The organism is Clostridia bacterium, from assembly GCA_035561135.1.
Lineage (GTDB): Bacteria > Acidobacteriota > Terriglobia > Terriglobales > Acidobacteriaceae > DATMYA01.
On sequence record DATMYA010000045.1, the window covers coordinates 1 to 57,671 of the forward strand.

The window sequence follows — 57,671 nt, forward strand, 5'->3', positions numbered from 1 at the left end:
GCGACCGTCCCAGGCACTATTCCACTGATAGGTGTGATCGGGGCTGATGCGCACCGCGCTTTTGGTTACAGTGCCCGTCGCGGTAACCGTCGTGCGCGTGTTGGCCGCGTAGTTGTCGTACGAATAAACGACACCGGGAACGGCCAGACCGAAGGTGTGCATGAAGGCAGAGCCCGCACTATTGTCATTTCTCGGCTTCGAATCCTTGCGTGGCTCTGGTCCAATTTCAAGCCGCGCCTGCGGACGCGTGTCGTCGGCCCGGTACGGCTGGATGTCCTGCGCTCGACGCGACTGCACGTCTTGCGCCTTATTGGGCCGCACGTCCTCTGCCTGGTACGGCCTTACATCCTGCGCCTGATCTCGCTGGATTTCCGTTGCGCGGTACTGCTGCACATTCTGCGCCTGCGTTAGCTGCACGTCTTGTGCTTGAGTGCGACGTACATCCTGGGAACGAAGGCCGCGCACGCTATCCGCCTGATAGGTCTGCACTCCGTTGGCCTTGGTACCTTGAACGGATTGCGCACGATCTCGACCAATAGCGTCGGGCGTTTTGGTGGCAACACTGTCTGCCTGCTTTCGGTCGATGCCCTGCGAGTTCCTGCGTTGCACGTCCCCAGCCTGGCGCTTTTCAATTTCTCCTGATTCAAATCGACCGACCGGCGCGCCGCCGTCGCTTCCGGCATCGCCCGATTGGAACCGCTGCGGGGTCTGAATCGGCGATGTTGCCCGTACCTGCTCGGCGTGGATCTCGTTCATGCGCTGGTAGACGGCCTCAAGCACATCCTGGTTGGACTTGCCCTGTTTGCGCAGTTCGGCCGCATAGTCCTGCATCTGCTTCTTAAGCTCAGGGGTCTCCGCAATCATCTTGTTGATTTCGCCGGAGCTGAGCGGTGGAGTTTGTGAGCCGTTGCTGGCGTTCTGCCGGCCTTGGACACGCGTGTCAACGGTCACCCGGTTGACTGCGGCGAATTGGCGGATGGCCAGTTCGATCTGATTCTCGCTTTTTCCCGAAGCCTGCATAGAGCGCACGATTTCCTGCGCCTTAGGCACGAGTTCTGGGTGCGAACGGATGAAAGCCACGGCTTCCTGAGCCGAAATCGGCGGCTCGTCGTTGGACGATTCCAGCGTCGGGGGTGGAGGCGTGGGCTCGGAAGCCTTGTTTAATTCGTAGTAGTTCTTCTCGCCCGCCTGCACTCGCTCCACATAATCGCGTACGCGTGCTTGCAGCGATGCGAGTTGCTGCTGTGTTGGATTGGCGGCTCGTGACAGGTTGAGCGCTTCGTCGCGCAGGCGCTTGCCCGCCGCGGCGAGATCCTTACCAACTTGACTCAACTGTAGATACGACTGCACCTTCTGCGAAGAGGCGCTGCTCGCCCTTTCGTGTGCGGCGATCATGAGTCCGTTCGCGCGATCGCCTGAATTTCCGGCGTCCGCGTAAAGGCTCGCGGCCAACTGCGTCAGAGGCTTGGCCGCACAGCCGTCCTGGAAACCGCGAGCAAAGTCCGGGCCAGATATCTCGGTGCGCACCTCGTAATCAGGTTTCTTTCCATCGGCACACGAGAGTTCGGACTCTTGGCGACCACGTTCGTAGTTTGCCTGACTCGTCTTGCCCTCCGCCGGCAGGTGCATCACCGGTAGCGGTTTCGTCGCGTTCTTCTTCGCCCATTCGGCCAGGGCGCGAACGCAACCGTCGTAGTAACCGTTAACGTACGGAACGTGGTTGAAGAACTCCTCAGGAACAGTGATTGTTCGGTTCAGGTTCGCGGAAGACATGCAGCCGATATAGCCGTCCATGTCGCCCGAAGTGTACAGGTCCTTCCCTGTCGGGTTCACAGGAGTCGTATTGACGGGCGGTTGCGGATTACCAGTTCCAGGCCCTTGCTGATTCCCCTGCTGGCAGGCCGCTGCTGGGCCGCCCGCGAGATTGCATCCAGTGATCCAGCCTGAGACGAACCCTGCGCTTGCCTGGTTGCCTACGGGAACAGTGGGGCGGCAAACAGTCCGGCAGGCGTTGTACCCGACCTGCTGTCCGCGCGCCCGATCGGCGTCGATCTGCCCGGGGCCTTCCGCGACGGCCGCGGCAGCCACCATTGATATCAGTATGGCGAAGATGAACCGTAAACATGATCTTGGCAAAAAAACTCCTCGGGCACATGTCGCCATGAGTGCGACACCCGTGCGCACAAAACCTATTGGATTGTTGTTGAACAAGAATCTCGCCGAGCACACCCACTCGGCGTCGTGGTAGGGAGATACTAACTAGGCGCCGTCGCTCAAACAAGACACCAAAGTCACCTAGTGACGACGGGGTATTCAATTTGGGAATATCGGATTGCTCTTGTCGGCTTGTCGCAGGTGGCAGGGATCGTACCGGCAAGGCTCGGCACGGCTACTGCCATCCACGCGTAATTGCAGGAGTATTTCCTTAGGCATGGTATTCGACACTCTCTGCCAAGTATGGATCGCGGATGGGGACAGCAGGTGCGCTACCGAACGCTCGGAAGAAGCTAATGCCGAATAGGCCGACCGCAGTCGCTACGCATCCGAACTCCCAAAGCCCTATGCGAGGCTGAGCGCCCGCGGGTGTAGGACCGATCATCAGGTAAAGATCGAGCCATCGGCCCGCGAGCAGCACCAAAGAAACTTTTGTAAGTACGCCTGCATTTTGCTTGTTCAACTTCGGCAGAAGCGCGAAGAATGGAATTACCCAGTTGAGCGCGAGATTCAGCAGGAAGAGTGGCTGCCAAAACCCATGCAGCCGCTGCACGTAATACCCGGTTTCTTCCGGGAGATTCGCATACCAGATCAGCATGTACTGACTGAACCAGAGGTACATCCAAAAGGTACTGAAGGCGAACATCAGTTTGCCGCAGTCGTGCAGATGATGGCGGTTGATAACTGCGTTCAAAGGCTTGCGCTTTTGCAGCCACACCACCGTCAGTGTCATCGCCGCGAGACCACTGACAAACAGGCCAGCGAAGTTGTACATACCGAAAATCGTACTGGCAAAATCGGGTTCGAGCGACATGATCCAGTCAACGCTCGCCAGCCAGAAGGTGATCGCAAACGCGACGAGAAACGCAGCGGAGATTCGAACGTTGGTTCTCGTATGTGCGAACAAGCCATCCCTGTCTTGCTTTCGTGAACCACGCAAGAGGGCAAGTGCAAAGCCGATCCAGATGAGCAGGTACAGCACAGCCCTTGCGCGGACGAACGTGATGCCGAGCCACCAGTGCCGGAACGCCGGCAGCTCGTGTTGAACTTCCGGGCGGCTCCATGGGTAGAGCGACGGATGAAGTAGCAACACCGACAGGATGCCTATTCCTCCGATGGGCACAAGAAGTGTCATCGCCTCCGGAATTCGCCTCAGCGCCACCCCCCAGCTTGCACCGGTAACGTACTGCAACGCGATGAATACCGCGCCCGCAAGTCCCAAGGCGAGCAGGTAGTAGCTGACGAGGAGAATGCTCGCCCAGGTGCGATCCGCAGACACGAACAATCCGGCGAGAGTCAGGATCACGCCAATGAGGGCTACCAGCCGGAAGCCCCTTGTAACAGCATGAGGCGCATCGTAGTGAAACTCTGACGAACTCATCACTTGCCTCCTGCTGGAGCAGTAGCGTTCTGCGAGATACCGCTTTGTGCCGTGCTCGCCGTCTTTGCTCCTGCGGCCTGTACGGAACGAACATAGGTGATCACGTTCCAACGGTCCTCCGTGCTGAGCTGGCCTGCATACGAAGGCATGTTGTTTTGTCCATAAGTGAGAACGTGAAACATTTGCCCGTCCTTCATCTGTAGGGCATGAGGGAGTAAGAGGGATGGCGGAGGCGGGAAGCCACGCTGCGCTACTGGCCCCATGCCTGTCGCGTCGGCGCCATGGCAAACAGCACAGAAGTTCCCATAGACATTTGACCCGCGCTGAATGGAATTCTCGTTTCCGCTGCCTAAGGGGTTAACGAGTTCGTTGCCGGCTCGCAATGCATCTGGCTGTGCTGCCGTGTAATGAAGGGGAAGGTGCTCTCGCGCGATGGTGCCTTGCGGGGGCTGCTGAAGCGTCTTCCCGTCTGAGAAGTTCGGGTTCTGTGAGTAAGCGCTGTAGCGAGCCGAGTGGGCCATATCGGGCAGGAATTCATAGTTGGTATTCGCCGTGTTACTACGCAAGAGCCAACTCGAGGTCACAATCGCGGCTAGAGCAGAAAGCAACGCGGCATTCATCAGCACTCGAAAGGTCGAGTTCATGCCATCACCTCGTCGACCAGCTGTTCCCTCACTTGAACCGCCCCGAGTTGATACAACATGGCAGTAACAGTTCTGACGTCGAACGTGGAGTCCGTTTGTTCGAGCACGACTGCGAAGCGGTCATCCGTGAGCCCTGCGATTGGCAGAACCGCCCTCTTTCCAGGAAAGAGTCGGCATACCGCAAAGAAGGCCAGCACGGCAGAAACGGCCGCGAACAAGACCATTACTTCAAAAGTGACCGGGACGAATGCCGGAAGCGAGTTAAACGGTTTGCCGCCAACATTGAGCGGCCAATCCTGTGCAGTCGTCCAGAACTCGAACCATACCTTCAGCCCCGCCCCTAGGAGGCCGAGCGCGAACACGATCCAGGGAATTCGCGAAGGCGGTAGTGCCATCGCGTGTTCGATCTCATGACTGGAATGAGGACCGAACACATCGACCACCTTGAGTCCTTTTTGCCGTGAAGCCTCTATGGCCTCGACGGTCTGCGTCTCGCGCTCGAACACTCCGATCAATCTTCGGCTAGACATGAGCAGCCTCCTTCGGCAGCTCTTGCTGACGATCAACGTGAGAATGAGGCCACGTTCGCTGCAGCACTCCCTTGACCTCCGCAACTGCGATCACCGGCAGGAATCGGCAAAAGAGAAGAAAGCAAGTAAAGAACAGCCCGAAGCTCCCGAGCAGCGTTGCGACTTCGATTTGGGTGGGCGCGTAGGTGGACCAGTTTGCGGGCAGGAAATCGCGGTGGAGCGACGTTACGATAATGACGAAACGTTCGAACCACATTCCTACATTCACCAACAGCGAAATCAGGAAGATGGCAGCAACGGTGCGTCGGACACGACTGAACCACAGCACCTGCGGAACAACAACGTTGCATGTGACCATCGTCCAGTATGCCCACGCGTAGGGGCCGAGCGCACGATTGACAAAGACAAACTGCTCGTAAGGGTTGCCGGAGTACAGGGCGGTGAAGAACTCCGTGGCGTAGGCAAGTCCGACGATGCCGCTGGTGGCGATCACGAGCTTGCACATGGCATCGAGATGTCGAATAGTGATGTAGCTTTCGAGCCGCATCAACTTGCGAGCTATGATCATCAGCGTCAGCACCATGGCCATTCCGCTGAAGATCGCGCCGGAAACGAAGTACGGTGGAAAAATCGTCGCGTGCCATCCGGGCAGCACTGCGGTCGCGAAGTCCCAACTGACAATGGTGTGGACGGAGATCACCAGCGGAGTGCCGAGCCCGGCAAGCATCAGGTAAACGACTTCGTACCTCTGCCAGGTGCGATACGAGCCGTTCCAGCCTAGCGAAAGAAAGCCTGCAAGTCGCCGGCGCCAGGGCGATTCCGATTTATCCCGAATCGTCGCGAGATCCGGCAGCAGCCCGATATACCAGAATGTTGCGGAAACGGTGAAGTACGTCGAGATCGCGAAGAAGTCCCACACCAGTGGCGATCGAAAATTGACCCAAAGCGGGCCGCGGAAGTTTGGGTACGGCATCATCCAATAAGCGAACCAGGGCCGGCCCGTGTGAATGATGGGGAAGATGCCTGCGCACATCACGGCAAAGATCGTCATTGCCTCGGCGGCGCGGTTCACCGACGTGCGCCAGCGCTGCCGAAACAAGAACAAGATGGCCGAGATGAGCGTGCCGGCGTGGCCGATGCCGATCCAGAATACAAAGTTTGTGATGTCAAACGCCCAACCGACAGTCCGATTGAGGCCCCAGGTGCCAACACCAGTAGCAATCTGGTAGGTAATCGCCGTTGCTCCCAAGGCAAGGAGCGCCAACGATGCTGCCAGCGCGGCGTACCAGAGACCTGTCGGCCGCGCCTCCATCGGCGCGAGCACATCGCGCGTCACCGAACTCAGCGACTTGAGTCCCTCGATCAGAGGGTGGGCAATCGAATCGGATGCAGGTTCCGGACTGCGAGCAATCGCAACATCAGCCATTGTGCCCACCTCCCGGCTTTTCATCGCGGTTGCGCACTACGGTTAGATAACCGACAGCAGGACGGACATTGAGTTCGGACAAGACCCGATAACGCCGCGGATCACGCATCTTGCGGCTCACCTCGCTCTTGGGATCATTGAGATCGCCGAAGTAAATGGCACGCGCCGGACACGATTGCTGGCACGCGGTCTGGACTTCCCCGTCTGCGATCGACGTCCCCCGCCGCTTCGAATCGATCTTCGCGCCCTGAATGCGCTGAACGCAGAAGCTGCACTTCTCCATTACGCCGCGTGAACGGACGGTCACATCCGGATTCAGCACCAGGTTCTGGAGCCGATCATCGTGCGCGTAGTTGAACCAGTTGAAGCGGCGCCCCTTGTAGGGGCAATTGTTGGCGCAATAGCGCGTGCCGACGCAGCGGTTGTAAACCTGCTGCGAGAGCCCATCTTCGCTATGAACCGTAGCCAGGACCGGACACACCGTTTCGCACGGAGCGTTCTCGCACTGCTGGCACATCATCGGCTGGTGTGCGACGTCAATGCGCCCATCGGGCCGCTCTGCGTAATAACGGTCGATGCGCACCCAGTGCATTTCGCGATTGCGCCGTACTTCGTCTTTGCCTACAACCGGGATGTTGTTTTCCGCCTGGCAGGCGATCACGCACGCCGAACAGCCTGTACATGCTTGCAAGTCCACCACCATCGCCCAACGCGGACCTTTGTAGGGATGGTCGGCTGGCCAAAGGTCCTCGCTGGCCTCATGCTCATGCACTCCAGACTTGCCGTCTTCGAGAAACGCCGCGAGCGTTGTCTCCTGAATGATTGGTCGCGACTCCGGACTGAGCTTTGCCAGCCCTTCCGGCGCCCGCAGCGTGTGATGGGTCTGCGTGGATGCAAGCGGTTGCCGGCCGCCAGTCCTGCTCACGGCGACTACGGACTCCATCTGCGCAGCTCCTCCGGCAAAGTGAAGGAATCCCGCGGCGTTCTTGCCAACGAAACCGTCTGCTCCGACGCTCGGAAGCGCGTCGATCCAGCGAGGTCCGATTTCAGCAAAGCGCCTACTCAGCACGCTGCCGTATCCGAGCGCGACCGCAACCACGGCGTCGTGCTGACCTGGCTGGACGTAGGCCGGCAACTCGAGCAACGCGCCCTCACGGCTGATGCGCACTACATCGCCTTCGCTTATGCCCAATTTCGAAGCCGTCGCCGGCGACAGACACGCGTAGTTGTCCCAGGTGATCTTCGTGATGGGATCGGGCAGTTCATGGAGCCACGGATTGTAGGCTTCACTGCCGGCCAGCATCGCAACCTTGGGGTAGAGCACGAGGGCGTATGCACCGGCCGGTGGCGCGGGTGCTGGCGCGGCCGGCTTGACTGTCGCAAGATTGAAGCTCCTGGCAGGAGAGCTAAGAGGTTGCACATTCGCGCCTCCGTCATGGACGGTGCGCTCCCAGAATGCGTCGAACTCTGCGAACTGCGATTGTCGGGGGAAGATATTGGTGCGCCAGTATTCGCGGACTATTTGGTAATCGGTGGCCGGTGCGTCGCTCCAGGCGGACAAGGTTTCGATGAGAGTTCGCGTCTGTCCCAGACGTTGAACGGTCGGCTGCATCACCGCGACGTTGCCGGCCACCGGTTCCGCATCCCGCCAGGATTCCAGTGAGTGCGGCTCCGGGAGAATGTAGTGCGCCAGCGATGCAGTCTCGTCCACCCTCTGGGCAAAGCTGACGACCAGCGGAACGCGCTTGATAGCCGCCGCTGCTGGCAAGTCGAATACAGGATTCACACCGGCGATGAGCAGCACCTTCACCTTCCCCTGCTCAATCTCCTCCAGCAACGCGATTAGCTCACGGTCATTCCCGGAAGCCTGGTACGAAGGCTTGTCGATCTCGACCGTGCTTCCGGAATTACCGAGCAGGTGATTGATGAAATTCACCAGCACCTGCTCTCGAATGTCCTGCGACCCGCTGACAACGAGGCTTCTGCCGCGCGCCTTCCAGAGTCGCTGCGCGACGGTCTCGACAAAGGCTGCCGGCACCGATGTTTGGGCAACCTGCGGAGCAGCCACGGCTTTGCCGGCAGCCGCGGCTATGCGGTCGGCGAGCTGCTGAAGTATTGCCGTGCGTTCGTGCGGCGAAACCGCGTACCGCTCATCCGCCTTGCTGCCGGTCACCGTCATGCGTGACTCGAACTGCACGTGCCAGGACACGCGAGGCTTTGGCCCCTCAAGACTTCGTCCAGCGCGATACGCAGCGGTGAACTCTACCGGCGATATCCACGTACCGAGGAAATCGGCATCGACAGCAACGATGACCTCGGCGCGATCGAATCTGTAATGTGGGAGCACGCGCGAACCATGCGTCTGCTCGTGGGCATCGAGGATTGCCGAATGCGACAACGGGTCGTACACGACGTGTTTGGCGTCCGGAAAACTCTGAAGAAACTTTCCTATGCTGGCGCGTTCGGTGGGACTTGTAATAGAACCTGTGACAAACCGGACCCGGCCCTGATTCGTACGAACGTCGTTCAATGCCTTCGTGATTTCCCGGTCTATCGCTTCCCAGGTACTGCTCTTCCCTGAACTTAGCGGTGCCGTGAGGCGTTGCGAATCATAGAGGCCGAGCAGAGAAGCCTGACCTATCGCGCACAACCCGCCGCGAGATAACGCATGGCCGGGATTGCCCTCAAGCTTGATTGGGCGGCCGTCACGCACCTTCGCGAGTACGCCGCATCCCGCCGAACACCCGCCGCAAGTCGTCGCGTACTGTAACGACGTGCCGGGCACAATCTCTTCCGGCGGCATGAGCATGGGAATAGCCTTCTGTACGGGAGCCCGGCTGCAACCGGTTGCGACGGCAGCTGCAGTGAAGCCGGCAACTCGGAGGAAATCGCGCCGCTTAAGCATCATCGCGCCGCGGGGCAGTTCTTCGGGGAACTCGCTTTCTACGCCTGCCACATCGGCATCGCGCTCCTGCGGGCTTCTCCAGTAACGGTTCTTTTCAGGTTCAGTCACGCTGCTCCTCAGTAGTGGCAGGTCGCGCAATCGGTCGAGGCATACACCTGCCTCGTCGCTTGCTTGACGCTCGCAGCCGCAGGCGCGGGTGCGCTGGTGAAGTTTCCCTTGCCGTCGAGCCCATTGCGGTTAACGCCCCGATGACAGTTGACGCACCATCCCATGCTCAAGTCACCGGTCTGTCGTACGCGCTCCATCGTTTCGACCGGGCCATGACAGCTCTGGCAAGCCACGCCGGTATTCACATGGGGGCGGTGGTCGAAGTACACAAAATCCGGCAGGTTATAGACCTTTGTCCATGCGAGCGATTGCTGCGCTTTGCCCGGCTCTCGCTGCAGTTTGTCGTCTAGCGCAAGCGCATCGTAGATCTTCTGGATCTCAGGCGAGACAATGCGGCGCGGAGAACGCTTCTCCTGCTGCGCAAGTTCGTCCTCGGCCCTTATTGCCCCGCGTGTGGTGGTTACGAACCGGTGACAGTTCATGCATGTGTTTGCCGTTGGGATCCCGGCGTGACGGCTGCGCTCTGCGCCGGAGTGGCAATACAGGCACTGGACGTTCAGTTCGCCTGCATGAAGACGGTGAGAGAACGCGATCGGCTGTGCCGGCTCATATCCGGCTTGGTTGCCGGGCAAATGTACCGTAGCTAGATTGGGTGCCGCAGTGAGCAATGCGAAGCCCAGTGCCACGAGCAGCAGGATCGTTGTAACGGAACTGCCCGCAACGTGCTTCAGTCGTTTCATCACCATGGCTTACCTCTTCGCTCCGGAGGCTCTTGCAGTTCTTATCGCAGCGGTCGTTGTTGTAGCGCTGCGCTGAATCCATATCGGGTCCATGCGTCGTATTCCGTACCAGCGAGCTATCTCTGGCTTGCGCCACAGATACGGAAACGGAACTACGAGGGCATGGACGAGACGCGTGAACGGGAAGAACCCGATCACAAGCCATGCGTTCACAATGTGCAGTTTCACGACCCAGGGCAACGTGGCAAGGTAAGACACGTTTGGGTTGAACTTGAAGATCGAGAGGACGTAGGGCGTTGCCGATGTTGCGAACCAAGAGGAACCCCAGGGGTGAAAGACAGCGATGTAGATCCCTGCAGCCGCCTCGACGACCAGCAACGTGAGCACAACCCAGTCTGCTGCGCTTGTTACCCGACGCGCCCTGCTCGTGAAAATCCTGCGATGCACCGCGCTGCATAGTCCAATGAGCGTCATCAGGCCAAAAACCAGCGCGCTCAGTTCGAGCACGTAAAGCCGTGCCGGACGGCTGTTCCACCAGAGCACTTGCTGGGGAAGCAATAGTCCGATAAGGTGCCCGACGAATAGCGAGAGGATGCCGTAGTGGAAACTCACCAGCCCCCAGAAGTGCTCTCCATTCTCAAGAAACTGCGAAGAGAGGCTGGAGTACGTAAACGGGCTTTTCCGGTAACGCTGAATGCTGACCAGCAGAAATGTGAAGAGGGCGACATACGGCAGAACAGCGAAAGCCAGCAAGTCGAAAAGCGGAGCATTCGTCACAGCGTCACCTCCTGCGGCAATATGGGCAATTCGACCTTGGTCTCGGGCGGCGGGATATCAGGGAAATCCAAGTTCAGAAGTGCGGCAAGCGATTGCAGCAGCTTTTCATACGGATTATTCTTTCCGCGCATCGCCTCCCACATCTTCATCAACGCGGGGAGAACAATGGCGCACACGAAATCCGCGCCGCGCTCGCGCTCGATACGGGGAAGCAGACGGAGCGCATACGTCAGGTGGTCCGGAAGCTCGCCGCGCTCCGGAACGCCAGCCGCACGCAGTTCTTCACGCATGCGAACGAGCAGCAGCCCGCGCTCATAGTTTTCGCCAAAGAGATGCCAACCGAGTTCCAGCGAGCACATTGGGTTCAGGTCGAATGTTTGAGTGAACAGCTCTTGTTGCACCTGAAGGGAAAGGGCCTCGATGCAACTGGCAAACTCAACGGCCTGCACCGAACATTCGACTGGCATCTCCTCCCGGAAAGCCCGAACCGCAGCGGTATACTCCTGGTCGGGGTATGTCAGCACCTTCGCCATAGCCTCGTAGCCCGTTCGATACATGTCTACATCCCCCTCTGCGGCGCGCCGACGAACCCAAAGCCGGTACTTGCCTTGTGTTCGTTGGGATCTTTCATCATCTCCAGCGCCTCTTCGCGGTGCATCGGCGGAATCACAAACCGATCATCAAAGGTGCAGAGCGAAGTGAGCTGATAGATCGCTTCTGCCTCCTGCTGCGAACAATCCGCCTCTGCGAGCATCTTCTGAGCTGTTTCCATGCTGATGTCGCCGACGGTTACAGCCCGCCGGTACCAGCGCACCGCCTTTTGCTTTCGCAACGCGTAGCGCACCTTGCTCTCCTGGTTGCAGCCAAGCAACCTCGCAAGGTATGCGATGGGCACCCGTGAACTCTCAATGTCATGGAAGAAGTCGGTCGTATTGTGGTCGATGATGTCGTTTTCCTTGTTGGCCATGACCGGCGACATCGGCGGCACGTAGAAAAGCATTGGCAGCGTGCGGTACTCGAGATGAGGAGGCAGGGCCATTTTCCAAATCTTTACGAACTTGTAGACCGGCGACTTCTGCGCCGACTCGATTACCGAATCGTGAACTCCGTTGGCGCGAGCTGCCGCAATCACTGCTGGATCGAACGGATCCAGAATGAGGGAGCGTTGTCCCTCCACGAGTTGATCATCCGGAAGCTTTGCGACCTCCTCGATTCGGTCGGCGTCATAGAGCAGCACGCCAAGGTAGCGAATGCGACCGACGCACGAATGGAAGCAGGCCGGTGCCTGTCCGGTCTCCAGGCGCGGAAAACACAGGATGCACTTCTCCGACTTTCCGGTAGACCAATTGAAGTACGTCTTCTTGTACGGGCATGCGGCTACGCACGCGCGCCATCCACGGCACCGTTGCTGGTCAATCAGCACGATGCCATCTTCGCCGCGCTTGTAGAGCGCACCTGATGGGCACGCGGCCACGCACGCGGGATTCAGGCAGTGATTGCAAATGCGAGGGAAGTAAAAAAACACCAGCCGTTCGGTGGCAAACAATTGCTCCCGTTGCTCCGGTGTCAGCGCGTCGAGATTGGGATCGTTTGCGGCATACACAGGTGAGCCGCCGAGATCGTCGTCCCAGTTCGGACCGGCTTCGATGTTGATGTACTCGCCTGTGACCATCGAGATCGGCTTGGCCGTCGGCTGGTCCGAACCCTCTGGAGCGTTGAAAAGGTTTTGATAGTCGTAGGTCCACGGCTCGTAGTAGTCGTCCATGGTCGGCTGGTTTGGGTTGTGAAATATCTTGAAGAGCGCGTCACCTTTGTTCTGCGACTTCAGCTGAATCTCGTCGCCCTTCTTCTCCCAGCCGCCGTTGTACTTCGACTGGTCTTCCCAAGTCGTGGGATAGCCCGTCCCGGGCTTGGTTTCCACGTTGTTCCACCACATGTATTCCGTACCGCGACGATCGGTCCAGATGTTCTTGCAAGCGATGGAGCACGTGTGGCACCCGATACACTTGTCCAGGTGGAAAACCATTGAAACTTGCGAGCGCACGTTCATCGTCATTTCCCCTTACGCGTTACCACTTCAGGTCCGGCAGTTTGCGCACAAGAACGTGCGTGTCGCGATTGCAACCGATCGGTCCCCAATAATTGAAATGAAAAGTGAATTGACCGTAACCTCCGCACATCAGGTTCGGCTTGAGTCGCGTGCGCGTGAGGCTGTTGTGTCCGCCGGCGCGTTTATTACCACGCAGAGGCGATGTCGGCACAGAGTAGGTGCGTTCCGGTGAGTGATACTGGATGCAGATGCCGCGCGGAATGCGTGCGCTCACCGCCGCTCTCGTGACTACGACGCCGTTGTCGTTATGCACCTCGACCCAGTCGTTGTCCTCAATGAAGATTTCGGCCGCATCTTTGTCGTTTATCCAGAACGGTTCCACACCGCGCGAAAGAGTCGTCATTCGCTGGTTGTCGCCATACGTCGAGTGAATGTGCCATTTGCCGTGCGGCGTCAAATAATTCAGCATCTTGGTCGCGTTGTCGGGCAGGCTGTAGCAGATGTCGTTGTACTGCACCGGAAGCGGCTTGGGCTTGTATGTCGGAAGGTGTTCGCCGAAGTCGATATACAACGGATGGTCGAGATAGAGATGCTGTCGGCCCGTCAGCGTTCGCCACGGTACCATGCATTCCACGTTATAGGTGAATGGCGAATACGCTCTGCCGTTCTCTGTGAGCCCAGACCACATTGGACTGTTAATGAAGCGCCGGGGCTGTGCCTGCAGGTCCTTGAAGGTCACTCGCGTTCCACGATTGCGCTCCGCAAGGTGTACCAGCGGAACTCCGGCTTTCTCCTCGATGTTCTTGTAGGAGCGATAGGCCAGTTCGCCATTTGTTACTGTGGCGAAGCGCAAGATCAGGTTGCAAACATGCTCATCTTCGAGCACCGATGGATATTTATTTCCGTTCCATTCCACCGTTGGGCATTCGCGTATTGCCGTCTTGTATTCGTCTTTAACTTCATAATGCGTGCCGTGCGCGCCCAATCCGTTGGCAGCCACCTGCGGTCCGAACGAAATGTACTGGTTGTAGAGATTCTTGTAATCACGTTCCACAACCTTAAGACCCGGCATGGTCTTGCCGGGAATCGCCTCGCACTCACCCTTCGTCCAGTCCTTGATCTCAACTTGGGCGATCTCCGCCGCCGTGTCGTGCGCCAACGGTGTGGCCACGATGTCGCGAACCGGTTCCGGAAAATGTTTCGGCGCCAACTCGGAAAACTTCTTCGCAACCGCACGGAAAATTTGCCAGTCGCTCTTCGATTCCCACGAGGGCGGCACAGCCGGGGACAGCGGATGAATGAAGCTGTGCATGTCGGTCGAGTTCAAGTCGGCTTTCTCATAGAACGTCGCGGCCGGAAGCACGATGTCCGAGTACAGCGCCGACGTGTCCATTCGGAAGTTAAGATCGACGACGAGATCCATCTTCCCTTCCGGCGCCTCCTTGTGCCACACCACGTCCTCAACGCTGCCTTCCGCCATGTCTTTCGAGATCAGGTTTGAGTGGGTGCCGAGATAGTGCTTCAAGAAGTACTCGTGCCCCTTCGCGCTGGCCAGGAGCGCGTTGCCGCGCCAAATGAACCACACACGCGGCCAGTTCTCTGGCGCGTCGGGATCTTCGACCGCAAACTTCAGGTTCTTGTTCTTGAGTTGCCGGACCGTAAAGTCGACGATCTCTTCGTTGCTGTGCGCCCCAGCGGCTTCGGCTTCGCGCACGAGTTCAAGAGAACTCTTGTTGAACTGCGGATAGAAAGGTAGCCAGCCTGATCTGACAGCCCGGACTTGCAAGTCCATCGTGTGGCCTTTAGCAAGCGAACTGTTTCCGTTTATCTGAGGCACCGTGTGATAGTCGGTGAACGAGCGCTCGTACCGCCACTGATCGGTATTGACGTAGTGCCAGCTCGGCGCATTCTGCAACCGGGAAGCGGGCACCCAATCTTTGCCGAATGCCAGCGCACCCCAGGATTCGCCGGGCGCCAGTTTTTCCTGCCCAACGTAATGCGCAAGGCCGCCACCGTTTACGCCGATACATCCGCAGAATATGAGCGAATGGATTGCCGCCCGGTACATCAGATTGCCGTGATACCAGTGGTTGATTCCGGCACCGATGATGACCGTGCACTTGCCATTCGTCGCCTCGGCCGTGTTTGCCCACTCGCGTGCAAAGCGGATCAGCATCTGCCGTCCCATGCCGGTGTACTTCTCCGCCCACGCGGGCGTATACGCCTGGGACTCGTCGTCGTAGTCAGCCGGATAGTCGCCCGCCAGCCCACGCGATACTCCGTACTGCGCAAACAACAGGTCGTAAACCGTCGCAACGGTCACCGTACCGCCATCCGCAGTTTCCAGTCGCCGCACAGGGACACACCGCTTCACCCGGCGTCCTTCGCCAAAATCGTCGAATGAAACCGCCGCCACGTGGTCGCGATCATCCAGGAATGTCAATGCCGGATCGATCTCCGTACCGTCCACTCCATCTTTCAGCAGCAGGTTCCACTTACCTTTTTCCTTTCCCCAGCGAAATCCGGAACTGCCCATTGGCATCTTCGGGCGGCCGTCCTTCGTGTCCCACATGAGGAACTTCCACTCGCCATTCTCGGTGCCCTCGTACCCGCGCAATCGATTGGCATGCAGCAGTCTCCCTGCACGAAACTCGCCGTCCACCTCGTTGATCTCTACCAGGTATGGCGAGTCCGTGTACTTCTTTGCGTAATCGAGGAAGTATGGCGTCTGCTTCTGGTGATGAAATTCATGAAGAATGACGTGGTTTACCGCCATCCACCACGCGCCATCCTGACCGGCGTTGATCGCCACCCATTCGTCCGCGTACTTCGAAACCTGCGCAAAGTCTGGCGTGAAGACCCACATCTTCGAGCCGTTGTGCCGCGCCTCGGCAGCGAAGTGGCAATCAGGCGTACGGGTCATGTTGAGGTTCGAGCCCATCACGGCGAGCAGCTTTGAGTTGTACCAATCCGCCGACTCTTGCACATCTGTCTGCTCTCCCCATGTCTCGGGCGAAGCTGGCGGCAAATCGCAGTACCAGTCGTAGAACGAAAGCGAAACAGCGCCCATGAGCTGCAACATCCTGGCGCCACCGGCGTAGCTGATCATGGACATCGCTGGAATGGGAGAGAAGCCTGCGATCCGATCCGGACCCCATTTCTTGATCGTGTAGATCTGCGCGGCAGCCATCAGCTCGAGTACTGTGTCCCAGTCGGCGCGCCGGAATCCTCCCTTGCCTCGCGCACGCTGCCAACGTCGTCGAGCTTCGGGATTTTCGACCAGCGACTTCCATGCATCGACCGGATCTTCATGCTGTGCGCGCGCCTCAAGCCACAAATCCAGCAACGCCCCCCGGGTATAGGGATATTTCACGCGCAAAGGACTGTAGAGATACCAGGAATACGAAATGCCTCTCTGGCATCCTCGGGGCTCATAGGGCGGCAGGCCCGATTCCAGCATGGGATAATCGAGGCCCTGCATCTCCCACGTCACAATGCCGTCTTTCACATGGATCTGCCACGAACACCCACCCGTACAGTTCACGCCGTGTGTCGAGCGCACGATTTTGTCGTGCTGCCACCGATTCCGGTAAAACTCTTCCCAACTTCTCAGCCGAGGGTCAACTTCATCCTTGATCCAGGAAATCGCGTCGCGCGTCTTCACTCTTCACCTCGCTTCTTATGTACTAACTGGCGGCGCACGCCGCGGAATCGCTTTTTCCAAATCCCATCCAGCACGACAAGCCCGATGAGCGTTCCACCGAGTCCTATTAGCAGGAAATTCAACCGAGCGGCCGTGTTGTCAGAACCGCCTTTTTTCGCGCCATCCTCGAAGTACGCAAGCAGCGGAAGAATGTCGTCGCCGTGCAGCGGAGTCTTACCGAAAACCGGCGTCATTGTGGGACTTGCCGGATTCACTAACCACGCGCCCAGTCCTTTGCGGCCTTGCAGGCGTTCGTACACAAGCGTCAGGTCCGGACCGAGGCGTCCGCCGCTTAGTCCTCCCAGCCCTCGCATCGTGTGGCACGACACGCAGGCAGGTCCGCCGTTCTTGAGCTGTTGTGTGCCAGTGAAGATTGCGCGCCCCATCTCTATGTCGCGAGCAGTGAATGGCCGATCACTGATCTGGGTTCCTGCGAATTGTGACTTTGGGAGCTTGGATTCCGCGTCGATGAGGTCTAGCAGAGCTTGCGTGCGCGCCGTGTCTAGACCCAGTGTCGGCATGACGACACCTTGCGCGTCGCGTTGCAGTTGCACTGCGTAGGCGTCGCCGCTGTCGATGACAGACTTCGGGGCCTGAATGAACTGGGCCAGCCACGCCCGGTCCTTCCGTTGAGTCACGTTCTTCAGATCTGGACCGACGAGGCGTCCGCCTCCGACTGTGTGACAACTCGCGCAACTCTGACGGAAGTAGTCAGCTGGCGGAACAGCCTGAGATTCCGCTTTCACCACGCATAGCAGAATCAGCGCCAGCAGCAAGTTTATATATCGCACGTTCGTTCTATAAGAGCGGAAGCACCCCACTGTGCCCTCCCTTGCGACAATCAAAAACTTACGGTGCAGCTTGAAATGCCTTGGAAGTACCCCTCGAGCCCCGGACCGAAATGTCAGCAAGCGTAGTTTCATCAAGGAACTGTTTGTAGACGTTCCTCACTTGCTGCCATGCCTCGTGCGCTGAACAGGCATCTCTGCCCGTGCATTCTCTCGAACGGCTTAGCAGGCATCCGCACCCCACGCGCGAACCCTCGAACAGTTCCACAATTTCGCTCAACCGGACGCCGTCGGCTGGCTTCTGTAACATGTAGCCGCCACCGGTGCCCCGTGCCGTCGCCACCAGCCCCGCATTCCGGAGCGTCACAAGTATCTTCGCCAGGTAATTGGCCGGAATGTCAGAGCATTCCGCCAGTTCCCTGCCGAGAATCGCGCGTCCGCTTGGTTGTGTTGCCAGCCAGACCATCGCGCGCAACGCGTACTCGGATGTCATCGAGATCATGACCGACCTCTGGATGCGCAAGTCATTAACTACCCATAAATTCCGCTTGCCTGTGACAAAAGTCACGGGTTCGCAATTTTTCGTCTCAGAATCAGAAGTTGATGTATCGAAACACCGGGTGCATGTCGAAGTCGGGCGCAGGCGAGGGACCGGGAAACACAAACAAGTCTTCGGAACGGTACTCTCGCGAAAATCCACACGCCTTACAGTCGACCCGAAACGGCTTCACACGTGGGATATGCCAACTGATCACGTGCGGCGCAGAGATCACCTCAACTAAAGGAAGTTGCCGTTTGCAGTGCGGACACTCCACCCCGAAATACACGGACGTGTCTTCCATTCGGCCCCCGCTTTCCCGCCGTTGCAGATAAGTACGCGGCGGAACAGTTAGTGAATGAAGACGTATGTTGCGGGTAGCTCGAATTTCATCTCTTCGGGCGTGCACTGTTGCTCAAGTCCGCAGTGGGAGCTATGACTTTTGTCACACACGCTCCTGATAAATGCGAGCGGAAGGCGGGCAGCAAGAAAGAACTGGACCACGTTGCATTGCCTGGAGCAACTACACTGGGTTTTCTGGCAGGGATCTCCGCATTCGCTTACAAGTATTCCCACTGCTGGAATTAACGAGCGGTCTTTCCCAGACCTAACCGGAACTCAACTCCAAGCACTATTTGTCTACCGGGCATCCGAACGCCTTGAATCTCCTCGTATCCGGTACTGGTAGCGTTGGTGAGTTGTATGTAGGGACGAAGCGCACCGAACTGGCGCGTTGCTGAGACCTCCATGAGCGGATACGTCGCACGGTCAATACGTTCCGTGACTCCGAGCCGGCTTCGCAGTTCGAGCCGTGCGGGCAGCAAACCTCGCCACTCCAAGGTTCCCTGCTTGACGGGGTGAGTGCTGACGTAGCGTGATTGAAGCCCAGTGAGTGCAGCAGCCTGCGAGCCATGCAGCCACATGCAGGCAAGCTGCAACTCCTGCGATTGGCCTAAGCGTAGCCTGGAGGTTGCTTCAATGCCGGTGAAGTTTAGCCGATCGATGTTTGCCGCCTGCCAGGGAGCCGAACCTGTCGAGCGCACATAATCGATGCCATCCCGAACGCGACGCGTAAAGAGTGTTAACTCACCTGACAATCGTGGGTTGCCATGCCATACCAGGCCGCCCTCATAGCTCCAGGCACTTTCGGCTCGCAAGGCCGGATTACCTTGATTTGCCGGGTCGCGATAGTAGAGGTCTGTGTAGGTTGGCAGCCGAAAGCCGTGCCCGGCCGACGCCCGGAGCTTCACTTTCTCCGACAGTCGATATCCGGCCGAGAGCGTAGGGCTGAACTCGTTGTTTGTCCCTCCGTACAGTTCCTCACGTCCGGCAATCGAGAATGTCCATCGATTCAGGCGAAGATCAAGATTGCCGTAGAAAGCGCCGCGGTTGCGACCGTGATACCCGAGATTGCTGCTGGCAATGTTGTCGCGGTAGCCTTCGACACCATAAAAAAGAGTCAGATTCTCTTTTAGCTCACGGCGCCGTCGCAGTGATGCCTGGAAACTTTCAGTGACGTGGTTGTTCTCGTAGTAGGCGGGATTTTTGCGAGACAAAATGAAAACATCGGTGTGCCGGCGATAGCCGAAATCAACTCTCGTATCTGCGCCCAACTCCTGCTTGGCTCCCACGAACCATCCCTTAGTCCGCTCCCATGAATCGAAATTGCCATAGAACTGGTTTGCTCCAAAAGGCCGGTCACTGAGCCCAAGCAGGACTGTGCTGTCGCCAAGCCTCGTCTTCACGTGGGATTCTGAGGCAATGCCGAGACTACGATAGTCGCGATCGGCCATGAATCCTGTCGAACGCTCTCGCGTGGCGCTAAACCGCTGGGAAAAGTTTTTGCCAGCCAGGGATAGCTGCGCCCGCTGCTGATCCGTCCCGTAGTTCCCTCCTCCGACGGCGAATCGCAATTCGTTCATGCTGGCGGGCGCCGTAATGAAATTCACCACACCGCCGACTGCGTCTGCTCCATACATGGTTGATCCGCTGCCATGCAGAATCTCGACCCGATCCAATGCCTCGAACGGAAGTGGGAGATCCATGTTGTGATGGCTGGATTGGGCGTCGTTGACTCTGAGGCCATCGACCAGTATCAGCGTTTGCTCGAAAGAAGCTCCACGGACCGACAAGTCTGTCTGAATTCCGGGCGCACGCTGTCGCAAATCCAAGGCCGGATCTGCCCGCAGTACATCCACGAAGTTGCGATAGAGCGGAACCCTGAGGCCAACCTCGATGGCATTGACACTGCGATCAGAGTCATTAACCTCAACCGGTTGATAGCTGCCGGTCACGACCACAGTTTCCCGGTGAATCGGCAGATCCTGGGTCTTAGTTACGACCTTGGAGTCCTGCGCAAACACTGTCCCACTGAGCAGAATTAGAGCGACTAAAAGGATGCGATTCATCCCTCTCCCATGCACCGCAGTCAGAGCAGAACCTCGGCGGACGCCAGGCAGGCACTGATCGAGCGATTCTAGAAATCCACCGCGAAAACACACCTCGGCGGGCCAGGGTCCATTGCTGGCGCTAATGTCGGCGGCCAACTGCAAGAGGAATTGATCGGGCGAAGTTACAGTTTACCCTAATCAGCCCGCACTGGCGGGCGGCAGACTAGCTGGCGAGAGCACGTTCAGCGAAGTCCGGCGCAAGAGAAGTTCGTCGCTCCGTTCCGCATCCAGAAAACAGGGTTCGGAATCTAATTCGGGGTGCGATGAAGGGACTTTCCCATGCCGAGCAATGCAACCCATTCTTTTCTTGCCCCGAGCCCCGCAATTTTTCAGCAGCGCCGAGTGGACGTTTTGGTTTCTGTGCAGAAGGCTGCACAAGAAATCAGCTCCATCCTTGAGCTCGACGAGCTCCTCGACACCATCGTCCACCGCATCGCTGTGGAGTTTGGCTGCATCGAGTCCAGCATTCTGCTGGTGGACGGCGACCAATTCCATCTCGCAGCCGTGCATGGCTGCACTCAGTCCCAGAAGGGTGAGCGCTGGCCGGTAACGGAAGGTCTGTCTGGCCAGGTCCTGGCCACCGGCAGGCCCCACTATGCGCCGGATGTCTCGCAGGAACTGCATTACCGCGCATGCGAACCTGAGACGCGTTCCGAGGTCATTATTCCCCTGAAGGTAGGCGAACGCGTGATCGGCGTCTTCGGTGCATCACACCACGAACTGGACGCTTTCCCAAAGGCGCAAGTCGAACTTTTGAAGGCGCTGGCCGGCCACATCGCAGTCGCAGTAGACAACGCGCAGCGAATCAGGCAGGAGCGTCGCCAAACTCAGCATATACGCGACGAACAGGATGAGGCCCGTCGGCTTCAACAGAGCCTCCTCCCGCGCAATACGCTGGCGCTCCCGGGCTTTCAACTCGAGACGGAGTGGATACCGGCTGGCGCCGTCGGTGGCGATTGGTATGACTTCATTCCGCTCAGCGATGGGCGCGTCGCCATCGTCCTCGCCGATGTCTCCGGCAAAGGCATGCCTGCGGCATTGCTGATGGCAGCCGTCCGCGGCATACTTCGTTCGCTCGCGCCTCTCGCCAGCGGTCCGGGCGAGGTGCTGGCTCGAGTCAACCAGTTATTGCTCGACGACGTGCCGACTGGCCGCTACGTAACCATGATCTATGCGCTGCTCGATCCGGAGCGTCGCACGCTCACTTTCGCCAGCGCCGGCCATCCCTGGCCCTTGCTGTGCCATGAGGATGGAGTGCGTCCGCTGCACACCGACGCAGGCCTGCCGCTCGGGTTGCTTCCCAGTCAGTTCACCGAGCACACCCTGACCCTCTGCCATGATTTCCGTCTGCTGTTCTATACCGACGGAATCTCCGAAGCGCTGAATTGCCAGGACCAGGAATTCGGTAGTGCCCGCCTGCACGAATTCATCGCGGCCCACGATTGCAGCGTGTCTCAATTGATGGAAGCCATTCGTCAGTTTGGCGGCGAATGCGGGCTGCACGACGATGCCACGGTGATCCTTCTGCGCAACGCTGCGTAAGACGCAGCGTCAGCACGGCGCGACACAGCGTGGAATGTGTCGCGCCGCTTGCTTTTAGACGCCCGAGGAGCGTGCCTCATCCTCGTCCAATCAGCAACGTACAAGGCTACAATTCCAGGTACTGGAGGTTGTCACTTGTGAAGACCATTGGCCTGGTTGGCGGGATGAGTTGGGAAAGCACGGCGCATTACTACGCGCTGATAAACAAAATGGTAAACGAACGCCTCGGTGGGCACCATTCCGCCAAGCTCCTGCTGTACTCCATCGACTTCGAAGAACTCACGCAACGGACGTTCGCTGACAAGTGGGATGAAGCAGCCGCGATCATGGTAGACGCGGCAAAACGACTCGAACGTGGGGGCGCGGATTTCGTTCTTATCTGCGCCAATACCATGCACATCGCCGCTGAAGAAGTCGAACAGGCAATCGGTATTCCCTTATTGCACATTGCCGATGCGACAGCAGAACGAATCATTGCCCGTGACATCCGGCGCGTGGGACTGCTCGGCACCGCGTTCACCATGGAGCGGGAGTTTTACACGAGCCGTCTGCGCGACAAGTTTGGACTGGCCGTAATGCTGCCTTGTCCGGCCCATCGCAAACTTCTGCATCGTGTCATCGTTGACGAACTCGTTTACGGTGTTGTGAATCCCGAATCGAAAGCAAAGCTGCGCGAGGTCATCGCAGAACTAATCGCGTCTGGTGCGGAAGGCATTATTCTCGGCTGCACTGAGTTGATGATGATTCTGGAGCAAGCGGATAGCGCCGTCCCCATGTTCGACACCACGACCATTCACAGCGAAGCAGCGGTAGAACACGCGCTGGCCTGCACCGCAGCCGTGTAAGAGGACGTTGGACAAACATTCGCGGCGAGCCCGGGTGCACGCAATCCCGGTGACTGCCGTCACATCTTGTCCACAAGCGCATTGCTACGATCAACTCATCGGCAAGGGAGAGCACCATGCAAAGCAAAATCGCTGGGGCGATCGGACTCAAGACAAATCCAGTGGTTCTCACCTGGGCTGATTCGGCGCCCGAGTCGGCGCTTCGCTTCAAGCCCGGCGCTTGGGGATGCGTCGTAAGTCTCATCGCCGGCGTTGCCGCAAAGGGCAAGGTCGCGGCCTTCGACCGCCACACCTATGGCTGCTGGGGAGGCGGTGTCGGTCTTGGCTTCGGCAATCAATACGAAGCCTTCCCGGGCGGCATTGAGTGCCTCTGCCGCTTCCTCTCCGACGGAAACCAATCCGACCCCATCGGCAAACAAATCGGGGAACAAATGGCCCAAGGGGCCGGAGCACGTCTTGCCGATAACTTCTTGCTTGGCGAGCGCTACATCAAAGACCAGCAGCGCACACATAGCTTTCTGGATTCCATGCCGATGCGTGACATCGGAGATAAGTTCGTAGTATTCAAGCCGCTCGAGCAACTCGATCCGGCCCATGATGACGTCAAGAGCGTCACCTTCTTCGTTGAGCCTGACGCGCTCTCAGCGCTCGTCGTTCTCGCCAACTACGCCCGCCCGCAGACAGAGAATGTCGGCATTCCATGGGCCGCTGGATGTCAGGTGATCGGCATTTACTCTTGCCAGGAACTCGAACGCGATCATCCGCGCGCTCTCATTGGCATGACCGATCTTTCCGCGCGCAAGAACGTCCGCGCATCACTCGGCAAATACATCGCCTCCTTTACCGTCCCCTGGCCACTGTTCCTCAAAATGGAGAACAACGTGGAAGGCAGCTTCCTGCAACGAGAAACCTGGCACAGCCTGGCAGACTGAGGGGACGAACTGGCATTAGAACTAGCGGAAATGGCGGTAACCGCTCGCGCCGAGAGTAACACTTCAACATAGACTCAGTCAGCTTGGCCTCGAACTTTTGCCAACCTCCGCCGTCGCGAAGCATCTTTCAAGTCCGCACGGCACCGACGTACAGTAACAACGGCCCAGATGCAATTTGAAGGACAAGCCCCGCATCTCAACGCAAAGCGATATAGGGGTCGAGGTTAGCCTATTTTCGGAATCTGGGCCACCAGCCACATTCTCCACAGTCCTTTGTTGGAAGCGCATCTTCAAAGAGCGTGCAAAAGGCTCGCTTCACTTTCAGCCAAAATGCTACTGCGCTGCAACCCGGCTGACATTGTCTCCCAAATGTACTTCTCCTCGAAATTGACTACTTCCGGCACAGTCGCGGGAGCATGGCGGGAGAATACCCCGGCAGTTCCGTGCACAAAAATTATTATGGCGGGGCGGGAGAGATGCCGCTGAAGTGGTCTCAACCCGTGCCGCTTTGCTATACTCCGGGATATGCGAGTAACTACTCGTAAAAGTGTTTTCGCGGCATGAAAAGTAAATCAGCTCCAACACAACCATTCCGCCGCGAGCGTGGCAGGAAAAGGGTTGAATCGCTTCTCCGGTCAGCGGAGCGCGTCTTCGCCGAGGTCGGATATGAGCGGGCCACGACGAATCTCATTGCCGAACGCGCCTCGGCTTCGCCCGGTACGCTCTATCAGTTCTTCAGCAACAAGCAGGAGATGGCGGAGGAGATCGCACACCGCTATGCCAAACGCCTGCGCGCCATTCAGAGCGAGACCATGGTGGCCCTTGAACCTCGCCATCCACACAAAGAGATTGACCGGGTGGTCGACGCGTACCTTGAGTTCCTGCGCGCCGCACCAGCTTTCGGCATGCTGCTGGAAACAATTGAGATTTCGCGAGAAGTGAGCGCGGTTCGGAAGATTCTCCTTGATTCTGCAATTCAGTGGATTACTCAGATCATCGCGGCACTTGTGCCCGATCGATCAAAGGCGGATCAACGACTCCATGCGGAAGTATGCGTCATGATCTTCCGCGGGATGACCCCGATGCTGGTGGATCGAAACACTCGGAAAACAGCCAGGGCAGTTGCAGAAGTCAAGAAGGTAATCCATCGTTATCTCGCTCCGGTCCTGGCTGAACACTCATCGAGATAGAACAATGAAACCAACTCATCTCCCGACATTCCTGATCTGCCTGGTTCTCCTGAACGTGGCTGGTGTGCGAGCGCAGAACCCGCAGTCCTCGAGCGCAACGGGCGCGACGGCCACTCCGGTGATCACAGTTGACGAGGCCGTTAGTCTGGCTCTTGCGAACAATCGCCTGATCAAAAACGCGATGCTCGAAGCAGACAAATATGATTTCCGCATCAGCAGCATCAAGAGCCGGCGACTGCCGGAGTTCCAGATATCTGCTCTGCAATCCGAGTTGCTGCATCCGATCGACTTCACCTTCCAGCGCGGCGTTTTCGGGGTATTCCCCGGGATTGGGCCGGTGCCAGCCACGAACACGAATATTCGTACGCCTGCGCGCCTGAATACGCTCGCGATGGCAGCAATGAACCAGCCATTGACACAGCAGTACAAGATTGGCCTTGGGATACGCGCGCAGGAACTTGCGCGTGATGTTGCGCGAGAGGAGTTGCGCGCGCAGCGGCAGCGAGTGGCCAATCAGGTCCGTGCCGCGTATTACGACCTGGTCGCGACGAGTGCGGGACTGGAAGCTGCACGCCACTCTGTGAAGACATTGCAGGAAGTAAAACGTGTCACGACGCAGTACGAGGCCGAGCAGGCCGTGTTGAAGGCAGACGTGCTCCAGGTGCAGGCTCGGCTTGCGAAACAGGAATACCAGTTAGTGGTAGCCGAGAACGGAATGAAAACACAGTCCGAGCACATGAACCAATTGCTTGGTCGTGACCTCGCCACGGAGTTTCGCTTCGCCGGCATTCCAGAGGAAAGTGACCGCGAACTATCGCTGGAGTCTGCCCGCCAGCAAGCTGCCGACAACCGTCCGGAACTGCGGCAGGCGAACCTGAAAAAGCGATTAGCGGAATACGACCGGAGGATTGCAAAGGCTGACTACATCCCGAACGTCAGCCTGACCGTTCGCTACCTTGGAATCCGAAGCATAGAGGTGTTGCCGGGCAATGCCGGTGCTGCCGGCCTGTATTTCTCCTGGGAACCATTTGATTGGGGTCGGCGGCGAAACGCGATTGCCGAGAAGAGCAAAACAGTCGAGCAGGCGGCGAACGGTATCCGGGAAATTGAGTCGCAAATCGCGGTAGAGGTCGGAATGCGATTTCGAAAATGGAGCGAGGCCGTGGCGAAGGTAAAGGCAAACCGTGCCGCGAAAGATGCCGCTGGCGAACAGTTACGGGTTGTCACCAACAAATTCAAAGAACAAGCAGCGCTCGTAAAGGATGTTCTACAGGCTGAAGCCCAGAGCGCCGACGCCGGGTTCCAGTACCAGCAAGCGCTGTCGGAATACTGGAGCGCGCTGGCTGATCTGCGTAAAGCCATGGGAGAAGAGTAAATGAGAGCGACTGCCGCCTGTTTAACGGCCGCGTTATTTCTCTGTGCATGCCATTCCAACAAACCGGTGCCGCAACCTCCGCAGGCCGTGCAAGTACAAGAAGTACAAACGACTTCCGGCCGCGGCACGGACGCCAGATTTTCTGCGCTTGTGTTGCCGGATTCCCAAGTGGCGCTGGCGTTTCGCGTTCCTGGATACATCACATCGCTCGGTACGGTGCGAGGGCAGGATGGAAGTTTCCGCGAGATCGCCGAAGGGGATCGAGTTGCGAAGGGAATAACACTCGCCAGACTCCGCCCTTCCGAATACCGGAAGAAGCTCCAGCAAGCGACTTCGCAGACAGAGGCGGCTGGAGCTGTGGCCCAGAAGGCAAAGCTTGACTTCGAGCGCGCGACGAGGCTGTACGCCAGCCAGAGCATCACCAGGCCCGAGTACGATGCCGCCCGCGCTCAGTACGATGCCACCCAGGCCCAGGCGCGTGGAGCACACGCACAAAAAGGAGAGGCTGAAATCGCGTTGCGCGATGCCACGCTGAACTCTCCGATCTCCGGGGACATCGTTAAGAAAAACGTGGAGGTCGGTTCGCTGGTGGGTTCCGGAACGCTGGCGTTCGTGGTCGCGAACACCGACAGGGTGAAGGTTGTTGTCGGCGTTCCAGACTTGACAGTGCAATCGCTGAAGGTTGGATTGCCGGTGACGATCGCGGCCGAAGCGTTACCGAATCGCACCTTCGACGCAAAGATCAGCCGAATCGCGTCGGCAGCGGACCCCAAGACAAGGAACTTCGACGTAGAAGTCGCGATCCCGAACTTGCGGCACGCTCTGAAGGCAGGCATGATCGCTTCGCTTCAACTCGCGACAAGCGCCCCGAGTTCCGCGACAACCGTTGTTCCGATCTCGGCCATTGTTCAGTCATCCAAGGGCACGTACGGCGTATTCATTGTTGCGAAAGAGAATGGAGCGAACGTAGCACGCTTGCGTACGGTCGATGTGGGCGAGGTACTCGGAAGCGATATCGAGGTGAGTCGCGGCCTGGAGAAGGGTGACACCATCGTCACGACCGGAGCAACCGTCCTTAAAGACGGCCAGCAAGTGGAGGTCCTGAGGTAGCCATGGACCAGCAGAAGCAGGGGCGCAATCCGGCCAGATTTTTCGTCCAGAACCGGCAGATCGCGTGGGTAGCGCTGTTTGCGACGATCGCATGGGGCATCTACGGCTACCTGGAAATGCCCAAGCGGAAAGATCCTGAAACGCCCGTGCGTGTCGCGGTTGCCCTGTGTCCGTGGCCCGGGATCACCGCCGATAAAGTCGAACAGTTGGTTACGCGCAAGATCGAACAGACAGTTGCGGCCAACTCCAAAGTCGATCGCGTCGAATCGACAACTCAGGACAATGTGTCGGTTGTGTTCGTCCGTCTGCAGGATAGCGTTGAGAACACCGCCGAGCAGTTCCAGGACATCGGCCAGCGGCTAAACCAAATTCGAGACTTGCCGCAGGGCGCCGGTCCCATTCAGTGGGTAAGCGACTTCGGAGATACAGCGGCGCTCATGCTGACCGTTGCCAGCCCAGACGTGCCTGACATAGAAATCGAGCTGCGCGCTCGTGGCGTGCGCCAGGCGATCGAGAGAAGACGCGGCGCAGCAAAAGACCGCACTTCCCTGCTGTACTGCTATCCCACCACCATCACGCCAACGCTGGTTGAACGCCCATTCGCCATATTCGCGCGACAAGCCGAGCAGGACGGCATTGCGCGGGATATACGCAGTGTGTCTGCCGGCAGTTGCTCTGGAGTGGACGTCCTCAGCAACGCCAGTGACGATCAACTGCGGGCGTACGGCGAACGGTTCATCAGGGACCATCTCCGTTCCTACGAAATGCACCCAGACGCGTGGGGCCCGATCATCATTCGCGATCCACAGGAGACAAAGACCAGGATCGCCGCTGTCGCTGGCGACCGCTACAGCTACCGCCAGCTTGATGACTTCACGGAAGTGATTCAGAGACATCTTCAGCGCGTCCCGATGGTTGCAAAGGTCACCCGCAGCGGTGTGCTTCCGGAGCAGATTTATCTCGCGTATTCGCAAGAACGTCTCGCCGGTTATGACTTGCAGCCGTCGAAACTCGGTGCCATTCTCGGAGCTCGAAACGTTACAGCACCGGGCGGTATCCTGGAGACCCCATCCCGAAACGTGATGGTCGATCCGACTGCCGACTTCAAGACCGAAAAAGATATCGGCAACGTTGTCGTGGCTGCTTCCGCTTCTGGGACGCCTATTTACCTGCGTGATCTGGTCGACATCGAACGCGCGTATCAGACGCCGGCCCGGTATCTCAACTACATGACGACGCGCGGCCCAGATGGTAGATGGCACCGCAACCGCGCCGTCACTCTCGCTGTCCAAATGCGCGCGGGTGAGCAGATCGCCGCGTTCGGTGAAGCGGTGAACGAAGCGCTAGTTAACGTCAAGCGGCAGTTGCCGCCAGATCTTAAAATTGCTCATACGTCAGATCAGCCTAGGCAGGTTCAAGAGAATGTAAGCCTGCTCATGGATAGCTTGTACGAAGCCATCATCCTGGTGGTAATCGTCGCGCTCGTTGGTTTCTGGGATTGGCGAGCGGCCATGCTGATGGCAGCTTCCATCCCGCTTACGCTGGCCATGGCATTCGGTTTCATACATGCAATCGGAATTGACATCCAGCAGGTATCTATCGCGACACTGATTATTTCGCTGGGGCTACTCGTTGACATGCCCGTCGTCGCCGGTGACGCAATCAAGCGAGAATTAGCTGCGGGCACTCATCGCGATATCGCCGCCTGGATTGGTCCCACAAAACTAGCCAGGGCAATCATCTTCGCAACCATTACGAACATTGTCGCGTATTTACCATTTCTAGCCCTCAGTGGAGATGTGGGTAGATTCCTCCACAGCTTGCCGGTCGTAATGACAAGCACTCTCGTGGCAGCGCTGATTGTGTCGTTCACGTTCGTTCCACTGATTGCGTATTACATCGTCAAGCCGCCCAAAAATCCCGAACTGCCTCTGGCCGAAAGGCGAACACATGGCTTTGCAGGAGCGTACTACCGCATCGGCGACTTCGCATTGGCGCACCGTTGGGCAGTATTTCTCGGATCCCTGCTGCTGCTGGTCATTGGCGGCGCCTTGACAACCACGCTCAAGCCGCAGTTCTTCCCCACGGACCTCTCGTATCTTTCGTACGTTGACGTGTGGCTCCCGGCAGACGCGCCCGCGGGCGCAACCAATGCTGTCGCGCAGCAGGCGGAAAAAGTTATCGCTGAAGAAGCTGAGCAGTTCGGCAAGGAGCATGGCCGGAATGATGTATTACAGAGCCTCACAACCTTTGTTGGAGGTGGAGGTCCCCGCTTCTGGTTCTCCGTTCAACCGGAACAGCAACAACTCAACTATGCGCAGATCATCGTCGAAGTTACAGACAAGCATTTCACTGGACAGCTTGTAGCCCAGATCCAGACCGCGCTCAGCCGGAAGATTCCAGGCGCTCGCATTGACGTGCGGCAACTCGAGACGGGAAAGCCAGTGGGCGTGCCTGTTTCCATTCGCATTTCTGGTACAGATGCTACGGTGCTTCGGCAGTTATCCACCGACTTGCAGGCAATCTTAAGATCTGTCCCGACGGCTACACGCGTGCGCGATGACTGGGGCGAGCCTGCACTGTTAGTGCGACTGAAAGTGGACCCCGATCGCGCGAACCTCTCCGGCATCACGAATCTGGATGTCGCGCTCTCGTCCGCCGCAGGCATGAGCGGATTGCAGGTTTCAACCTTGCGGGAGGGAGACAAGCAAATTCCTATCGCTGCACGGCTGAGGATGGAAGAGCGTGCCGGGGTTGACGATCTTCAGAACCTTTATGTGTACTCGCTCACCAGCACCCAACGCGTGCCGCTGCGTCAGCTCTCGCGCGTTTCGACCGAGATGGCAATGCCGAGGATTGTTCGCCGAAATCAGTTCCGAACGGTAACCGTTTCCGCGTTTCCTGAGCCCGGGATACTGCCATCCCAGGTCCTCTCAGCGACTATGAATCGACTCAATGAATTTCGGCAGAAGCTGCCTCCCGGATATCAACTGGAAATTGGAGGCGAGTACGAGGAGCAACAGAAAGGATTCAAGGAACTCGCGGTAGTGATGGCGATCTCGGTGCTCCTAATCTACTTCGCGCTTGTGATCCAGTTTAAGAGTGCGATCAAGCCGGTTCTGGTTTTTGCTGCCATTCCTTATGGCATGGTAGGCGCCATCGCAGCCTTGGCCGTCATGCGGACGTCGTTCGGATTCATGGCCTTTCTTGGGATAGCGAGTTTGGTGGGCGTCATCGTCAGCCACATCATCGTCCTATTCGACTTTATCGAAGAGGCGCGTGAACGAGGGGAGCCGTTGCGTGAGGGACTACTCGACGCTGGCATCGTTCGTTTAAGGCCTGTGATGATTACCGTTGGCGCAACCGTGTTGGGGCTCGTGCCACTCGCACTCCACGGCGGCCCGCTATGGGAGCCTCTCTGTTACGCCCAGATAGGCGGACTTACGATCGCTACTTTCGTGACGCTGATTCTTGTTCCCGTGCTGTATTCAATCTTTGTTCTGGACCTGAAGTTAATTAAGTGGAGTAATCGGTCTACCTCCAATACTGAGTAGGCGATTCTCGTACCGGGCGTGCTGGGCTGACCAACTCTTGCGATCACGGGGAGACTGTCTGCTGCCACGACACGGCAATCCTGCATCTCACCGAATAGCTGTACGGGGGAGGGCGGATACGATGAGGAAGAAGCTGGCGATCTCGTTGGTCTGTGTGTTTTACGTTCTGCTGGCCAGTCCCCTATTTCCATCTGCCGGTGTCAGGAGTGATCAAGCCGATGGTCATTCCGAAACTCAAGCTCAGTCATGTGGGCTGACCTCAACATCAGCAGAACCGTTTGTGAATGGGGGGACGGGGAGCCTGCGCTCGGATGGCCGATCGGCGACAGACGTGCTCGCCAAGGTTCAAAACACGATACAACACGAGTGCGCATTGTTCTCGGCGCCGCATGCGCTACGGCAGGTGAGGCTAAGTGTGGGAGAGAACCACATTGTAATCTCGGGCACCGTACCAAGCGGAACAGACGAAGAACGGCTGCTCTCGATTGTGCAGGCTTACGCGGACGGGCGCACCGTATTCAACAGGCTGTCGTCGCTCGAACAATCGACGAAGAGTTTGCAACTGCCGGCTCGGTAATTGTTGATGGGCATAAAAATCGGGTGCAGATTTCGCTGCACCCGGGAGGCCATCAATAACGGTTATCAATGGTTAGAAATGACTATTCAAGATCAGGCCAGCAACTCAAAGGATAGCCGAACTCCTCTTGCTGATCAGCAGTGAAATTAGCCCGTGGTGAACGTGCAGGAGCAGCCGCGGGCTGCCGCTTCGGATCCAGTGCCTCCGCAATCTGATCCTGAATATCGTTCAGATGCATGCGGGTCGCAGGATCGGTCGTGCGCGGGAGCGCTGCCTTCAGTTCTCCACGAAGTGCTACCAGGTCGCCTCGGAAGTAAGGCCGAACGCCGGCAGACTTGCTGGATTGCATCTGCTTGGCGAGGTAGTCCACGTAGGATCGCTGGAGGTGGCGGCGGAAGTTATCCACCTTAACCGCGCCGGTTCCGCGCAGTTCTTTCCAGATACCGGTATGGACATCCGAGATCAAGTCAATCGCACTATATCCGGTGTTTCCATTGACGCTTTCCAGATTCTGGAGTCTCTCAATGCGTGCAGGCTCCAGCAACGCCGCGAGCATGTTGGCCTGTATCTCGCTGATCTTTGCTGGTCCTCCCACGGGATTGATCCGGTTGAGGACTTCTGGGTTTAGAAGCAGACGAGGTGCGATGAACGCATTCTCACTGAGGAACTTCACTGCCTCACGCTGCCGCTGCGCAGGAATCGGCGCGTAAATCGTTCCTTCCTGGCCAACATGTTTATTGTTCGAGGAAACACCGCCGACGATCCGAAGCACATGGCCCATCTCTGTGCTCCACTGCCGGAGGACTCGGGTATATAAACCCTGGAGTTCCTCGTAGGGCTCTCCAACATCGTTGCTCGAAGCCGAAATCAACATTTCGGAAACGCGTTCAAGGTTTTTCAGGCCGAGTGCGGTCGACTTCACGGCATCGGAATCGCCCGTAGCTTCTGTCTGCTCGCCAGGATCGAAACCTCTCGTCACGGCAGAGTCGTCGGCATGGCGAAGATAAGGATTCTTCTCCTGCTCCCGTGCCCACGCATTCAAGGTCGGCTTTTCGTCATCCATCGACTTGGCGCCGGGGATCGGTTTGTAGCCCCACGAGATCGCCCATTTGTCATAGGGACCAATGCCCGGGATCAGGTCGTTCACATCAATGCCATCCTCCGGTTGGGCAACATAGTTGAACCGCGAGTAGTCCATCAACGACGGGGTGTGGCCCATCTTGTGAACCCATTCGCGATCACGCAATTTTTCCGCAGGGTACTGTGAGCTGGCCTTCATGTTGTGCCTCAGGCCGAGCGTATGCCCAATCTCATGCGTCACAACATAACCGAGCAGTTTTCCCATCAGATCATCCGGAAGCGGCATCTTCTGCGCGCGCGCATCCAGAGGAGCAACCTGTGAGAAATACATCTGACGCATCAGGTTCAGGATGTTGTGATAGACGAGGATATTGCCGTTCAGTATCTCGCCGGATCGCGGGTCGGCGATGTGCGGTCCTCTCGCATTTTCCGTGGTGGAAGGAATCCATCGAATAATGGTGTTCCGGACGTCTTCCGCGCTCCAGTCGGGATCCTGTTCAGGAGTAGGCGCATCCTTGGCAATAATTGCATTCTTGAATCCCGCCGCCTCGAAGGCAACTTGCCAACTTTCGATAGAAGCCTTGATGTATGGCACCCACTTTTTCGGCGTTGCTGGATCGACGTAATAGACGATTGGCTTCACCGGCTCTGATACCGTGGCATTCGGGTCCTTCTTCTCAAGACGCCAGCGGGCAATGTACTGCTGTTTCACGACCTTCTGCTCGTCGCGGCTAAAATCGATCTTTCTCACATTGAAGTATCCAACGCGATCGTCACTCACCCGGGGCATCATCGGCTTCTCGGGCAGCCTGACCATGCTGGTATGCATGAGGTATGTGGAGCTAATCGTCGACTTGCCCGGCGGCAACCCAGGCGCAGCCGGTATGGTATTCACGACATCGCTTGCAGTGAGGGCGGTCTCGACTTCGATGTTTGCTGGAAAAGTTGCGATTCGACTGATGAAACTCCGCGAAGCGTCAACCTTCCCAAGATCCGTGGGGCCCAGTTCCTTCATGTCCGCGGTGAACATGCTGGTCACATCGATAACAGCAGCCTCATCCGCTCCCCAAGCTTCCACATTGAAAGCCGCATGGATGGTATTGGAATTCGATGCTGCAACGGCTGGAGCAATGGCCGAGCTGGGATCGGCGACCATGTCGAATTTCCGTTCCCGCAAGTAGATCTTGTTATTGTTCCGTTCCCAACGAACCACGCGAGGCCGAGGCCGTTCGCCGCGGTCCATAGGCTGCGGCACACTTGTGAATTGCACAACCCAAAGGAAGTCCTTGTTCAACTCGCTTTTGGGAATTTCGTAGTACCACCGCTGTTTCACCTGGTGGACGGTGAACAACCCGCGCTTTGTCTTCGCTTCCTTGGTAATGACCTTGTCGTAAGGCTTTGGCTCTCCCGCCGAAACCTTTTCTCCAGGACCAGATCGCGGCGTGTCTTCTTTCTGCTCAGACGGGTCCTGCGTGATCGCAGGGCCCTGTGCCACGCAAACGCCCGTTAACAGGGCCATCAAGAGAAAGCGCGCTGCCGCTCTCCAGCATCTTCCTTTTACTCTCAAAATGAATCCTCCTCAGCACAACATGAACCTGTTCAAAATTGCCGCTCACGAAAGACAGCTTGCTCCGGAGCGAAGTTGAAGAAACCCCAGAGACACTCGCTGCTCTCGGGGTCACAAATCCGAGCTAGAGAAGTTGCGCGTCGTTTCTCGCTGGGTTTGCGTAAAGTTCGTGTCTGCTGCTAAAGCCGATGGCTGCAACAGCAGACACGAGGTTGATAGCTAGTAGCGCAGCTTGATGCCGAACTGGAACGAGCGCGGCCCGCCCATGGCGTACAGCGAATTCAGACCATCGACGCCGATTGCGCGATTCAGCATCGTGGCTGACTTTCCGAAGGTCGAATTGGCATTGAAAGAGCCCGGGATGTATACGCCATTCACGCCGGAGATACTGCCCAGGCTTTCCACAGGATCCCGGAACAACGGGTGGTTCAGGACGTTGAAAGCTTCGGCGCGGAACTCCATCTTCACTTTCTCGCCAACGAGGTTCACAGTGCGGCCAAGAGCGAAGTCGATCTGGTAAGCGCCATTGCCGCGCAACGAGTTGCGTGCCATGCTCCCGTTACGGGGCTCCACCGGAATCGAGAACGCATCGGGATTGAGTCGACGGCCGCCGCCCACGCCCTTCGATGTGTCTTCGATCCAAAGCGGCACGCCGGCAATCGGGCCATCCACACGGAAAGGGTAACTGCCAAAGCCTATGTCGCGAGTAACCGTAACATCGAGTGGCGCCGCAGTTTGTGCCTTGGCGATGCCCTGCAAACTCCAGCCGTTCGTGATGCCGCGTATCACCGGAGCCGCCCATCCGAAAGCATCGGCCTTCAGCCTGGGAACGTCGTAAGTGATCGCCACATTGAACATATGCCGACGATCGAATGAGGACGTACCGCGGTCTTTCGCCTGGTCCCATTCTTCTGCAAGCTTAGTAACCGCGTAGTCGCTGTCATTGGTGTCAATCGCGTGGGACCACGTCCAGTTCGTGAGCACGGTAACCGCCTTGGCGTGGACCATGTATTGCGTTTGCAGGGCATGGTAGTCCGAAAAGTCTCCGTGACCTTCCGCGTTTGTCGTGACCATCAGCCTCGCGCTGCCTAAAGTTGGATGATTCGTAAGCACGTGGTCGAACTTGCGCAGCAAGCGGCGGCCTGCATTGCCCAGGTAACTAACCGTCAGCTTCTGCGCCGAACCCATCGACTGTTCCACGCTGACGTTCCACTGATGGGTGCGTGGCTTTGTGTAACCTGGCTCAACCACTGAGAAGGCCGCTCCGGCACTAGTGGCGAATGGAGGCGTAATGCTCTTCTCCGGCAGTTGAGTGATCACTCCCGATGCAATCGGAAACGGAATCGAGGTCGCCACCGGATTTTTGGCGTCGTAAGTAACGCCGTACTTGCGGTAGTGCGGGAACATATTGGTGCTGCTATAGAGAGCCGAGCCTTGGCCAATGTCGTAGTACAGACCATAGCCGCCACGCACTACAACGTTATAGCCGTTGCGGGTGATGAGGTTGTAGGCAGCTCCAAAGCGAGGCGAGAACACCGTGTATTGCGTCGGATACAAAGGCGTGCCGACTGGTGCGACCTGGAGGTTGTCCAGGTCCGGATAATTCAGCACAGTCATTATGCCGGGGTCCTGGTCGATGTCCGGCACGGGCGCGAAATCCCAGCGAACGCCGTAGTCCAGGGTCAGGTTGCTTGTGGCTTTCCACGTGTCCTGCGCATACAACGACAGATTCTGGTTGATCAGGGTTACTGGATCGTGAGTAGTGATCTCCCACTTTGTGGCCCTCGGCCCCCCCGGCTGCAGCATGAGCGCTGCGGTCGCGAACTCAATGTTGATTGCGTTTTCAATGGGGCCATAAACAGGTGCGAGTCGCCGATAATCGCCGCCCATCTTGAAGAGATGGGACCCGCGCAGCCAACTGACGTTATTCACAACGTTGAACTGCCGCTGCAGGTTCTGCCGGTTATCACCGAGATTGAAAGTGCTCTTCCCTAGAAAGCTGTAGCGAATCTTTGCATTGCTGAGGTTGAACCCCGCTGGAAACAAATCGCTCTCCAGCGGAACTACTGCTCCGCCAAAATTGTCCATCTCGTACGAATTGACCAGCGTGTTCCGGCTCCAATTGAATCGGAATTCATTTGTGAGGCTGTTGCTTGCCATCCAGGTCGCGCCACCCGTCACGGTGGTGGTATGCGTTGCGCCTGGGTTCAGCGTAGCCAACGCCCGGATGCCGCTGGAAGACGGTGCGTAGTTATAACGTCCGAAAACGGTCAGCTTCGGATGCATCGCCCAATCGATGCGGATGCTGGAAGCGTCCTGCTGCGAGGGGCTTGAGTAGGCAATGTAGTTGTTGGAACTAACGCCCGAGCGAACGCCACCCTTTGCCGGATCTTCGGGATTCAGGGCAACGGGAAATGCATTCAGCAGTGGCTTGAGCGCGGCTGGAGCGTCGGCGCGGAGTTCGTTCGATGGAAGCGCAAAGGTGTTGCTGTTGGGCTGGCGCAGGCGCAACCCTTCGTATGAGGCAAAAAAGAAAAGCTTGTCCTTGATGATCGGACCGCCCAGCGTCGCGCCGAAGTTGTTTTGGCGAAGCGGCGGCTTCTTAACCGCGTTGTTCAGCACGGCGTTTTGCTTCAGGAACCAGTCGAAGGCGTCGAACATATCGTTGCGAACGTACTCGAATGCAGTTCCGTGGAAACTGTTGCCGCCGGACTTCGTCGTCAGCTGGACTTGCCCTCCGGGCTGACGTCCAAATTCCGCGGAGTAGGTAGAGGAGCTCACCCTGAGTTCTTGCAGCGCATCGACGGAGACAAGATTGTTGGTCATGCCCATCGCGCTCCATCCGGGAAGCGCGCCGGAAGACTCCGAGCGGAGCATGCCATCTGCAACGCCAATGTTCGCGCTGACTCCATCAACAGTGAAATAGTTGAAGTTGCTGCGCATGCCGTTGACGCTGAACTGTCCGCTGCCGGCAGCGTTGGATGTCACCACGCCCGGCGTAAGCGAGATCAACGCCTGGAGGGTGCGGCCATTCAGCGGCATCGTCTCTACCAGCTTCTGGTCAATCGTGGTTCCCGTCGCAGGCGAGGTCTCAACTTCAACACCGCTCGCCGCCACCGTTACCGATTCATGGGTACCGCCCACCTGGAGCCGCAACTGCAGCACACGGCGATCGTTTGCGTTCAACACTACGTCTGGCACTTCGATATTTGCGAACCCGGTACGGGACGCCATGATCGAGTATGTTCCGGGAGGCAGCATCGGAACGACGAAGATGCCTTCGTGATTGGTCTTGACCTGCCGACGCAAGCCGTTTGCCATGTTTCTTGCGACGATCTGCACGTCTGGCAGCACGGCGCCCGTGGAGTCCATGACGGTGCCGCTAAGCGTCGCCGTATCAGACTGTGCGGCGGCTGGAATTGCCATCCAGAGCGCCACAAATACCACCGTTGCCAATACCAGATTCTTCAAATGGACATTCATCAGCAATCCCTCCAACGACTACAAGCCGCATGCGGCGAAATCTACAATTTCCTGGCCCAACAGCAGGTTAAACAACGGTTCGGTTCAGCAAAGCCACGTGTAGAGACATCCCTGCTCTCCTGTCGCTTTGGCGATGTGACAAAGGCTTAAAAATCTGCTTATGTTTAAAAGACGAACGAGTCAGCAGTTTTTGCGGCGTGGAGCTACATTTTATTTATCGCAACACCAGGTCAGTGTTAGGAGCAGTCTGCTGGTCGACGGGAGGCAGAGGCGACTGACTCCCGTGAGCGGTTGGGGTGCGACTCGTTATGCAAGTTCGAGCGGGTCGCAACGATGAGCCTGCTATCTCGCTATTCGGTCATCTCCAAGGATGCTTTGTCGGCAAGCGCGATTGCGCTGTCAACCCAGTCCCAAAACTCCTGCTGCTTAACGGGTGCGCCACCCGGCCCATTTTCGCGCACGGTGAACGAACGGCGCACACCCTCGTCAATCGACGCGACCAGCCCATTAAGTTGACGAACTGCGTCCCATAGGTTTTCAGGATGCGGCGGTCGCACATGCTGCGCTTGCGGCGGCGGCACGCCGAATACCGGACCAACACCGGCCCGCATCTGACGCAGTTGCTGCGCCAACTCAGTGACATGCTTGTGGACGAGTGCCTCCCATTGTGCCCGCGCGTCGCCACTCATTGCGCCAACTTGTTCAGGCGTAAACGAGGCCGCAATCCGTTGCAAAGCAATCGCGTGTTCGCGGGAGGCGCCCGCATGTTCCAGTGCCGCCGATGAGATCCGATACGCCTGCCCGGCAACATCTTGATCGGCCGTACCCGCCGCGCTAAGGTAGGCGCGCAAGTCGGCCTCCGCCGGGAAGCTGGTGTGCGCGATCTCGATCTCGTCGAGGCGAAGTCTCACTGGGGTTGAATTTGTGTCGCGACTCTGCGCCTCATCCAGTGTGGCGAGTTCGACCTTCACGGCCGGGCTATGGGCCAGTCCACCCAACCCGCGCAGGATCTCGTCACGGCGTTGCGCCGTGGGTATCAGCCCTCGTAACTTCAACGCTCCGGAAGGAAGGTACGATATCTCAATCTGTTCGCCAACCAGCGCGCCAACGCTATCAAGGCCTCCGATTAGCTGCACTTCATCATCGAGCGTTGCCGGCACGAATAGTGGCGGCGGAGGCGGCTCGGGTGGGGCGGCTTTTGCATGAGCGACGGTGTCGGGTTCGAAATACCTGGCGTCTGCCGTTTCGAAATTGCGGCGCTCGTACTCGGTCTCGGCGATCCGATACTCGCTTATAGCCGAGTGCTCTTCAATCACTAACACCTGCTCGACGGCGTGAAGGTCGCGGCGGCGCAACGTCAGGCTTGCGCTTCGCACATGTGACCGCGCTTTATTACTGGTGTTGGCATACCCGACAACGTAAAGCGCCGGCGTCGCTTGCACCGTCAGCTGGGCGTCCGCTCCTACCAGACGTCCGAACTCCGAAGCCGACGGGGAGAGATCCCAAACGCTTCCGCCCTCAGGCAGTCGCTCCTCGGGTTGACTCGCGTTATCGCCCATCTTGGGCTGATATTCCACGCGCGAACCGTCGGTCTTGGTCCAGGTACCGGCGATCATGGCGTTGTTCTCGTCGTAAACACGTCGCACAGCCCGAGGACCAGAACCGCTCTTCCACGACTCAATGCGGCGGTGCCGCACGACTCGTCCGGTGGTCGCGTCCTTCTGCTCGACGATGAGCGTGCGTCTCAACAACTGCGTTTGACCTATGGTGTCAGCCCATGCCGACTGTGCGAGCAGACTCGTGCCGGAGGGCAAAGTGTCTTTCTCGCGCCCGCGCAAAGACAACGTAATCGCGATCGCCAACAACAGCGCAAACATTACAGACGGCGCCAACCAGCCGCTCGCCAGCCTGAGATGAACAACTCTCTCCCATGATTGGGATACCGCCCTGAGTGCTCCTACCCAGAGGTTCTCCTTGATTGGTTCTTCAATCAATCGAGAAAGCCGGAAGGAAAATCCTCGGAACTGCTGCGGCGGCTGCATCGACTCCGCAGAAAATGCCTGATCGCGAAAGTCGATGAACGAGGAGATCGTGTCTTCCAGCTTTCCAAGCCGGGCGCGGCACGTCCAGCACGATTCCAGGTGGTCGCGTACTTCAGCCTGTTTATGCTCCGGTTGCTCGCAATCCAAATACGCCAGGAGAATGCCGTCGTCAGGATGTTGCTCGCGATACTTCGTTCGATTAAGCATGCAATCCCGCCTTCAGTTTCTCAACCCCGCGCTGTAGCGCGTCGGACACCGTCGAAGTGCCTATTCCCAGCACTTCCCCAATTTGCCTATATCGCAGACCCTCGCTCCGCAGGTGCAGAACTTCCTGTTCGATCGCAGAGAGCAACCCGATGTTCCTGCGCAAGGCGAGATACTTTTCTTTTTGAATCAGCGTCTGCTCCGGATTCAGATCCGGAGCGCGCCGGTTTTCCATCAGCTCAACCCAGTCTGGCGCGTCGAACCTGCATTCAAGCCGTCCAGCCCTGCGCCTATCCAGTGCCAGGTTATGTGCAACCGTAAACAGCCATAGGCGAGCGTCGTTCACTGCCGCGCCCTGGCGGAGTTGCCGGTACAAGCGCAGGAAAGACTCCTGCGCTATATCCTCTGCCTCCTCGGGAGAACCGGTTACGACCAGCAGGTAGCGGTACACAGGCATTCGAAGGGCGTCGAAGGCGGCTGTGACGCGCTCCACCGCCGCAGGAACCCGAGCAAGCGCGGCTATACCCTCTGCTTCGAACCCTATTTCCAGTGGTGCCGGCTCCGGCATCCTGTAACCTCGGTTCTATTAAAAGTGGCTGCGAGGGGAGAGTATCCGGTACTGCCTTGTCGCAGCCAGCTCTCAAGTCGCCAGTTGCGGGGGAATTCCGATATGACCGGCGCAACCAGCTTCTCAGGTTTCTACAACTAAGGACGTTTGACAATGGGTTTTTCCGGCAGGAGAGCGCAATTTCTTTTTCGGACGACCCCGGCGGCTTGGAAGACGCAGTTTCCAGCTTCCAATTTCAGCTTCCGGTTGTTCTTACGCGGGGCTGATCTCATTTCAATTCGCACGCCATGAGCGGCCGGAATCGCATGAGGCTGCTGGAGTTAGCGTTTTGCGAACGACACGTCGCATCTAAGTATGTATGGCAAACGAGGATCGATCGTCGTACGAACATTCGGAGACGTATGAGGGTAGGCCGAATGATCCCAGGTTACAGTCCAAGGCAGATCCGCGGCAGGACCGCCGATTCAATATGGATTTAAACCCGATGGTGGTCGTGCCGCCGAGACGCGGCGCGACCCTTTGGATTATGGTCATTTTTCTGGGGATAGTATTACTGGCCCTGTTGACTTTTGCGATGTATCGCAGTTTCAACAAGCCTGCTCCGCGCTCTCCAGAACAGACAGGACTAGCGAAGCCGCCCACTCCAGGCGTCACAGTCTCGTCTGTACTGCCGCTCGCTCGGTATCGCCTGCAAAGCATGAAGGTGGAGTGAAGGGAACTGATTACGGGACAGCAAAGCCCCGCTCAATCAAATCGCGGGGCTTTGCTGTGGCTGTTCCTCGATCAGAACGCGAACATCGGACGGAGGTCGCTGATGCTGCCTATAGAGTTCCGTCCATTCAAAGCAGGCAAACCCCAATTCCACTGAATGAATTTCAATAGCGATGTGTGGTCCATGAGTTCATGAACGACCACGCCCTTCTTCGCAAATGGCGAAATGACGAGCATGGGGACGCGAATGCCGAGACCTTCACTGTCAACCTGCGGCGGAGGGCTGTGGTCATACCAGCCGCCTCCTTCATCCCAGAGCACCACAATGGCCGACGTATCCCATGAACTGGAGGCTTGAACCTGTTTTACGAAACCATCCAGCCAGGTGATTCCTGCCGTAATGGAGCTACTGCCGGGGTGTCCGCTGTGCGACGGCGCGGGCTGCACGAATGACACGGAAGGCAGTTGTCCCGCGTCGAGCACGGTAGTGAAAGCAGACAAATCCTGTATGTGCTCGGAATTGTGGGTGGTCGTGAAGTATTGGAATGGGTTCTGTTGGGGGACATAGTCGCCGCAGGCGCCAAGCCGCTCATGGAACCAGGCCCAGCCGATATCGCGCGAGGACATCTGGTCGCCCACGTTCCTGGCGGTATTTTCGTAAGCTGCGGGGTCCGGACTTTGGCACGGTCCGAAAACGGGCTGCGTACTGAACGGCTGGCCGTTATCAGTGGCGGAGACGGCATAGAACATCTGTGCCGGAGCACTGCTTAGCACCGAGGAGTAGTAGCGATCCGAAAGAGCAAATTGACGGGCATAATCCCAGAGAGTCGAGATTCCCGGGATCGACGCGTCGAAGTAGCCCATCACGACGTCGGTCTTCTGGGCAAGCACGAAACCGTCCATTGCCCCGTGGTTCCAGCTCTCCAGATAGTCGTTGTGTCCGTGTGCCAGGTCGTCCGAACTTCCGTTGGTCAGCAAGAATGGAGAGAAGCTATTGCCGTTAGCATCTGTCTGGGTAAAGCCGGGAACGCCGGGACGCAGGCCGTCAACCGTCTGACCATTTCCGGGCTGGAACTGGCCAAAGAGATGGTCGAAGGAGCGGTTCTGCATGACAACGACGATCAGATGTTTGATCGGCGACTGCGTCGGAACATTGGGGTTACCGCCGCCGAAGGGCAGGCCCGAATTGTCCACTGTCATCGGCCCTCGACAGGCGACGGGAAGCATCGCGACCAGAGCGGTTACGGCAGTCAGAAATTTCAAAATACGAATCGTCTTCATAGGTCTTGTAAAGGCATCTCCGGGCGGCCACGCGGAGTCGCTGGATACTCAACGCGCTTGCCGGCTGTTCCTGAATGGGCACACGCGCAAACACTGTGATGCCGGATCGAGCGGGAGCGTGCATTGGCGTAACGGAATTGCTCTACCGGAAATTTGCGGTACCAGGCACAATTTGCCCGGTACGCGGACCAAACAGCATTGGAATCCGACGAAGCGCTTCAGAGTTGCATCTAAGCCAAGGGAAAGATTTTCGCTGCACGCCTTAGACGCGCAGCGCAAAACAGAAAGCCATCACTATGCAAACAAAAATTCTGTTCACGGCAGTCATATGTTTCACTCTGACGCATGCTTCGTTGTCGCAAAACCGTCAGTCACAAAACCATTTCTCATCGCCCAATCCGCCACAGCAAGCACCGACGCAGCAAATGCAAGGACAACAGCAGCTAGCGCCACAACAGCAACAACCGTACCAGGCTGGTGTGCAGGCAGGGGACATCGGTCAATTGAACCGCATCCTGGGAAGGCTTCAGGAAGTGGCACAGACCAGCACGCTCCAGATCAGCAAGCTGAGGATCGAAAAATGGAAGGCTGATTCCAGGGTCAAGCAGCAGGCCCAAGCCAATGCGGAATCATTGCAGCGGAATCTGTCCGCGGCACTTCCCGAACTGGTAGGCAAGGTTCGAAATGCCCCGCAGGATCTCGGCGCGAATTTCCGCCTCTATCGGAATCTAAACGTGCTGTATGACGTATTTGTCTCATTTACCGAATCTGCGGGCGCGTTCGGCCCCAAAGACCAGTACGAAGCTCTTGCTCAGCAGGTTGGAACCGTGGATGCTTTGCGTCGACAACTCGGGGATCGCTTCGACCAACTCCTAATATCCAAAGACATGGAGATATCGCAGTTAAGAAATCAGGTCCGCGCCTTAGCTCAGGCAAAAGCCGCGGAGCCGCCAAAGAAGATCGTCGTGGACGACACTATTCCCTCTAAACCCAAGAAAAAGAAGGCAAAGCCGGCAACTCCGCCACAAACTGCCCAACCTTAAGCTCGATGAATTTCCGCTGCTTGGGAACTTATTGCCTGCTAGTGGGGTCTATCTGATCAGGACGGTCGGGCGAGACGGGCACTCGCCGAAGCGTCACCGTGTGTCGGTCTTCAGGATTGATCGAGAACACGGGTGCCGGGTACTCCAGAAGGGATAACCGGTTCTAGTTGGGGATGCGTGGAGCACCGAAAACGGAGCTCCTGCGCAAGCGGGTTACAACAGTAAGTTGTTGCGAGAGTAACTTCCTATTAATATGGAGGTCAACGCGGTGAGAGCCGTGGCAGGAGCAACAACGGTGAGCGAACTCGCTGGCGCGATTGGTGTGCACGCGGAAGAAGCCTCGATCATTGCCGAACTCAAGGCTGGGTCCGAGGATGCTTACGCCTGGCTCATCTCGCAATATCATCAACCCATCTATAGCCTGATCTATCGAATACTCGATGACCCCTCGGATGCACCCGATACAACTCAAGAAGTGTTCCTGAAAGTGTTCAGGGGGATGAAGCGCTTCAACGGCGAATCAAGCCTGAAAACCTGGATTTACCGCATCGCCGTACACGAAGCTTCGAACCGCCGGAGATGGTGGTTTCGGCATAAGGTTCGGGAAACTTCGATTGAACCCTCCCCCGAGTACGACTCTGAAGGGGCCGGATCTGCTCTTGCAGTGAAAGACACGTTAGTAGATGCGGGGTCATCCCCATTCGAGAACGTGATGCACGAGGAGGTACGGGCCAAGGTCGAACTGGAATTGAGTCAATTGGCTGAGCCGTATCGGACCACTGTCATACTGCGGGACATAGAAGAGTTGTCGTACGAACAGATCGCTGAAGTGATGGAAGTCTCGCTTGGAACGGTGAAATCGCGACTGGTACGAGGCCGCAGTGCCCTGAAGAAGCGCTTGGAACGTTACGTCCGCGAATCGGGTTCAGAACTTGGATTACAAGCGCGCCAGGATACCGATAGCGACGGCAAGAACAAGACCCGAGGCCGGGTCGGGGCCGAGACTGGGAACCGCATGTCAGGACCAGCGATTGCACACGGCAATCAGGAAGTCGAGGTGACGCCATGAAGTGCAGAGACGCGCAACAGCTGTTCTCATCGTTCATGGACCATGCTATGAGCGGCAAACAGATGCGCACAATCGGAGAACATCTGCGCAACTGCTCAGAGTGCCGCACGGAATTCGCATTGCTCTCGAATACTCAGGAAATGGTTGCGCGGCTTGGCCGGAAGCCGGCACCCGCCAATCTGGCGCTGAAGCTGCGCGTCATGATTTCGCAGGAAGCTGCGCACGCACGGCGTAATCCGATTGAAGTCTGGCTGCTTCGGCTGGAAAATGCTTTCAATGCATTCATGGTTCCTGCGACGGCGGGAATGGTGAGCGCAATTATCATCTTTGGATTGCTTATCGGCGTGCTGATGCCGGGACAATTGTCGGCCGCGAACGACGTCCCGACCGGGCTGTACACGCCACCCGAACTCGCGTTCTCGCCGTTCGGCATGGAAACCGGTTGGGTGAATACCGATTCTTTGGTGGTGGAAGCGTTTGTAGATGCGAACGGCAGAGTGCAGGATTACCGCATCCTTTCGACTCCCGAAGTCGCCAAGGACATCACCCCCGAGTTGAAGAACATGATGATCTTCACGGTCTTCAAGCCTGCGACGAGTTTCGGGCAGCCGACGAGCGGCCGCGCTATCCTCTCCTTCGCTAAGATCAACGTGAAGGGCTAAACGGATTTGCCCGGGCAGCAGGCGCACTCCGGCATTTCGGTAACAATCCGTCGGGTTTTGCGGGCAGATGCAGGAAGCGGCGATCTGTGCATAGTAGCTCTGGCGCATCTGCTCTCCTTTCAAGAATGCCACTTCGCTTTCAATCTGCAGCCTCGTTTGATTGTGGCGCACTAAGCCCTTTACACTAGCTGCGTACTACATCCGAATAAGAAAGATTTCAGGGAGGCTCCTCTGGGCTCCGTTCGCCGAATATTGATTGCGTTCGCGCTTTGCGCAACGGTTACAGTGTCCGCTGCCGCGCAGGAAACCCCGAAACTGACGCTCGACACGAATCCCACGCTGTTCGCCGTCCTGGCAGGCATGCATGCATGCGGCTACGATCAGGACCTTGCAAACTCGATTCCTCTCAGAGGAGAGGTCCGCGACGAAGTATTGCAAGCTGCGCGCACGCCTCGCGCTCAAGACGCGCTGGACCGCATGTGCCGCTACTACGTTGATCATCAGCAGGGTGACAATTCCCGGCAGTTGGCACAGTACATCTCCCTGGCAATCAACCTCGGCGCGCCACCGGCATTTGAGCCGAAGGTACGCGAAGCGGATATGGCGCCAGACGCGGTTTATGTCCTCGGCTTCGTCCCACTGCTCGCGAATTTTTACGAAACCGCAGGCCTCGAAAAGATATGGGCCAGGCATGGACGCGACTACGAATCTCTGATTGAACGATTCCATAAACCCGTCGCGAACCTCTTGATGACGACGGATCTCTATCTGAAGCAGCCCCTCAGCGGCTACGTGGGACGGGGATTCTCCATCTACCTGGAACCGATGGCGCCAGCGGGACTGGCCAATGCGCGCAACTACGGGCAGGACTATTACATGGTGGTCTCGCCGGTCGCAAGCGCCACGGGGCCTGCACTGAAGCTCGAACAGATTCGGCACACGTACCTGCACTACATCCTGGACCCGCTGACGCAGAAGCGTGCTAATACCATGGCTCGGCTCCAGCCGTTGCTCGAAGCCGTTGTCACGGCACCACTGAGCGAGACTTATAAGCGAGACGTGGATCTACTGGTGACGGAGTCACTCATTCGCGCCATAGAGGCCCGCATGGCCGGTCCAAAGATGCCGGAGTCCGCGCGGCAAGCCATGGTTGATGCATCTATGGGCGAAGGATTCATACTGACGCGCTACTTCTACGACGCGCTGATCACATTCGAGAAAGAACCGGTGGGACTGCGCGACGTGTTTGGCGACTGGCTGCACTTCATCGACGTGAATAAGGAAGTGAAGCGCGCCGCGGCTGTGCAATTCGCTGCCAGTTCTTCGCCGGAAATCGTACGTCCCCAGCGTGAAGAACAATTGCTGGACGCGGCAGAGAAGCAGCTTGCCGCACGTAATTTTGCCGTGGCACAGAAACTCGCGCAACAGGCACTAGACGAAAATAGGGGCGATGCCGGGCGTGCCCTGTTTGTGCTTGCCCGGGCCGCGACTTTGCGTGGCGATGTGCAGTCGGCACGCACCTACTTCGAGCGTACGCTTCGCGCTTCGCACGAGCCGCGCGTCACCGCGTGGTCACACATTTATCTCGGAAGAATTTCAGATTTACAGGAAGACCGCCAGGCAGCGCTGGAGCACTATCGTGCGGCGCTGGAGGCGGGTGACACCGCGGCAGAAACGAAAACGGCGGCGGAACGAGGGTTGCAACAGCCGTACAATCCCGTTCCGCAGCAACCCAAACCTTGACATCACCCGTGAACGGAGCACCGGGCCAACGGGCATCCGTGGAAGAGAGCACAGAATGAAGCGAGTCGTACTGGTAGCACTAACAATGGTTATGGCGGCCTCAACGGCGCTGGCGCAGAACAAGCCCGCCCAAGGAACAGCCCCGACACAGCAACCGGCCGCAGGTTCTCAGGCCCAACAGCCCGCAGGAACTCAAGCGCAGCCGAAGCAGCCGCAGGCTAAGACGACGGAAGAGTTCACAGCTTTCCAGACGGCAAACCAATCGAGCGATCCAGCCGCGGCGGAAACGTCTGCCGATGAGTTCGCCGCCAAGTATCCGGAGAGCGAACTGCGCAGCCTGTTGTATCAGCGGACAATGTCGCTGTACCAGCAGAACAACAACGCCGACAAGGTCATCGAGGTTGGACGGAAAGCACTCTCAATCGATCCTAACGAACCGGTCACGCTGATTTCGGTCGCCAATGTTCTGGCTGAGCGCACGCGCGAAACCGATCTCGACAAGAATGAACGACTCGCTGACGCGACGAAATTTGCGAATCGCGGCCTTGAAATGATTGAGAATATCCAGGCGCCCGCGGGTGTCACTCCCGAGCAGCTTGTCAATGCGAAGAACGAACTTCGCTCGGTTGCCCTGGGTACCCTGGGAATGGTGGCGTACACGAACAAGGACTACGCCGGAGCAGAAGCGCAGTTCCGCAAATCGATCGGCGCTTTCTCTGTGCAGCCCGATCCGACGATCCATCTGCGCCTGACGCTCTCCCTCGACAAGCAGCAGAAGTACGCTGAGGCCTTGACGGCCGCGAACAAGACGTTAGAGATTGCGCCGGCGGATTCTCAGGTGGCACAGCTTGCGAAACAGGAGAAGGAACGCCTTACGAAGCTGGTGAACGCCCCCGCCCCGAAACCTGCTGCGGCTCCGACCTCGCCGCAGCCGACGACGGTGCCCCCGAAGTAAGCTCGATTGCGCGACACTCGTTGCGCCGAAAAGGAAAGGACCCCGCGGCAGCACCACAGCGGCGCCAGAAGTGCTTTTGCACAGGCGCTACCCGCCGCGGGGTCATTGTGCTTATGATCCCATCACCTCTGCATATTTTGGAAACGTCGATTGGTCACCAGTTCATGCGCCGTGATCTGCTTGAGAGAGCACTCACGCATAGTTCGCACGCGCGTGAGAGCGAGACGCCGTCTTCGGGCGGCGCTGTTTCCGAGCGACACGGCGACAACGAACAACTCGAATTCCTGGGCGATGCCGTGCTGGGCTTCGTTGTAAGCCAGGAACTGTTTGGCCGTTTTCCCGATTACAACGAAGGTGAACTTTCCAAGATGAAGGCTTACCTGGTGAGTGCCCGCCACCTGGTGCGCGCGGCTCGCAGGATCGAACTTGGCAAGTACCTTCGTTTGGGACGCGGAGAAGAAAAGTCGGGCGGAAGGGCGAAGAATGCCCTGCTGGTGGACGCGCTGGAGGCACTGCTTGCGGCCCTGTTCCTTGATGCCGGTATCGACATGGCGCACAGCTTCATAGTGCGTGAAATCGTAGACCCCGAGTTGCATGCTTTGGAAAAGCACGGAGAACAGGTGCTGGCCGTTACGGACGACAAATCACGGCTACTGGAGATGACCCAGGCGCTCGGGCGTCCCCAGCCGTCGTATGTTGTGGTCAATGAAGAAGGTCCTGAGCATAGAAAGACCTTCACGGTGGAAGCGCGCATTTATCCACGTGAAGGCGTAGAACCGGAGTTCATCGGCCGCGGCGAAGGCTCGACCAAGAAGAAGGCGGAACAGGGCGCGGCCAAACAGGCACTGCGCTATCTTGTAGTACTCGATCAAGGACAGCGAGCATTGCAGCAGGATTTGCAGGAAGAGAAGACCAAAGCGAAGTGACCGCACCTGGCGAATTCGGACCCGAAACATATCCTGATCCTGAGCTGAACCCGCCTGAGTGTGCGCAGCCGCCAGTGGAAAGCACAGACGAGCCGCAGGCATTGGTTTCGCAAGGGAGCGCCGGACCGGCATACGCTCCGGCGACCGGCGCTGAACCGTCCGAGAGCGGCTGGATGGGTTCGCTGCAATCGCTTGCGATTACGGTTGTGATCGCCGTGTTCGTGATTACGTTCATCGTCCAGGCATTTCAGATTCCATCGGAATCGATGGAAGACACGCTGCTGATCGGCGACTATCTCCTGGTTGACAAGGCGCATTTTGGCCCCGCTGGCATCTGGGGTGGCCTACTGCCCTACCGCGACATCGGGCGCGGCGACATTGCGGTATTCCGTTATCCCATACACCCGTCACAGCACTTCGTGAAGCGCGTGATCGGCGTGCCTGGCGACCGCATCCGCCTTGTGAAGAAGCGCGTGTTCGTGAACGGCGTCGAACTCCGCGAACCGTACGTTAGCTACAAGACGCATAGCTTTGACGGCTATCGCGACAACTTCCCTACGGGCGAATATCTGACAGCGAGCGTTGAAGCGCACTGGTATCTACAGATGCGCAAGCTGGTGGAAGACGGCCAGCTCATCGTGCCCGAGGACTCCTACTTCGTTTTGGGCGACAATCGCGATGAGAGTCTCGACAGCCGGTACTGGGGTTTTGTGCCGCGCGAGAACGTAATTGGACGGCCTCTGGTCATCTATTGGTCGGTGCGCTCACGCGATGGTGACGAGGACGCTGCGCCCGATGGGTCGCAGGATGGTAAACTTGCTCGTTTCGGACAGGCACTCGAGCGCGTGTTCCACAATATGCGCTGGAACCGGACGTTCCGCCTCGTGCGGTGACCGCCCGGTCTTCGCGAAACCGCGGCAACGCCGTAGACAGCGCTTACCTGCAGGACAGCGACAACTTGCGAAAAGAAAAACAGAAGCAGGAAAAACCGAAAGAGACGACTTCGGAGTTCATAGCCTCCATGGCGGTCGTCCTCGTCATCGGTCTGTTCATAATCACATTCACACTGCAGGCATTCGAAATCCCATCCAGTTCGATGGAGAACACGCTGTTGATCGGCGACCACGTTTTCGTGGATCGGATGATGCTGGCGCCTAAGACGAACTGGGTTGGTCCCATGCTGCCTTACCGCAGCGTGCGGAGGGGAGACATCGTGGTATTCCTCTCCCCATCGGAACCTGGCCTTTACGTGGTAAAACGCGTTATCGGCGTACCTGGCGACCGCCTGCATCTGCGGGACGGCATTGTTTACCGGAATGGCGAACCGCAGAATGAGCCCTACGTCATTCACGACGGCAGCTATAACCCATACCGCGACAACTTCCCTTCCATTCCAGCTTCAGAGGCCGGATCGCTCACGCCGGAGTGGCACCTCGTACTCAGCTCGCATATTCAGAATGGCGAACTTGTGGTGCCTGAAGGCGGCTACTTCGCAATGGGCGACAACCGCGACGTGAGTTACGACAGCCGCTACTGGGGCTTTATCCCAAGGGAAAACGTGATTGGACGGCCGATGTTCATCTATTGGTCCTTCGAGACCCCAGCGGGTCAGTACCTGAAGCAAGGCATAGGTGAGCGCGTGGCGTTCCTGTTCAAGGTCGTAATCCACTTCTTCGACCAGACACGGTGGTCGCGAATGTTGCGGTTGGTGCACTGATGTCGCGACCTCGGGGCGGGCACGTAGCACTCGCAATCATCGTCGTTATCCTCCTTGGAATTTTTGTGCCACCATTCGTCAACGTGAACCGTTACCGGGTTCGCATTGCAGACGCGCTCAGTGGAGCGCTCGGCCGGCCCGTCACAGTCGAGCAGATAAGCTTGCGACTGCTACCGCAACCGGGCTTCGACATGCAGAACGTCGTTGTCGGCGATGATCCGGCGTTCAGCGCCGAACCGATGCTGACCGCAGAGGAAGTGACGGCCAACCTGCGCATAAGTTCCCTTTGGCGCGGACGGCTGGAAATCGCGCGTTTGAGCCTGAAGTATCCGAGCTTGAACCTGGTCTTTACGCCACAAGGGAAATTGAATCTGGAGTCGCTCCTGTGGCGCGCATCGCGCACCTCGGCTGCGCCTACGACGGCGAAGCCGCAGGGCAGAATCCGCTTCCCTTACATCGGAGTAGTCGGCGGACGGATCAACATCAAGTTTGGATTGGAGAAGCAGGTTTTTGCTCTGACCGATGCCGACTTCGCAATCTGGAGTCCATGGGAAGACGAGTGGCGCATGCGTCTGGAAGCTCATCCGATGCGCACCGACGTTGCCATCAATGACACGGGCACGCTGCGCGCCGAGGGCAGCTTCCACAGGGCAGAACTGCTGGCGAACATTCCGTTGAATGTGCGCTGGTCGCTTGAGCGCGGCCAGTTGGGCCAGATCACAAAACTGATTTACGGCCGTGACCGCGGCTGGCGCGGCACAGTCGCGATCAGCGGCACCGTAACCGGCGTAGCAGGGATTCCGAAGCTGGCATTCGATGCGGATCTCCAGGACTTCCGCCGATACGACATTGTTGGTGGCGAGCCGCTGCGGGTGCGAGCGCAATGTTCCGGCGATTATCAACACGGCAGAAAGGGTGAGGCCGGGGGTTATGGCTCGTGCCGCATACCGCTTGGCAGCGGAACCGTCGTGCTCGATACGATGCTCTTCCGTGATCACCCGGCCGAGTTCACGCTTGGCGCCAGGTTGGTGGACGTTCCGGCTGACGCGCTGGCCGCGCTGGCAAAACACGCAAAACGTGACCTCCCGCCCGACCTTACCGCCTCCGGAGTCGTAAACGGCACATTCAAGGTTTCGAGGCTGGCAACCGGCGCGAGCGAGTTTCGCGGCGATGGCCGTGCCTCTGCACTGGTGCTGAAGTCGAGTTTCCTTGAGAAGGACCTCGCCATCGGCAATGTTGATCTTGTCGCGATTACGCCTTCACGTAATGTCAAAGCGAGCGCGAAAGCCGCACTGGTTCAACCGCGACTTGATTTGCGTCCCTTCCCTGTTTCGCTGGGCGCAGCATCGCCAGTGGGTGCGGACGGATGGGTGAGCGCCAGTGGCTACGAGTTCACCATCCAGGGAGACACTGAAATCGCACGCCTGTTGCAAGCCGCCCGTGCGCTGGGCGTCGGCGTGCCACACTTCGGCCTGTACGGTAATGCAAAGGTGAATGTCGCCGTTGTCGGCGACTGGAAGGGATTTGTGCAGCCCACGGCTGTCGGCACGGCTCAGTTGCGTGCCGTGCGGGCGGAGGTGCCGGGTATCGCAAGTCCGGTTCAAATCGCCTCGGCAATGGCAACCCTTTCACAAAACGAAATCCGCCTCCAAAGCATCGTGGCCTCCGTCGACACCCTGAATATGACTGGAACGGCAACTGTGCCCCGCCATTGCGAAGGGGGCGAAAGTTGCGTAACGCGCTTCGATCTGCAAGCCGACGAACTGAGTGTCGCCAAACTGAACGACTTGCTGAACCCACGCTTGAAACGCCGGCCGTGGTATCGGTTCTTTGGACGCGAGACGGAAAACTCCATTCTTGCGGCCATCCAGGCCACAGGCCACATCGGTGCGAAACGCGCCTCCGTTGGGGCGGTGACCGCAACGCGTTTCAGTAGTGATTTCGCTTTGCAGAACGGGAAGGTACAGCTTCACAACCTGCAAGCCGATGCCCTCGGCGGACATCACGCCGGTGAGTGGCAGGCCGATTTCACAGGTTCGACTCCGAAATATGCAGGGCAGGGTACGCTGTCTCGCGCCTCGCTAGCCCAGGTTGCTGCATTGCGCAAAGAGACCTGGGGAACAGGCACACTCTCCACGCGGTACAAGGCACAGATGCAGGGCTGGACGGGTGAAGAACTGCTGCGCTCGCTTGCGGGCAATGGCGCGATCGAGTTGAACGACAGCACGCTGCGCCATGTGGCGCTCGACGGCAAGGGCACGCCGCTGCACATTCGCCGCTACAGCGCAAAATCGTCGCTGGAGAAGGGCACGCTGCGCCTGGAGCAAAGCAAATTGGAGACGGTTTCCGGCATCTATGAAGTGAGCGGCACAGCCTCTCTTGATCAAGCCCTTGAACTGCAGCTTACGCGAGCGGATGGAACCGCCTTCAAACTGACCGGTACGCTGGAAAAGCCGCAGGTGGCGACCGTGCCCGCGCCTCCGGCAGCCGAGGCATCTCTCAATCGATGAAGCATCTGGCGACGGCTGTACTCGTTCTTCTCACTGTCCTGAACATTGCAGCAGCTTCACAGCGCGCACCGCAGAACTCGGTAACGACGGCTGGCCACTCCGCCGAATACCTCAGCATGGAGCGAAAAGTCGAGAAGCTTAAGCACAACGCGGAGCAGTCGCAACCGGACTCGGCACCAACACAGCTCACGACCGCCGAGATAAACGCCTACATGAACGAAGGCGGCATTAACCTGCCAACGGGAGTGCAAGGCGTACGCTTCAGCAGCAAGCCGGCGGTAATCACAGCTGCATCGCGCATTGACTTCGACGCGCTCACGGCAGGGCGAAGTTCAATGAATCCGCTACTCTCGGTCTTTACTGGCGTGCATGATGTGATTGTCGTGGCTCAGGCGACCGGCGCAGGGGGCGAGGGCTCGGTGCGCGTCGAATCCATGAGCATCGATGGGCTAGAGGTACCTCGGGCGGCCATGCAGTTCTTCGTTGACCGCTACCTCAAGCCCAGGTACCCGCGCGTCGGACTGGACAGCCGCTTCCGTCTTCCGCTACGAATAGATACGGCCATCATTGGGACGGGTAGCGTAAGCTTGACGCAGAGATAGCACCTTAGAAAAATTGAACCTCCGCTGCCTAAGTTAGAATCTCTCTAAGCTGTCGTACCCTTCGCAGGTTCCCAACGGATGCCCAAATACGAATACCGTAACGTTGTTCCAACTCATGCCGCAGAAAACTCCTACCTGGAGTGGATCGCGCAGCTCGACCGTGAGTTCGCTAATCCCGGCCCCAATCACCGCAGCGTAGTCGTACGCGATGCCTTGCACGAGATTTATCTAGGGCGTCCGTACAAAGAAGTCACCTTAGCCGATTCGCTCGCTGAGCAGACGCTGCTTCACTCGTTCGATCCTCGCAACGCGACCCTTGAGCCTGAGTACTATGGCGATGTTGACGCGCAGAAATATGCCGAGCGCAAACCGCTGATCTGGTTCTGGATGATGTACGATCGTTCCCCGCTGGCTATCAATCACTGGCTCGGCTACCGCGTTCGCTACATGCTGGCAAAACACGTTCTGAAACATGTGGGCAAGAACGTCAAAATTTTCCACGGCGTTGAAATCTCGTTCGGCTACAACCTGACGATTGAGGACAATTGCGTCATCCATAAGTACGTTTTGCTCGACGATCGTGGCGAGATCATCATCCACGAAGGCTCCTCAATTTCTGATTACGCCAACATCTATTCGCACTCGCACGACCTGAACGATTCCATGATCGTGACCAATTCGTTGACGGAGATAGGCCCGCACGCTCGTGTGACATACCACTCCACGGTGCTGAGCGGCGTTCGCGTCGGCGAGCATGGGCTTGTGGGCTCGATGGGTGTAGCATCAAAAAACGTCGAGGACTTCCACATCGTTGGCGGCATTCCGGCTAAGACGCTGAAGGTTAAGTCGATCGCAGACTCCGAAATCGCCGGCAAACCTAACAAGTAAACGAGGTACAGTACCTGCTAACCGGGGCTGCGGCCCTGGTTTTCTATTGCACTGGAAGCAAGCTTTTTTTCAAAATGCACACGCGGGCGGCGCGACACCTGGCGGCACGATTCCTCTGGCTCAGCGTGGTACTATCGACAGGCAACCTGGAAGCGAAACCAAGCCTCGGACGCGCTCCTCAGCACGACTCGGCGCACGGTGGATTATTGTACTTCCGGCGAATCCGGCGGCAAACGAAGCCCAGAATGACACTGCAGCACGTCGATATTTTTTTTCAGATCGTAGCGTTTCTGTTTGCGATCAGCATTCATGAGTCAGCGCACGCGTGGATGGCCTCGCGCTGCGGCGACCCTACGGCTCGCATGTTAGGCCGTGTCACACTGAATCCGCTGCGGCATATAGATCCTATCGGGACAGTCGTACTCCCTGCGCTGGCCATGATTAGCGGCTTCCCGGTGATTGGATGGGCTAAACCGACGCCGGTCGATCCGCGCAATTTCAGGAATCCGGTGCGCGATGATGTTCTGACTTCTGTCGCCGGGCCGGTAAGCAACTTCATCGTCGTGCTCGGGTCTGTGGCAGCTCTGGCGGCGATCTCGCTTACATCGGCTTCGGGCAACGCAGTCGTAAAGAATCTCTCTTCTGGCTTCCTAACGGACGTTAACGGCCTGATGCCGTTGACCTTGATGGTTTACGAGTTCATGCAGATCAACATCCTGCTAGGGATTTTCAACTTGATCCCTGTGCCTCCGCTGGATGGAAGCCATGTGTTGCGCCATCTGTTGCCAGAGTCGATCCGGAACGCGTACGACCGCGTAGGCATGCTGGGCATCATCGTGCTGATGCTCTTTGGCGGGCGCTTCCTTGGGAAGTTGCTGTTCCCTGTTGTTAGTTTTTTCAATGCCATTTTGGCGAAACTGTAATGTCGGATACTCACGTGAATGATTTGAAGCCGCGCGTCCTGAGTGGAATACGCCCGACGGGCAAACTGCACCTTGGCCACTATGTTGGCGCTTTGCGCAATTGGGTGCGTTTGCAAGAAAACTACGACTGCTTCTTTTTCGCCGCCGACTGGCATGCGCTGACGACGGACTACGCCGACACTTCTGGCGTGAAGCAGAGCACGATTGAGATCGTGATCGATTGGCTCGCGGCCGGACTCGATCCCGAAAAGTGCACCATGTTCATCCAGTCGCATGTTCCACAGCACGCCGAATTGCACCTGATGTTCTCGATGGTGACGCCACTCGGATGGCTGGAGCGCGTTCCGACGTATAAAGAACAACGCGAGAATCTGAAAGAAAAAGACCTCGGCACGTACGGCTTCCTGGGATACCCGTTGCTGATGTCGGCGGACATTCTCCTGTACCGCGCGGCCTATGTTCCGGTCGGCGAAGACCAGGTGCCGCACGTGGAACTGACGCGTGAAGTCGCTCGCAGGTTCAACCAGTTTTTCCCGAAACAAGATGGCGTGCCGGAAGAGAAGAGAGTTTACGTATTTCCCGAGCCGAAACCGCTGTTGACGCCCACCCCAAAGCTGCCCGGCACGGATGGCCGCAAGATGTCGAAATCTTACGGCAACTTCATTTCGCTCAGCGATCCTGAGCCCGTGGTCCGGCAGAAGCTGAAGACGATGGTCACAGATCCTGCGCGCGTGCGCCGCACCGATCCTGGCAATCCGGATGTGTGTCCCGTAGGCGATCTGCACAAGATATTCAGCGACCAGGAAACGCTCGCATGGGTGGACGTGGGGTGCCGCACCGCTGGCATCGGCTGCATTGAATGCAAGAGCCGCGCCGCCGATCATCTGCTGAAGGTGCTGAACCCTATGCAGGAGCGACGCCGGCCTTTCGAGCAGAACCCGAAGCTGGCGTGGGACATTCTGGAGGCAGGTTCGGCAAAGGCGCGCGAAGCCGCCGCTGAAACCATGGAGCATGTTCGCGAAGCCATGCAGCTCTCGCATCAGTACGAGGCACCCAAGGCCGAAGCCAACAAAGCAGAGGGAGCGAAGTAGGCCTGATGAGCGACTCGCCCAAGACGCACCCGGCAAACGAGCCGCAGCAGTCAGCAAAGGTGGCTGCAACACCTGCTTCCGCGAACAAAGATTCGCAGGATGAGTCGCCCTTTTCCGTCAGCGTGGGCCTGCTCTATGATGGCCCGCTCGACCTTCTGCTCGACCTCGTTCGCAAGCAGAACATCGACATCTACGACATACCCATTGCGCAGATCACGGCGCAATACCTCGCTTACGTCGAACACATCAAGCAGATCGACGTGGATGTGGCGGCCGAATTCATCTACATGGCGTCGCTGCTCATCCACATAAAATCGAAGATGCTGCTGCCTCGCGATCCTGACGCGCTCGCAGGAGAGGACGATCCGCGCACGGAACTGGTAAACAGGCTGCTGGAGCACGAGCGCTTCAAAAGCGCGGCGCAGATGCTGATGCAGAAGCAGCAGATTGAAGAAGCCGTCCTGACGAATCCGGCGCTGAGAGAGTTCAAGGATGCCGAGGGTACGGAACCTGAGTTGGCGGCAGATGTCATCGACCTGGTGAAGACGTTCCAGAAGATTATCGAGCGGGCCAAGGAGCGTCCACAGTACAACGTGGACGAAGAAAGCGTCAGCGTTGGACAGATGATCGAGTACGTGCGACGTCGATTGATGGTGGAAGATCGCCCCATCAGGCTCAGGCTGTTGCTGCGCAACGTGCAGACGCGGCAGGCACTGATCTGCTCATTTCTCGCGATCCTGGAACTTATACGCCTGCAGGCGGTTTTGGCTCGGCAAGACGACGTTTTCGGCGACATCGTGCTGAAGAAGCACACCAATTTCGATAGCGTGCTGGGAGAAACCAGCACGGTGCACGACGACTGGCGTTAGGCCGCTTCAGCCGCGGGACATTCTGCGAGATGACAAGCCAAAGCGCACCGTTACTGACATCCAAGTTAGCGAAGTCGAGTTAACGACAGAGAAGGTTCACAGGCGAATGGGACTGAAAGCAAAAGTCGAGGCGATCATCTACGCGGCCGAAGAGCCGATCACGCTGGAACAGATTTCGGTGCTCGTTCGAGACATGGTCCTGGCCGACATGGTCTTGGCCGAACAGTCTTCTGACCAGGCACGCGTGGCGGACACGCCATCCGAATCCGTCACTGAGCAGGAAGCGCTGCTGCCAGAGACCACCTCTCCGGCTGAAGAGCCGAACGCGGACGAAGTTGCCGCAGACGTGGTCAGCGCC

The 57,671-nt window shown here is 57.8% G+C and carries 41 protein-coding genes (1 of these 41 running past the window's edge); 22 read left to right on the forward strand and 19 right to left on the reverse strand.

The window, feature by feature from the left end; all coding sequences use genetic code 11:
- The 14 genes from VN622_08515 to VN622_08580 form a co-directional block, all read right to left on the reverse strand.
- Positions 1 to 2,136 (reverse strand): hypothetical protein (locus VN622_08515; protein HWR35893.1); only part of this gene is annotated, 2,136 nt, incomplete at its 3' end.
- Between the two features lie 289 nt (positions 2,137 to 2,425).
- On the reverse strand, positions 2,426 to 3,595 hold the full coding sequence (locus tag VN622_08520) for a hypothetical protein (GenBank protein HWR35894.1): 1,170 nt from the start codon (positions 3,593 to 3,595) through the stop codon (positions 2,426 to 2,428).
- A complete protein-coding gene (locus tag VN622_08525; GenBank protein ID HWR35895.1) occupies positions 3,595 to 4,239 on the reverse strand; it encodes a cytochrome c in 645 nt (214 codons plus the stop codon). Before VN622_08525 ends, VN622_08520 begins: the two co-directional genes overlap by 1 nt.
- The gene (locus tag VN622_08530; GenBank protein ID HWR35896.1) at positions 4,236 to 4,769 is read right to left on the reverse strand and encodes a DUF3341 domain-containing protein; all 534 of its coding nucleotides are present in this window, start codon (positions 4,767 to 4,769) and stop codon (positions 4,236 to 4,238) included. The genes VN622_08525 and VN622_08530 overlap by 4 nt, the downstream gene beginning before the upstream one ends.
- Complete coding sequence (gene nrfD / locus VN622_08535; GenBank protein ID HWR35897.1) at positions 4,762 to 6,195, reverse strand: NrfD/PsrC family molybdoenzyme membrane anchor subunit; 1,434 nt, start codon at positions 6,193 to 6,195, stop codon at positions 4,762 to 4,764. Before nrfD ends, VN622_08530 begins: the two co-directional genes overlap by 8 nt.
- Positions 6,188 to 9,208, reverse strand: a complete 3,021-nt coding sequence (locus VN622_08540) for a Fe-S-cluster-containing hydrogenase (GenBank protein HWR35898.1) — start codon at positions 9,206 to 9,208, stop codon at positions 6,188 to 6,190. Before VN622_08540 ends, nrfD begins: the two co-directional genes overlap by 8 nt.
- 8 nt (positions 9,209 to 9,216) lie before the next feature.
- On the reverse strand, positions 9,217 to 9,954 hold the full coding sequence (locus tag VN622_08545; protein HWR35899.1) for a cytochrome c3 family protein: 738 nt from the start codon (positions 9,952 to 9,954) through the stop codon (positions 9,217 to 9,219).
- Between the two features lie 3 nt (positions 9,955 to 9,957).
- On the reverse strand, positions 9,958 to 10,725 hold the full coding sequence (gene narI, locus VN622_08550) for a respiratory nitrate reductase subunit gamma (protein HWR35900.1): 768 nt from the start codon (positions 10,723 to 10,725) through the stop codon (positions 9,958 to 9,960).
- Entirely contained in the window at positions 10,722 to 11,282 is a 561-nt protein-coding gene (locus tag VN622_08555) for a hypothetical protein (GenBank protein HWR35901.1), read from the reverse strand. The genes narI and VN622_08555 overlap by 4 nt, the downstream gene beginning before the upstream one ends.
- A 2-nt stretch (positions 11,283 to 11,284) precedes the next feature.
- Positions 11,285 to 12,775, reverse strand: coding sequence for a nitrate reductase subunit beta (gene narH / locus VN622_08560; protein HWR35902.1), 1,491 nt, complete (start codon positions 12,773 to 12,775; stop codon positions 11,285 to 11,287).
- 19 nt (positions 12,776 to 12,794) lie between these two features.
- Positions 12,795 to 16,421 carry a nitrate reductase subunit alpha gene (locus VN622_08565; GenBank protein HWR35903.1) on the reverse strand — a complete coding sequence of 1,209 codons (3,627 nt, stop codon included), beginning with the start codon at positions 16,419 to 16,421 and terminating at the stop codon, positions 12,795 to 12,797.
- A 14-nt stretch (positions 16,422 to 16,435) separates the two neighbouring features.
- Entirely contained in the window at positions 16,436 to 17,269 is an 834-nt protein-coding gene (locus VN622_08570) for a c-type cytochrome (protein HWR35904.1), read from the reverse strand.
- A 58-nt stretch (positions 17,270 to 17,327) separates the two neighbouring features.
- On the reverse strand, positions 17,328 to 17,768 hold the full coding sequence (locus tag VN622_08575) for an Rrf2 family transcriptional regulator (protein HWR35905.1): 441 nt from the start codon (positions 17,766 to 17,768) through the stop codon (positions 17,328 to 17,330).
- 620 nt (positions 17,769 to 18,388) lie between these two features.
- Positions 18,389 to 20,212, reverse strand: a complete 1,824-nt coding sequence (locus tag VN622_08580; GenBank protein ID HWR35906.1) for a TonB-dependent receptor — start codon at positions 20,210 to 20,212, stop codon at positions 18,389 to 18,391.
- A gap of 384 nt (positions 20,213 to 20,596) precedes the next feature.
- Between VN622_08580 and VN622_08585 the strand changes: the two genes are divergently transcribed.
- From VN622_08585 to VN622_08615, 7 genes are all read left to right on the forward strand, one after another.
- Positions 20,597 to 21,796, forward strand: coding sequence for a GAF domain-containing SpoIIE family protein phosphatase (locus tag VN622_08585; GenBank protein ID HWR35907.1), 1,200 nt, complete (start codon positions 20,597 to 20,599; stop codon positions 21,794 to 21,796).
- A 137-nt stretch (positions 21,797 to 21,933) separates the two neighbouring features.
- A complete protein-coding gene (locus VN622_08590) occupies positions 21,934 to 22,641 on the forward strand; it encodes an aspartate/glutamate racemase family protein (GenBank protein ID HWR35908.1) in 708 nt (235 codons plus the stop codon).
- A 116-nt stretch (positions 22,642 to 22,757) separates the two neighbouring features.
- Positions 22,758 to 23,573 (forward strand): DUF169 domain-containing protein, encoded by an 816-nt coding sequence (locus tag VN622_08595; GenBank protein HWR35909.1) that lies wholly within the window; start codon positions 22,758 to 22,760, stop codon positions 23,571 to 23,573.
- Between the two features lie 560 nt (positions 23,574 to 24,133).
- Positions 24,134 to 24,763: a TetR/AcrR family transcriptional regulator gene (locus VN622_08600; GenBank protein ID HWR35910.1), complete on the forward strand. Its 630-nt coding sequence runs from the start codon at positions 24,134 to 24,136 to the stop codon at positions 24,761 to 24,763.
- A gap of 4 nt (positions 24,764 to 24,767) precedes the next feature.
- Positions 24,768 to 26,138 carry a TolC family protein gene (locus VN622_08605; protein ID HWR35911.1) on the forward strand — a complete coding sequence of 457 codons (1,371 nt, stop codon included), beginning with the start codon at positions 24,768 to 24,770 and terminating at the stop codon, positions 26,136 to 26,138.
- Positions 26,139 to 27,248: an efflux RND transporter periplasmic adaptor subunit gene (locus tag VN622_08610; GenBank protein ID HWR35912.1), complete on the forward strand. Its 1,110-nt coding sequence runs from the start codon at positions 26,139 to 26,141 to the stop codon at positions 27,246 to 27,248.
- Between the two features lie 2 nt (positions 27,249 to 27,250).
- Positions 27,251 to 30,802: an efflux RND transporter permease subunit gene (locus tag VN622_08615; protein ID HWR35913.1), complete on the forward strand. Its 3,552-nt coding sequence runs from the start codon at positions 27,251 to 27,253 to the stop codon at positions 30,800 to 30,802.
- 659 nt (positions 30,803 to 31,461) lie between these two features.
- Here the strand turns inward: VN622_08615 and VN622_08620 are convergent.
- The 5 genes from VN622_08620 to VN622_08640 form a co-directional block, all read right to left on the reverse strand.
- Positions 31,462 to 33,978 (reverse strand): zinc-dependent metalloprotease, encoded by a 2,517-nt coding sequence (locus tag VN622_08620; protein ID HWR35914.1) that lies wholly within the window; start codon positions 33,976 to 33,978, stop codon positions 31,462 to 31,464.
- A gap of 267 nt (positions 33,979 to 34,245) precedes the next feature.
- Positions 34,246 to 37,509, reverse strand: a complete 3,264-nt coding sequence (locus VN622_08625; GenBank protein ID HWR35915.1) for a TonB-dependent receptor — start codon at positions 37,507 to 37,509, stop codon at positions 34,246 to 34,248.
- A 350-nt stretch (positions 37,510 to 37,859) separates the two neighbouring features.
- Positions 37,860 to 39,758 (reverse strand): hypothetical protein, encoded by a 1,899-nt coding sequence (locus tag VN622_08630; GenBank protein HWR35916.1) that lies wholly within the window; start codon positions 39,756 to 39,758, stop codon positions 37,860 to 37,862.
- Positions 39,751 to 40,323: an RNA polymerase sigma factor gene (locus tag VN622_08635; protein HWR35917.1), complete on the reverse strand. Its 573-nt coding sequence runs from the start codon at positions 40,321 to 40,323 to the stop codon at positions 39,751 to 39,753. Before VN622_08635 ends, VN622_08630 begins: the two co-directional genes overlap by 8 nt.
- A 783-nt stretch (positions 40,324 to 41,106) precedes the next feature.
- The gene (locus VN622_08640) at positions 41,107 to 42,315 is read right to left on the reverse strand and encodes an alkaline phosphatase family protein (GenBank protein ID HWR35918.1); all 1,209 of its coding nucleotides are present in this window, start codon (positions 42,313 to 42,315) and stop codon (positions 41,107 to 41,109) included.
- Between the two features lie 425 nt (positions 42,316 to 42,740).
- Between VN622_08640 and VN622_08645 the strand changes: the two genes are divergently transcribed.
- The 15 genes from VN622_08645 to scpB all read left to right on the forward strand — a co-directional run.
- Positions 42,741 to 43,358, forward strand: a complete 618-nt coding sequence (locus VN622_08645) for a hypothetical protein (GenBank protein HWR35919.1) — start codon at positions 42,741 to 42,743, stop codon at positions 43,356 to 43,358.
- A 295-nt stretch (positions 43,359 to 43,653) separates the two neighbouring features.
- Complete coding sequence (locus VN622_08650; protein ID HWR35920.1) at positions 43,654 to 44,427, forward strand: sigma-70 family RNA polymerase sigma factor; 774 nt, start codon at positions 43,654 to 43,656, stop codon at positions 44,425 to 44,427.
- Positions 44,424 to 45,089, forward strand: coding sequence for an anti-sigma factor (locus VN622_08655; GenBank protein ID HWR35921.1), 666 nt, complete (start codon positions 44,424 to 44,426; stop codon positions 45,087 to 45,089). Before VN622_08650 ends, VN622_08655 begins: the two co-directional genes overlap by 4 nt.
- A gap of 285 nt (positions 45,090 to 45,374) precedes the next feature.
- A complete protein-coding gene (locus VN622_08660) occupies positions 45,375 to 46,832 on the forward strand; it encodes a hypothetical protein (GenBank protein ID HWR35922.1) in 1,458 nt (485 codons plus the stop codon).
- 55 nt (positions 46,833 to 46,887) lie between these two features.
- On the forward strand, positions 46,888 to 47,787 hold the full coding sequence (locus VN622_08665; protein HWR35923.1) for a tetratricopeptide repeat protein: 900 nt from the start codon (positions 46,888 to 46,890) through the stop codon (positions 47,785 to 47,787).
- Between the two features lie 113 nt (positions 47,788 to 47,900).
- Positions 47,901 to 48,713 carry a ribonuclease III gene (gene rnc, locus VN622_08670; GenBank protein ID HWR35924.1) on the forward strand — a complete coding sequence of 271 codons (813 nt, stop codon included), beginning with the start codon at positions 47,901 to 47,903 and terminating at the stop codon, positions 48,711 to 48,713.
- 74 nt (positions 48,714 to 48,787) lie between these two features.
- Entirely contained in the window at positions 48,788 to 49,606 is an 819-nt protein-coding gene (gene lepB / locus VN622_08675; GenBank protein HWR35925.1) for a signal peptidase I, read from the forward strand.
- 65 nt (positions 49,607 to 49,671) lie between these two features.
- Positions 49,672 to 50,430: a signal peptidase I gene (lepB, locus tag VN622_08680; GenBank protein ID HWR35926.1), complete on the forward strand. Its 759-nt coding sequence runs from the start codon at positions 49,672 to 49,674 to the stop codon at positions 50,428 to 50,430.
- The gene (locus VN622_08685; protein ID HWR35927.1) at positions 50,430 to 52,940 is read left to right on the forward strand and encodes an AsmA family protein; all 2,511 of its coding nucleotides are present in this window, start codon (positions 50,430 to 50,432) and stop codon (positions 52,938 to 52,940) included. Before lepB (VN622_08680) ends, VN622_08685 begins: the two co-directional genes overlap by 1 nt.
- Positions 52,937 to 53,542 (forward strand): hypothetical protein, encoded by a 606-nt coding sequence (locus tag VN622_08690; GenBank protein ID HWR35928.1) that lies wholly within the window; start codon positions 52,937 to 52,939, stop codon positions 53,540 to 53,542. Before VN622_08685 ends, VN622_08690 begins: the two co-directional genes overlap by 4 nt.
- Positions 53,543 to 53,620: 78 nt before the next feature.
- A complete protein-coding gene (locus tag VN622_08695) occupies positions 53,621 to 54,430 on the forward strand; it encodes an acyltransferase (GenBank protein ID HWR35929.1) in 810 nt (269 codons plus the stop codon).
- Between the two features lie 245 nt (positions 54,431 to 54,675).
- On the forward strand, positions 54,676 to 55,353 hold the full coding sequence (locus VN622_08700) for a site-2 protease family protein (protein HWR35930.1): 678 nt from the start codon (positions 54,676 to 54,678) through the stop codon (positions 55,351 to 55,353).
- The gene (gene trpS / locus VN622_08705) at positions 55,353 to 56,444 is read left to right on the forward strand and encodes a tryptophan--tRNA ligase (protein ID HWR35931.1); all 1,092 of its coding nucleotides are present in this window, start codon (positions 55,353 to 55,355) and stop codon (positions 56,442 to 56,444) included. The genes VN622_08700 and trpS overlap by 1 nt, the downstream gene beginning before the upstream one ends.
- A 5-nt stretch (positions 56,445 to 56,449) precedes the next feature.
- On the forward strand, positions 56,450 to 57,313 hold the full coding sequence (locus VN622_08710) for a segregation/condensation protein A (GenBank protein ID HWR35932.1): 864 nt from the start codon (positions 56,450 to 56,452) through the stop codon (positions 57,311 to 57,313).
- Between the two features lie 106 nt (positions 57,314 to 57,419).
- Positions 57,420 to 57,671, forward strand: partial view of an SMC-Scp complex subunit ScpB gene (scpB, locus tag VN622_08715; GenBank protein HWR35933.1) — the beginning only. 1,002 nt of this gene lie beyond the right edge of the window; the window shows 252 of its 1,254 coding nt (coding positions 1–252); the start codon lies at positions 57,420 to 57,422; its stop codon lies off the right edge, out of view.

Excerpts from the sequence above, each read along its gene's own strand:
- VN622_08530 (HWR35896.1), bottom strand. The coding sequence starts at position 4,769 with ATGTCTAGCCGAAGATTGATCGGAGTGTTCGAGCGCGAGACGCAGACC.
- VN622_08695 (HWR35929.1), top strand. The coding sequence starts at position 53,621 with ATGCCCAAATACGAATACCGTAACGTTGTTCCAACTCATGCCGCAGAA.
- VN622_08685 (HWR35927.1), top strand. The coding sequence starts at position 50,430 with ATGTCGCGACCTCGGGGCGGGCACGTAGCACTCGCAATCATCGTCGTT.
- VN622_08665 (HWR35923.1), top strand. The coding sequence starts at position 46,888 with ATGAAGCGAGTCGTACTGGTAGCACTAACAATGGTTATGGCGGCCTCA.
- trpS (HWR35931.1), top strand. The coding sequence starts at position 55,353 with ATGTCGGATACTCACGTGAATGATTTGAAGCCGCGCGTCCTGAGTGGA.
- VN622_08640 (HWR35918.1), bottom strand. The coding sequence starts at position 42,315 with ATGAAGACGATTCGTATTTTGAAATTTCTGACTGCCGTAACCGCTCTG.
- VN622_08690 (HWR35928.1), top strand. The coding sequence starts at position 52,937 with ATGAAGCATCTGGCGACGGCTGTACTCGTTCTTCTCACTGTCCTGAAC.
- VN622_08595 (HWR35909.1), top strand. The coding sequence starts at position 22,758 with ATGCAAAGCAAAATCGCTGGGGCGATCGGACTCAAGACAAATCCAGTG.
- VN622_08575 (HWR35905.1), bottom strand. The coding sequence starts at position 17,768 with ATGATCTCGATGACATCCGAGTACGCGTTGCGCGCGATGGTCTGGCTG.
- narH (HWR35902.1), bottom strand. The coding sequence starts at position 12,775 with ATGAACGTGCGCTCGCAAGTTTCAATGGTTTTCCACCTGGACAAGTGT.
- VN622_08710 (HWR35932.1), top strand. The coding sequence starts at position 56,450 with ATGAGCGACTCGCCCAAGACGCACCCGGCAAACGAGCCGCAGCAGTCA.
- VN622_08580 (HWR35906.1), bottom strand. The coding sequence starts at position 20,212 with ATGAATCGCATCCTTTTAGTCGCTCTAATTCTGCTCAGTGGGACAGTG.
- rnc (HWR35924.1), top strand. The coding sequence starts at position 47,901 with ATGATCCCATCACCTCTGCATATTTTGGAAACGTCGATTGGTCACCAG.
- VN622_08630 (HWR35916.1), bottom strand. The coding sequence starts at position 39,758 with ATGCTTAATCGAACGAAGTATCGCGAGCAACATCCTGACGACGGCATT.
- nrfD (HWR35897.1), bottom strand. The coding sequence starts at position 6,195 with ATGGCTGATGTTGCGATTGCTCGCAGTCCGGAACCTGCATCCGATTCG.
- VN622_08615 (HWR35913.1), top strand. The coding sequence starts at position 27,251 with ATGGACCAGCAGAAGCAGGGGCGCAATCCGGCCAGATTTTTCGTCCAG.
- VN622_08605 (HWR35911.1), top strand. The coding sequence starts at position 24,768 with ATGAAACCAACTCATCTCCCGACATTCCTGATCTGCCTGGTTCTCCTG.
- VN622_08610 (HWR35912.1), top strand. The coding sequence starts at position 26,139 with ATGAGAGCGACTGCCGCCTGTTTAACGGCCGCGTTATTTCTCTGTGCA.
- VN622_08625 (HWR35915.1), bottom strand. The coding sequence starts at position 37,509 with ATGAATGTCCATTTGAAGAATCTGGTATTGGCAACGGTGGTATTTGTG.
- VN622_08700 (HWR35930.1), top strand. The coding sequence starts at position 54,676 with ATGACACTGCAGCACGTCGATATTTTTTTTCAGATCGTAGCGTTTCTG.
- VN622_08555 (HWR35901.1), bottom strand. The coding sequence starts at position 11,282 with ATGTATCGAACGGGCTACGAGGCTATGGCGAAGGTGCTGACATACCCC.
- VN622_08520 (HWR35894.1), bottom strand. The coding sequence starts at position 3,595 with ATGAGTTCGTCAGAGTTTCACTACGATGCGCCTCATGCTGTTACAAGG.
- VN622_08645 (HWR35919.1), top strand. The coding sequence starts at position 42,741 with ATGCAAGGACAACAGCAGCTAGCGCCACAACAGCAACAACCGTACCAG.
- VN622_08545 (HWR35899.1), bottom strand. The coding sequence starts at position 9,954 with ATGGTGATGAAACGACTGAAGCACGTTGCGGGCAGTTCCGTTACAACG.
- VN622_08635 (HWR35917.1), bottom strand. The coding sequence starts at position 40,323 with ATGCCGGAGCCGGCACCACTGGAAATAGGGTTCGAAGCAGAGGGTATA.
- VN622_08600 (HWR35910.1), top strand. The coding sequence starts at position 24,134 with ATGAAAAGTAAATCAGCTCCAACACAACCATTCCGCCGCGAGCGTGGC.
- VN622_08655 (HWR35921.1), top strand. The coding sequence starts at position 44,424 with ATGAAGTGCAGAGACGCGCAACAGCTGTTCTCATCGTTCATGGACCAT.
- VN622_08620 (HWR35914.1), bottom strand. The coding sequence starts at position 33,978 with ATGGCCCTGTTAACGGGCGTTTGCGTGGCACAGGGCCCTGCGATCACG.
- VN622_08525 (HWR35895.1), bottom strand. The coding sequence starts at position 4,239 with ATGAACTCGACCTTTCGAGTGCTGATGAATGCCGCGTTGCTTTCTGCT.